At 42.2% G+C, this 57,671-nt stretch carries 49 protein-coding genes, 1 tRNA gene, 1 pseudogene and 1 other annotated feature (2 of these 52 cut by a window edge); of the genes and pseudogenes, 33 read left to right on the forward strand and 18 right to left on the reverse strand.

The genetic code is table 11. From position 1 onward, the window contains the following. The 3 genes from aroB to ACTG7L_RS00285 all read left to right on the forward strand — a co-directional run. Positions 1-585: the 3' portion of a 3-dehydroquinate synthase gene (gene aroB, locus ACTG7L_RS00275; RefSeq protein ID WP_439286948.1), read on the forward strand. The gene continues 504 nt to the left of window position 1, outside the view; 585 of the gene's 1,089 nt are visible here — the last part of the coding sequence; its start codon lies beyond the left edge, outside the window; its stop codon occupies positions 583-585. A 14-nt stretch (positions 586-599) separates the two neighbouring features. Next, positions 600-1,448 carry a Dam family site-specific DNA-(adenine-N6)-methyltransferase gene (locus ACTG7L_RS00280; protein WP_439286950.1) on the forward strand — a complete coding sequence of 283 codons (849 nt, stop codon included), beginning with the start codon at positions 600-602 and terminating at the stop codon, positions 1,446-1,448. Between the two features lie 115 nt (positions 1,449-1,563). Continuing rightward, positions 1,564-3,051, forward strand: coding sequence for a nicotinate phosphoribosyltransferase (locus ACTG7L_RS00285; protein WP_439286951.1), 1,488 nt, complete (start codon positions 1,564-1,566; stop codon positions 3,049-3,051). A gap of 61 nt (positions 3,052-3,112) precedes the next feature. Here the strand turns inward: ACTG7L_RS00285 and ACTG7L_RS00290 are convergent, their stop codons facing one another. Continuing rightward, complete coding sequence (locus ACTG7L_RS00290) at positions 3,113-3,433, reverse strand: DciA family protein (protein WP_439286953.1); 321 nt, start codon at positions 3,431-3,433, stop codon at positions 3,113-3,115. A 93-nt stretch (positions 3,434-3,526) separates the two neighbouring features. On the opposite strand from ACTG7L_RS00290, the gene secM reads away from it, so the two are divergent. From secM to def, 6 genes are all read left to right on the forward strand, one after another. Further along, positions 3,527-3,829: a secA translation cis-regulator SecM gene (gene secM / locus ACTG7L_RS00295; RefSeq protein ID WP_439286955.1), complete on the forward strand. Its 303-nt coding sequence runs from the start codon at positions 3,527-3,529 to the stop codon at positions 3,827-3,829. 75 nt (positions 3,830-3,904) lie between these two features. Continuing rightward, positions 3,905-6,613, forward strand: coding sequence for a preprotein translocase subunit SecA (gene secA / locus ACTG7L_RS00300; RefSeq protein ID WP_439286957.1), 2,709 nt, complete (start codon positions 3,905-3,907; stop codon positions 6,611-6,613). 51 nt (positions 6,614-6,664) lie between these two features. Continuing rightward, entirely contained in the window at positions 6,665-7,069 is a 405-nt protein-coding gene (gene mutT / locus ACTG7L_RS00305) for an 8-oxo-dGTP diphosphatase MutT (protein WP_439286959.1), read from the forward strand. Between the two features lie 73 nt (positions 7,070-7,142). After that, on the forward strand, positions 7,143-9,437 hold the full coding sequence (locus tag ACTG7L_RS00310; protein WP_439286961.1) for a Tex family protein: 2,295 nt from the start codon (positions 7,143-7,145) through the stop codon (positions 9,435-9,437). Between the two features lie 26 nt (positions 9,438-9,463). Further along, entirely contained in the window at positions 9,464-10,798 is a 1,335-nt protein-coding gene (locus tag ACTG7L_RS00315) for a cation:proton antiporter (RefSeq protein WP_439286963.1), read from the forward strand. 117 nt (positions 10,799-10,915) lie between these two features. After that, the gene (gene def, locus ACTG7L_RS00320; RefSeq protein ID WP_439286965.1) at positions 10,916-11,431 is read left to right on the forward strand and encodes a peptide deformylase; all 516 of its coding nucleotides are present in this window, start codon (positions 10,916-10,918) and stop codon (positions 11,429-11,431) included. A 76-nt stretch (positions 11,432-11,507) separates the two neighbouring features. Here def and ACTG7L_RS00325 read toward each other — a convergent pair whose 3' ends face one another. After that, a complete protein-coding gene (locus tag ACTG7L_RS00325) occupies positions 11,508-13,007 on the reverse strand; it encodes a surface lipoprotein assembly modifier (protein ID WP_439286966.1) in 1,500 nt (499 codons plus the stop codon). Positions 13,008-13,089: 82 nt separating this feature from the next. Next, the gene (locus ACTG7L_RS00330; protein ID WP_439286968.1) at positions 13,090-13,905 is read right to left on the reverse strand and encodes a Cof-type HAD-IIB family hydrolase; all 816 of its coding nucleotides are present in this window, start codon (positions 13,903-13,905) and stop codon (positions 13,090-13,092) included. Between the two features lie 93 nt (positions 13,906-13,998). On the opposite strand from ACTG7L_RS00330, the gene tpx reads away from it, so the two are divergent. Then, positions 13,999-14,496: a thiol peroxidase gene (gene tpx / locus ACTG7L_RS00335; protein ID WP_439286970.1), complete on the forward strand. Its 498-nt coding sequence runs from the start codon at positions 13,999-14,001 to the stop codon at positions 14,494-14,496. Positions 14,497-14,534: 38 nt separating this feature from the next. On the opposite strand, the gene nagA is transcribed toward tpx, so the two are convergent. From nagA to ACTG7L_RS00365, 6 genes are all read right to left on the reverse strand, one after another. Then, positions 14,535-15,677: an N-acetylglucosamine-6-phosphate deacetylase gene (nagA, locus tag ACTG7L_RS00340; RefSeq protein ID WP_439256918.1), complete on the reverse strand. Its 1,143-nt coding sequence runs from the start codon at positions 15,675-15,677 to the stop codon at positions 14,535-14,537. Between the two features lie 14 nt (positions 15,678-15,691). Beyond that, positions 15,692-16,501 (reverse strand): glucosamine-6-phosphate deaminase, encoded by an 810-nt coding sequence (nagB, locus tag ACTG7L_RS00345; RefSeq protein WP_439243365.1) that lies wholly within the window; start codon positions 16,499-16,501, stop codon positions 15,692-15,694. A 207-nt stretch (positions 16,502-16,708) separates the two neighbouring features. Then, positions 16,709-17,590 carry an N-acetylneuraminate lyase gene (nanA, locus tag ACTG7L_RS00350; protein ID WP_439286972.1) on the reverse strand — a complete coding sequence of 294 codons (882 nt, stop codon included), beginning with the start codon at positions 17,588-17,590 and terminating at the stop codon, positions 16,709-16,711. Between the two features lie 18 nt (positions 17,591-17,608). Further along, positions 17,609-18,484 (reverse strand): MurR/RpiR family transcriptional regulator, encoded by an 876-nt coding sequence (locus ACTG7L_RS00355; RefSeq protein WP_439286973.1) that lies wholly within the window; start codon positions 18,482-18,484, stop codon positions 17,609-17,611. A gap of 17 nt (positions 18,485-18,501) precedes the next feature. Beyond that, positions 18,502-19,386 (reverse strand): N-acetylmannosamine kinase, encoded by an 885-nt coding sequence (locus ACTG7L_RS00360; protein WP_439286975.1) that lies wholly within the window; start codon positions 19,384-19,386, stop codon positions 18,502-18,504. Positions 19,387-19,556: 170 nt separating this feature from the next. Further along, the gene (locus ACTG7L_RS00365) at positions 19,557-20,243 is read right to left on the reverse strand and encodes an N-acetylmannosamine-6-phosphate 2-epimerase (protein WP_439243357.1); all 687 of its coding nucleotides are present in this window, start codon (positions 20,241-20,243) and stop codon (positions 19,557-19,559) included. 364 nt (positions 20,244-20,607) lie between these two features. Between ACTG7L_RS00365 and ACTG7L_RS00370 the strand changes: the two genes are divergently transcribed. The 3 genes from ACTG7L_RS00370 (at position 20,608) to ACTG7L_RS00380 (ending at position 24,759) form a co-directional block, all read left to right on the forward strand. Further along, complete coding sequence (locus ACTG7L_RS00370) at positions 20,608-21,603, forward strand: sialic acid TRAP transporter substrate-binding protein SiaP (protein ID WP_439286977.1); 996 nt, start codon at positions 20,608-20,610, stop codon at positions 21,601-21,603. Between the two features lie 95 nt (positions 21,604-21,698). Further along, a complete protein-coding gene (locus tag ACTG7L_RS00375; RefSeq protein WP_439286979.1) occupies positions 21,699-23,552 on the forward strand; it encodes a TRAP transporter large permease in 1,854 nt (617 codons plus the stop codon). 28 nt (positions 23,553-23,580) lie between these two features. Continuing rightward, positions 23,581-24,759, forward strand: coding sequence for an N-acetylneuraminate epimerase (locus ACTG7L_RS00380; RefSeq protein WP_439286981.1), 1,179 nt, complete (start codon positions 23,581-23,583; stop codon positions 24,757-24,759). A 212-nt stretch (positions 24,760-24,971) separates the two neighbouring features. Here the strand turns inward: ACTG7L_RS00380 and ACTG7L_RS00385 are convergent. Beyond that, positions 24,972-25,055 (reverse strand): annotated as a pseudogene (locus tag ACTG7L_RS00385) (transposase); the annotation flags it as partial. A 73-nt stretch (positions 25,056-25,128) separates the two neighbouring features. On the opposite strand from ACTG7L_RS00385, the gene ACTG7L_RS00390 reads away from it, so the two are divergent. Beyond that, positions 25,129-26,265, forward strand: coding sequence for an RNA-guided endonuclease InsQ/TnpB family protein (locus ACTG7L_RS00390; protein ID WP_439286983.1), 1,137 nt, complete (start codon positions 25,129-25,131; stop codon positions 26,263-26,265). A 175-nt stretch (positions 26,266-26,440) separates the two neighbouring features. On the opposite strand, the gene hisC is transcribed toward ACTG7L_RS00390, so the two are convergent. The 7 genes from hisC to ACTG7L_RS00425 all read right to left on the reverse strand — a co-directional run bounded on the left by hisC (position 26,441) and on the right by ACTG7L_RS00425 (position 33,750). Beyond that, positions 26,441-27,493, reverse strand: a complete 1,053-nt coding sequence (hisC, locus tag ACTG7L_RS00395; RefSeq protein ID WP_439286985.1) for a histidinol-phosphate transaminase — start codon at positions 27,491-27,493, stop codon at positions 26,441-26,443. A gap of 13 nt (positions 27,494-27,506) precedes the next feature. Continuing rightward, complete coding sequence (rhuM, locus tag ACTG7L_RS00400; RefSeq protein WP_439286987.1) at positions 27,507-28,496, reverse strand: RhuM family protein; 990 nt, start codon at positions 28,494-28,496, stop codon at positions 27,507-27,509. 76 nt (positions 28,497-28,572) lie between these two features. After that, positions 28,573-29,868 carry a histidinol dehydrogenase gene (gene hisD / locus ACTG7L_RS00405; protein ID WP_439287164.1) on the reverse strand — a complete coding sequence of 432 codons (1,296 nt, stop codon included), beginning with the start codon at positions 29,866-29,868 and terminating at the stop codon, positions 28,573-28,575. 14 nt (positions 29,869-29,882) lie between these two features. After that, positions 29,883-30,782, reverse strand: coding sequence for an ATP phosphoribosyltransferase (gene hisG / locus ACTG7L_RS00410; RefSeq protein WP_439286989.1), 900 nt, complete (start codon positions 30,780-30,782; stop codon positions 29,883-29,885). A gap of 22 nt (positions 30,783-30,804) precedes the next feature. Beyond that, positions 30,805-30,941, reverse strand: a sequence feature (His leader region). A gap of 114 nt (positions 30,942-31,055) precedes the next feature. Then, positions 31,056-31,745 (reverse strand): NAD-dependent epimerase/dehydratase family protein, encoded by a 690-nt coding sequence (locus tag ACTG7L_RS00415; RefSeq protein ID WP_439286991.1) that lies wholly within the window; start codon positions 31,743-31,745, stop codon positions 31,056-31,058. After that, complete coding sequence (locus tag ACTG7L_RS00420; RefSeq protein ID WP_439286993.1) at positions 31,742-32,488, reverse strand: class I SAM-dependent methyltransferase; 747 nt, start codon at positions 32,486-32,488, stop codon at positions 31,742-31,744. Before ACTG7L_RS00420 ends, ACTG7L_RS00415 begins: the two co-directional genes overlap by 4 nt. Positions 32,489-32,493: 5 nt before the next feature. Then, entirely contained in the window at positions 32,494-33,750 is a 1,257-nt protein-coding gene (locus tag ACTG7L_RS00425; protein WP_439286994.1) for an aromatic amino acid transporter, read from the reverse strand. 172 nt (positions 33,751-33,922) lie between these two features. Here ACTG7L_RS00425 and ACTG7L_RS00430 point away from each other — a divergent pair, with 172 nt between their 5' ends. The 8 genes from ACTG7L_RS00430 (at position 33,923) to tsf (ending at position 44,722) form a co-directional block, all read left to right on the forward strand. After that, entirely contained in the window at positions 33,923-34,483 is a 561-nt protein-coding gene (locus ACTG7L_RS00430; protein ID WP_439286996.1) for a hypothetical protein, read from the forward strand. 147 nt (positions 34,484-34,630) lie between these two features. Next, entirely contained in the window at positions 34,631-35,926 is a 1,296-nt protein-coding gene (gene tig, locus ACTG7L_RS00435; RefSeq protein ID WP_439286998.1) for a trigger factor, read from the forward strand. Positions 35,927-36,333: 407 nt separating this feature from the next. Then, positions 36,334-36,915, forward strand: a complete 582-nt coding sequence (gene clpP, locus ACTG7L_RS00440) for an ATP-dependent Clp endopeptidase proteolytic subunit ClpP (RefSeq protein WP_439287000.1) — start codon at positions 36,334-36,336, stop codon at positions 36,913-36,915. Between the two features lie 22 nt (positions 36,916-36,937). Continuing rightward, positions 36,938-38,179 carry an ATP-dependent protease ATP-binding subunit ClpX gene (gene clpX / locus ACTG7L_RS00445; RefSeq protein ID WP_439287002.1) on the forward strand — a complete coding sequence of 414 codons (1,242 nt, stop codon included), beginning with the start codon at positions 36,938-36,940 and terminating at the stop codon, positions 38,177-38,179. Positions 38,180-38,302: 123 nt separating this feature from the next. Beyond that, positions 38,303-40,723: an endopeptidase La gene (gene lon / locus ACTG7L_RS00450; RefSeq protein WP_439287004.1), complete on the forward strand. Its 2,421-nt coding sequence runs from the start codon at positions 38,303-38,305 to the stop codon at positions 40,721-40,723. A gap of 115 nt (positions 40,724-40,838) precedes the next feature. Continuing rightward, entirely contained in the window at positions 40,839-42,713 is a 1,875-nt protein-coding gene (ppiD, locus tag ACTG7L_RS00455) for a peptidylprolyl isomerase (RefSeq protein ID WP_439287005.1), read from the forward strand. A 272-nt stretch (positions 42,714-42,985) separates the two neighbouring features. Further along, on the forward strand, positions 42,986-43,714 hold the full coding sequence (rpsB, locus tag ACTG7L_RS00460) for a 30S ribosomal protein S2 (protein WP_439243323.1): 729 nt from the start codon (positions 42,986-42,988) through the stop codon (positions 43,712-43,714). A 141-nt stretch (positions 43,715-43,855) separates the two neighbouring features. After that, positions 43,856-44,722: a translation elongation factor Ts gene (tsf, locus tag ACTG7L_RS00465; protein ID WP_439257084.1), complete on the forward strand. Its 867-nt coding sequence runs from the start codon at positions 43,856-43,858 to the stop codon at positions 44,720-44,722. A gap of 55 nt (positions 44,723-44,777) precedes the next feature. On the opposite strand, the gene ACTG7L_RS00470 is transcribed toward tsf, so the two are convergent. Next, positions 44,778-46,331, reverse strand: coding sequence for a phosphoethanolamine transferase (locus ACTG7L_RS00470; RefSeq protein ID WP_439287165.1), 1,554 nt, complete (start codon positions 46,329-46,331; stop codon positions 44,778-44,780). A gap of 133 nt (positions 46,332-46,464) precedes the next feature. On the opposite strand from ACTG7L_RS00470, the gene pyrH reads away from it, so the two are divergent. From pyrH to purL, 11 genes are all read left to right on the forward strand, one after another. After that, positions 46,465-47,181, forward strand: a complete 717-nt coding sequence (gene pyrH / locus ACTG7L_RS00475) for a UMP kinase (RefSeq protein WP_439287007.1) — start codon at positions 46,465-46,467, stop codon at positions 47,179-47,181. Between the two features lie 38 nt (positions 47,182-47,219). Next, positions 47,220-47,777 (forward strand): ribosome recycling factor, encoded by a 558-nt coding sequence (gene frr / locus ACTG7L_RS00480; protein ID WP_439257086.1) that lies wholly within the window; start codon positions 47,220-47,222, stop codon positions 47,775-47,777. A 173-nt stretch (positions 47,778-47,950) separates the two neighbouring features. Continuing rightward, complete coding sequence (locus ACTG7L_RS00485; RefSeq protein ID WP_439287008.1) at positions 47,951-48,466, forward strand: SprT family zinc-dependent metalloprotease; 516 nt, start codon at positions 47,951-47,953, stop codon at positions 48,464-48,466. 71 nt (positions 48,467-48,537) lie between these two features. After that, the gene (locus tag ACTG7L_RS00490) at positions 48,538-49,098 is read left to right on the forward strand and encodes an opacity family porin (protein ID WP_439287010.1); all 561 of its coding nucleotides are present in this window, start codon (positions 48,538-48,540) and stop codon (positions 49,096-49,098) included. A 182-nt stretch (positions 49,099-49,280) separates the two neighbouring features. Next, complete coding sequence (gene htpG, locus ACTG7L_RS00495; RefSeq protein WP_439287012.1) at positions 49,281-51,161, forward strand: molecular chaperone HtpG; 1,881 nt, start codon at positions 49,281-49,283, stop codon at positions 51,159-51,161. Between the two features lie 72 nt (positions 51,162-51,233). Further along, positions 51,234-51,935: a 4'-phosphopantetheinyl transferase family protein gene (locus tag ACTG7L_RS00500; protein WP_439287014.1), complete on the forward strand. Its 702-nt coding sequence runs from the start codon at positions 51,234-51,236 to the stop codon at positions 51,933-51,935. A 108-nt stretch (positions 51,936-52,043) separates the two neighbouring features. Beyond that, a complete protein-coding gene (nudF, locus tag ACTG7L_RS00505) occupies positions 52,044-52,667 on the forward strand; it encodes an ADP-ribose diphosphatase (protein WP_439257300.1) in 624 nt (207 codons plus the stop codon). 22 nt (positions 52,668-52,689) lie between these two features. Continuing rightward, entirely contained in the window at positions 52,690-53,514 is an 825-nt protein-coding gene (cpdA, locus tag ACTG7L_RS00510; RefSeq protein ID WP_439287016.1) for a 3',5'-cyclic-AMP phosphodiesterase, read from the forward strand. Between the two features lie 108 nt (positions 53,515-53,622). Beyond that, positions 53,623-53,892: a 30S ribosomal protein S15 gene (rpsO, locus tag ACTG7L_RS00515; protein WP_439287018.1), complete on the forward strand. Its 270-nt coding sequence runs from the start codon at positions 53,623-53,625 to the stop codon at positions 53,890-53,892. A gap of 185 nt (positions 53,893-54,077) precedes the next feature. After that, positions 54,078-54,167 (forward strand) — tRNA-Ser (locus ACTG7L_RS00520). A 151-nt stretch (positions 54,168-54,318) separates the two neighbouring features. After that, on the forward strand, positions 54,319-57,671 hold the 5' portion of the coding sequence (gene purL / locus ACTG7L_RS00525) for a phosphoribosylformylglycinamidine synthase (protein ID WP_439287020.1). Its footprint extends 541 nt past the window's final position; 3,353 of the gene's 3,894 nt are visible here — the first part of the coding sequence; it begins with the start codon at positions 54,319-54,321; its stop codon lies off the right edge, out of view.

Consider the following 57,671-nt stretch of genomic DNA (forward strand, 5'->3'; position numbering starts at 1 on the left):
CTGAACAGCTTACCGAAACGAGAAGTCAATGCAGGCTTGGCGGAAGTGATTAAATACGGCGCCATTTTAGATTTACCGTTTTTTGATTGGTTAGAACAGCATATTGATCAGCTCGTGGCCTTAAAACAAGCAGAATTGCAATATTGTATCGCTCGCTGTTGCCAAATTAAAGCAGACGTGGTGGCTCGTGATGAAACCGAAAAAGGCGACCGTGCCTTATTAAATTTAGGGCATACCTTTGGTCATGCCATTGAAACCCATTTAGGTTATGGCAACTGGTTACATGGTGAGGCCGTAGCAGTTGGCATGATGATGGCAGCGGCGTTATCGGAACAAATCGGCAATATCCGCCAAGCAGACGTTGGGCGTTTAGAGAAATTATTAGCCCGAGCCAATTTGCCAACGGTCAGTCCCGATACCATGCAGCCTGAGGATTATTTGCCGCACATGATGCGTGATAAAAAAGTGTTAGCGGGTAAATTGCGTTTGGTGTTGTTACGCCATTTAGGGCAAGCCTATGTCACAAGCGACATTGACAAAGCCTTGGTGTTATCCGCCATTATGGCTTGTACGCAAACTGATTAGTTGCTTTTTATCTCATGGCAAAACAGGCGAAAAAATCCGTAAAAAAACACCGCGCTTTTTTAAAATGGGCGGGGGGCAAATTTCGCTTAACGGATGATATTAATCGCCTGTTGCCAAAACAGAAACAATGCCTTGTTGAACCCTTTGTGGGCGCTGGCTCGGTTTTTTTAAATAGCCAGTTTGAACGCTATATTTTAGCGGATATCAATCCCGATCTGATAAACCTATTTAATACCATAAAAGCCGATGTGGAAAATTATATCAAGACGTTGAAACCGATTTTCTTCCACCCCGAGGCCAATTCAGCGAGTTATTATTACGCCCGTCGTGAAGAATTTAACCGTTCCACGGATCCTTTTATCCGTTCAGTGTTATTTGTGTACCTAAACCGTTTTGGCTTTAACGGATTATGCCGTTACAACGCCAACAATGAATTTAATGTGCCTTTTGGTGCCTATAAAAACCATTATTTCCCTGAACAAGAAATGCGTTATTTTGCCGAAAAAGCGCAAAGTGCGGTGTTTATTTGTGGCGATTTTCAGCAAACCTTTGCCATGGCAGATGAACATTCGGTGATCTATTGCGATCCGCCTTATGCGCCTTTAACGCAAAGTAGCAACTTCACGCAATATTCCGGTCATGATTTCGGTTTATTACACCAACAGGCGTTGGCGGAACTGGCGAAACAAACCCAATTAGAGCGGAATATTCCGGTGTTGATTTCCAACCACGACACGAAATTTACTCGCCAGATTTACAAAGGCGCCAGATTTCGCAAAATTCGAGTACAGCGTTCCATCAGCCAACATGGCGCTCGCCGCATTAAGGTCGGGGAATTAATTGCCGTGTTTAAAGTGAAATAAATATTACAAAATGCGACTATTTTTGCAATATAAAATAAATTTGTAATATATATTTCCTCTTTTATGGAAATTTGCTAAACTTTTCACCACTGAGTTGACATGTGAGGAAAGTTTTATGCTACATTCTCAAGCCCAAGCCCCTTATTTACAACCAACAACAGCCATTCCAATGTTGTTATGTGATTTTTATAAAGTCTCTCACCGAGAACAATATCCTGAGCATGCCGAAATTATTTACAGCACGTTCACCCCTCGCAGCAATCACTTAGCGCCCCATTTGGATCGAGCGGTTTCCTTTGGTTTTCAAGCCTTTATTATTAAATATTTACTGAACTATTTTAATCTGAACTTTTTTGCTCGCCCAAAACAGCAAGTCGTCAAGGAATATGTGGCGTTTATTCAGCGCACGTTAGGTATGGACACTACGGGCGAACATATTGCACAATTACATGATTTAGGCTATTTACCGCTCCGCATTAAAGCCATTCCAGAGGGGCAATCGGTGGCCATGCGGGTGCCAATGATGACCATTGAAAATACCCATAAAGATTTTTTCTGGCTGACCAATTATGTGGAAACCTTAATTAATGTGTCTCTATGGCAACCGATTACCTCCGCCTCCATTGCCCGAGTATATCGCCGAACCCTGTTGCAATATGCCGAACAAACCTGTGATAACCACGATCATATTAATTTTCAATCGCACGATTTTTCTATGCGAGGCATGAGTTCCTTAGAAAGTGCAGAAACCTCGGGCGCAGGGCATTTAACCGCCTTTTTAGGCACCGATACCATTCCGGCCATTTCTTATGTGGATTATTACTACGGCAGCCAGAATTTAGTCGGTACCTCAATTCCCGCCAGTGAACATTCCGTTATGAGTTCTCACGGTGTAGATGAATTGCCGACTTTTCGTTATCTTATGCAGAAATTCCCGAATAATATGATTTCAATCGTGGCAGATACCACGGATTTTTGGCATAACATTGCCGTCAATTTACCGATTTTAAAAGCGGAAATTATGGCTCGCCCTGAACATGCCCGTGTCGTTATTCGCCCTGACAGTGGCGAGGCCATGGCGATTTTGTGTGGCAATGCGCAAGCTGAAACTGAGGTAGAATGCAAAGGCTTAGTGGAAAGTTTATGGGATATTTTTGGTGGCACGGTCAATCGTAAAGGCTATAAGGTGTTAGATCCGCATATCGGCGTTATTTATGGTGACGGCGTAAACTTTGAGAAAATGGTGAATATTCTCAAGGGATTACAAGAAAAAGGGTTTGCCTCCAGTAATATCGTGTTTGGTGTCGGCTCCCGTACCTACCAAAGCAATACAAGAGATACCCTCGGTTTTGCGGTCAAAGCCACCTCGATTACGATCAACGGGGTCGAGAAAGCGATTTTCAAAGCCCCGAAAACAGACAGCGGGTTGAAAAAATCCCAAAAGGGACGAGTTAAAGTGGTGGATTTAGATCATTACATTGACGGCTTAACCGCTGACACGGATTTCAGTGACGATAAATTACAGCTTATTTTTGAGAATGGGCAATTATACAATCGCACGGATTTTGATCAGATTCGTCAGTATACTATGTTTGATGTTTAGCGCTAAACGTTATGCAAAGGAAAAGTGCGGTGAAAATAATCTGATTTTAAACACCGCACTTTTAGTTTCCTTGCCCCAATGCTGGATTAATCCTAAACGTCAATTTCGTTATATGGGGCATGTCTTGCTGAATCATACTCAACAACGTCTGTTGATGAAATAACAAACTTTGTCGCACCATGGCATTGGCCACTTCAATATTTAGGCTATTTTCGCTGAAATTGGCAAGGCGATAGAAACCTTTAAATTGAGCCGGAAAAATCTTCCCTAATTTCTCATTTAATTCATGAATTAATAAGCCTTTTTTCATGATCTTCGCCAGCTCTGATCTGGCTAACAGATCCTTGATATTGACGGCTTTTTCATAACGTTTTTGTTTCATCGCTTGTTTTCTCATCAATCGTCCCAATATTTAACGACATTCTAACGGATTTTCGGTATAATTCGATCACTTTTTCTGAGATAACTAAAAATAATGACATTAACAAAAGGTAAGCACAATTTTTGGTCGCAATTACTCGTCAGTATGATTGCGATCTTTGCCTTGCCTGATGTTCAGGTGGTGGAGCGTTCAGCGGACTATCCGCCCGCCTATCAAAATCAATCCATGCAACAACAGGTATTGCGTGCGATTTATCAGATTCAGCAAGAGATTCAGCCGGCTAATTATCCGCCTGCCCATGGGGTGATGGCGATAAAACAGGCGGAATTTCAACCGCACTTTGTGGCCACTATTTTGGCCGAACATGCGCCGATTCGAGGCAGTCCGTTAGCATAATATTGCGTTATTCTTATTTTCCTGTTTTCGTGTTTGACGAAAACGCCATCTATTTTTATAAAGAGAAACAGTATTATGTTAACAACCATTGCCACTAAAATTTTTGGTAGTCGTAACGACCGTGTATTACGTCGTTTAAATAAACAAGTTAAAAAAATCAATGCCCTTGAACCCACCTTTGAGGCCTTAACTGATGATGAACTGCGGTCAAAAACCGCTGAATTTCGTCAACGTTTGAGCCAAGGCGAAACCCTTGAACAACTTTTACCCGAGGCTTTTGCCACGGTGCGTGAGGCCAGTAAACGGACCTTAGGCATGCGTCCTTTTGATGTGCAATTAGTGGGTGGCATGGTGCTGACCAACCGCAATATTGCCGAAATGCGTACCGGTGAGGGGAAAACCTTAACCGCCACCTTGCCTTGTTATCTCAATGCCTTGACCGGTAAAGGCGTGCATGTGGTGACAGTCAATGATTACTTGGCTCGCCGTGATGCGGAAACTAACCGCCCATTATTTGAATTTTTAGGCATGACCGTTGCCGTCAACGTACCGGGCTTGCCACCCGAAGTGAAACGTGAGGCTTATCAAGCGGACATCACCTATGCCACCAACAGTGAATTAGGCTTTGACTATTTACGGGATAATTTAGCCCATTCCGCCGCAGAACGCTTTCAACGTCCGTTGCATTACGCCTTAGTGGATGAAGTGGATTCCATTTTAATTGATGAGGCACGTACCCCGTTAATTATTTCAGGGCCCGCCGAGGACAGTTCAGAATTATATATCGCTATCAATAAGTTAGCCCCGATTTTAATTGAGCAAGAAAAAGAGGACAGTGAGGATTTCCAAGGCGAGGGCGATTACTCCTTAGATTTAAAACACAAGCAAGTGAATATGACCGAGCGAGGTCAAGAAAAATGCGAACAATGGCTGATTGAACAAGGCTTGATGGGCGAAAATGAAAGTCTGTATTCGCCACAACGTTTGGGGTTGGTTCATCATATTAACGCCGCTTTGCGAGCCCATACCTTATTCCAAAAAGACGTGGATTATGTGGTAAAAGATGGCGAAATCGTGATCGTAGATGAACACACGGGGCGCACCATGGCGGGGCGCCGTTGGTCAGATGGTTTACATCAAGCCATTGAGGCCAAAGAAGGCGTGAAAATTCAAGGGGAAAACCAAACTGTCGCCTCCATTACCTATCAAAACTATTTCCGTTTATACGAAAAATTAGCCGGTATGACGGGGACAGCGGACACCGAGGCCTTTGAATTTCAACAAATTTATGGCTTAGAAACCGTGGTGATCCCAACCAACCGCCCAATGATCCGTGATGACCGAACAGACGTCATGTTTGAAACCGAGCAATATAAATTTGATGCGATTATTGAAGATATTAAAGACTGCGTGGCTCGCAATCAACCTGTTTTGGTGGGAACCGTATCCATTGAAAAATCTGAATTGTTATCCAATGCCTTAACCAAAGCAGGCATTAAACACAGCGTATTAAACGCTAAATTCCACGCTCAAGAAGCGGAAATTGTCGCCAACGCAGGTGCTCCAGGAACTGTCACCATTGCCACCAATATGGCAGGCCGTGGTACAGATATTGTGTTAGGCGGTAACTGGAAAGCGGAAATTGACAAGCTAGATAACCCAACGCCAGAACAAATTGAGGCGATTAAATCTGCATGGCAAGCGCGTCATGATATCGTGATGCAAGCGGGCGGGTTACATATTATCGGTACCGAGCGCCATGAATCACGCCGTATTGACAACCAGTTGCGTGGTCGTTCTGGCCGTCAAGGCGACCCCGGTTCCTCTCGTTTTTATCTTTCTTTAGATGATGCGTTAATGCGTATTTACTTAAACGAAAGCAAGCTGAACATGATGCGCAAAGCCTTTAGCACCGCAGGCGAGGCCATGGAATCTAAATTGTTGGCCAAAGTGATTGCCTCGGCGCAAGCCAAAGTAGAGGCGCATAACTTTGATGGTCGTAAAAACCTATTGCAATATGATGATGTGGCCAACGATCAACGTCATGCGATTTATGCACAACGCAATGAATTATTGGATAACGGCGACGTGTCTGAGGCCATTGCGGCCATTCGTACCGATGTGTTTAATACGGTAATTGATGAATATGTGCCGCCACAATCTTTGGAAGAACAATGGGATATCCCGAGTTTAGAAACCCGTTTACGTCAAGATTTCGCTTTAGACTTACCGATTCAACATTGGTTAGAGGAAGATAATCAATTTAACGAAGATACCTTACGTGAAAGAGTGGTCGAGGCCGCCATCAGTGAATACCAACGCAAAGAAGACATGGTCGGTGAAGAAACCATGCGTAACTTTGAAAAAGGCATTATGTTACAAACCCTTGACGAACTTTGGAAAGAACATTTAGCCGCCATGGATCGCTTACGCCAAGGCATTCACTTACGTAGCTATGCGCAAAAAGATCCAAAACAAGAGTACAAAAAAGAATCCTTTGCGATGTTTACGGACATGCTCGAGGCGTTAAAATTCAATGTGGTGAGAACCCTCAGCCGAGTGCAAGTGCGTTCTGCGGAAGAAGTGGAACAAGCGCAACAACAGCAACAACAAGCTGCCGAACAGCAAGCCCAAGCCAGAGAATACAACGGTGCCACGGAAGAAGTGTATGAACAAGTGGCCATGGCGGAAAGCGAACGCAAAATCGGTCGTAATGAACCTTGCCCTTGTGGTTCGGGCAAGAAATATAAGCATTGCCATGGCAATCGAGCGACTCAGGTTTAATCAAGCAGAGTGCGGTGAAAACTGCACTCTTTTTTATAGGAACATCATGCGATGAAGAAAAAATCGGTACAGGTTGCTGCGGGTATTATCCGCAATGAATTTGGCCAAATTTATCTCACACAGCGCCTTGAGGGGCAAGATTTTGCGCAATCTTTGGAATTTCCGGGGGGCAAAGTGGATAAAGGTGAAACGCCAGAACAAGCCTTAAAACGTGAAATTGAAGAAGAAATCGGTTTGCATGTGTTAAGTGCGGTACTTTTTGAGCAATTTTTATTTGAATACCCGACTAAAATTATTCATTTCTATTTTTATTTAGTAGAAGAATGGGTCGGCGAACCCTTTGGCCGTGAGGGACAAGAGGGATTTTGGTTGGCGCAAAGTGAGCTAGATGCGGGATTGTTTCCGCCGGCCAATGCGAAATTGATTGCTCGTTTAAAAGCAGAATCAGTACAATAGGCGAAAAAATAAAGCGGTTTTGTGCCTAAAATCAGGCACAGTTTTTCATTACGTTATAATAAATATGTCACATATGTTAAATCAACAACTTTCTCAACTTATAGCGGACGAACTACATGTTCGCCCAGCCCAAATTTTGGCCGCCATTCAACTTTTAGATGACGGCAACACGATTCCTTTTATTGCTCGTTATCGTAAAGAAATGACTGGTGGTTTAGACGACACCCAATTACGTCATTTTGAAACCCGTTTGATCTATTTGCGTGAATTGGAAGAACGCCGTCAAACCATTTTGAAATCTATTGACGAACAAGGTAAACTCACTGACGAGCTACAACAAAAAATTCTGCAAACCCAGAGCAAGACTGAATTGGAAGATCTTTATCTTCCGTATAAACCCAAACGTCGCACCAAAGGCCAAATTGCCATTGAGGCGGGACTTGAGCCATTGGCAGAGTTATTATGGACAGAACCGAATCATGATCCTGAAAGTACGGCGAGCCAGTTTGTGAATGCGGAGAAAGGCATTACTGACAGCAAAGCCGCATTAGATGGCGCAAAATATATTTTAATGGAACGTTTTGCCGAAGATGCCGCACTGTTGGCGAAAATTCGTCAGTATTTACAGCAAAGTGCAGTGTTAATTTCCAAGGTTTTTGAGGGAAAAGAAAGCGAGGGCGCCAAATTCCAAGATTATTTTGATCATCAAGAGCCGCTGAAAAATGTGCCATCACATCGAGCATTGGCTATGTTGCGTGGCCGTAATGAGGGGATTTTGCAACTCAGTTTAAATGCCGATCCTGATGCCGAGGAGGGCAGTCGTTCAAGCTATTGTGAGGAAATTATCCGTGAGCATTTAGGCGTGCGTTTCAATGCACAACCCGCCGACAAATGGCGTGAGCAAGTGATTGCATGGACGTGGAAAATCAAGGTGGCGTTACATTTAGAAACCGAATTAATGGGCGCCTTGCGTGAAAAAGCGGAGGACGAGGCCATTGATGTTTTTGCCCGAAATTTAACCGCACTTTTAATGGCGGCGCCGGCGGGAGCGAAAAATACCATGGGTTTAGACCCCGGTTTACGTACGGGTGTGAAAGTGGCCGTGGTGGATAACACAGGTAAATTGTTAGATACGGAGACAATTTATCCACATACCGGTCAAATGGATAACGCATTAGTGACCTTGTTTAAATTAATCAAAACCCATCATGTAGAATTGATTGCCATTGGTAACGGTACCGCCTCACGGGAAACGGAACGTTTTGCCAAGGAAGTGATTAAACAAGTGCCACAAGCACCACAAATTGTGGTGGTGAGCGAGGCGGGGGCATCGGTGTATTCGGCCTCGGAGCTGGCGGCACAAGAGTTTCCGCAATTAGATGTGTCCTTGCGTGGGGCGGTGTCTATTGCTCGTCGTTTGCAGGATCCCTTGGCGGAACTCGTGAAAATTGAACCGAAAGCCATTGGGGTGGGACAGTATCAGCATGATGTGAACCAAGCGCAATTAGCACGCAAATTGGATGCGGTGGTGGAAGATTGTGTAAATGCGGTGGGCGTGGATTTAAACACAGCCTCCTCGGCATTATTGGCTCGAGTGGCAGGCATGAGCAAAACCTTGGCGCAAAATATTGTGGATTATCGTGATGAACATGGCCGTTTTGACAGCCGTGCGGCATTGAAAAAAGTCCCACGTCTCGGGCCAAAAGCCTTTGAACAATGTGCGGGTTTTATGCGCATTAATAACGGTAAAAATCCGCTTGATGCCTCGGGGGTTCACCCTGAAACCTATGCGGTGGTAGAAAAAATCTTGCAAGCCACGGAACAATCCATTCAAGCGCTTATGGGCAATGCCAGTGCGATTCGTCAGCTCGATCCGAAACAATTTACGGATGAACAGTTTGGTTTGCCGACGGTGAAAGATATTTTCAAAGAATTAGAAAAACCGGGCCGTGACCCTCGGGGTGAATTCAAAACCGCCAACTTTATGGAGGGCGTGGAGGAGATTACTGATTTAAAAGCGGGCATGATTTTAGAGGGAACCATTACCAACGTGACTAATTTCGGGGCCTTTGTGGATATTGGCGTACATCAAGACGGGTTGGTGCATATTTCCTCGTTGTCGGACAAATTTGTGGAAGATCCCCATCAAGTGGTGAAAACCGGTGATGTGGTGAAAGTCAAAGTGTTAGACGTGGACGTGGCACGTAAACGTATTGCGTTAACCATGCGGTTAGAAGAAAGTGCGGTGCAAAAAGACAAAAAAGATCCGAAAAATGACCGCACTTCGGCACCAAAACGGCCTGAACGACATACGCAAGCATTCACTAACAATGCCTTTGCAGATGCGTTGAAAGGCTGGAAAAAATAATTTTACTTTAATATTAAGGATAGTATATGGGTATCTACGCTTATATCTGTTTTTTGTTTGGCATTTCGATTTTATTGGCGTTCATCACCCATAAAATCAGCGACCGAGTGCAATCCACCATTGCCATTACGGCCTCTGCCATGGTGGGATCGTTGGTGTTATTGCTGTTAGGCTTTTTAGGCTGGTTGCGCTTAGATAACGTGGCTACCCATATTATGGAAGAACTGGATTTTAAAAACTTCTTGCTGAACGGTATGCTCGGCTTTTTGCTGTTTGCTGGGGCGTTAGGGATTAAATTGCCTTTAATGAAAGATCAACGTTGGGAAATTGCCACTTTCGCCTTATTCTCCACCTTATTTTCTACCCTGATGATTGGCGCGCTCATTTATTATGCGGCGAATTTATTAGGTTGGCAGATTGATTTTATTTATTGTGTCGTGTTTGGTTCGTTAATTTCACCAACCGACCCGATTGCGGTGTTGGCGATCATCAAAAATTTGCGTGCGCCGAAACGCCTTTCCATGCAAGTCGAGGGCGAGTCCTTGTTTAATGACGGGGTTGGCTTAGTGATTTTTACCACTATTTTTGCCGTCGCATTCGGGGGCGAAGAAGCCTCTATCTCGGGGATCTCGACCTTGTTTTTACATGAGGCCGTGGGCGGTATTTTATTTGGTTTAATTACTGGCACGGTATCGCATTATTTGATTTCTGCCACCGACGACGGGAGTTTGGAGATTTTAATCACGCTTACCATTCCCACGACGGGCTTTATGGTCGCCAACTTTATGCACGTATCGGGTGCGCTCGCCATGGTGGTATCGGGTATTTTAATTGGTAACTGGACTCGTCGTCATGGATTTTCAGAACAAAGCCAACGTTATTTAGACCACTTCTGGGAAATGATCGACCATTCGTTAAATTCCTTATTATTCTTGTTAATCGGCTTGGCTTTGTTATTAGTGGACTTCACTTGGGCCAGTTCAATCATGATGTTAATTGCCATTCCTGCTTGTCTATTATCTCGTTATATTAGCGTTTGGTTGCCGTTCAAAGTGATGCAACGGTTCCGCCAATATAATCCCTACACAGTGAGAATCCTAACTTGGGGCGGTTTACGCGGTGGATTAGCCCTTGCTATGGCGCTGAGTATTCCAAGTCACGTGGCATTAATGACCGGTGATGATGTGGTGGTGGATGTGCGAGATTTAATTTTGTTAATGACCTATGCCGTGGTGACCTTTTCAATTTTGGTACAAGGTGTCACCATTGAGAAAATGATTGAACGCTCTAAACTGGTGGACCCAAAACGTCAAGCCTATGTCAAACTGGGTGCCGGTGATGATTATACGCCCGATGTATAATGACTGATTTCACCTTGTACTAGAGGTGCAAGGTGAAAAGTGCGGTTTATTTTTCACGATTTTTTCTTAAATTCTGATAAAATAGCGCCACTTTTTTATTAACTGAATATCAATATTATGAGCTTATTAAACGTATTAATTTACCCCGATGAACAACTCCGTACCTTGGCTGAACCCGTGACGGAATTTACTGATGAATTGCAAACCTTTATCGACAACATGTTTGAAACCATGTACGAACACGAGGGGATTGGATTGGCCGCCACCCAAGTGAATGTGCATCAACGTGTGATCACGATTGATATTGAGGGCGACAAAGCCAATCAACTGGTGTTAATCAACCCTGAAATTTTAGAAAGTGCTGGTGAAACTGGCATTGAGGAGGGCTGTTTGTCGATCCCAGGTTTTCGTGGCTTAGTGCCTCGCAAAGAAACCGTAAAAGTACAAGCCTTAAATCGCCAAGGCGAAAGTTTTACAGTTGAGGCCGATGGCTTGTTAGCTATTTGTATTCAGCACGAAATCGATCATTTAAACGGTGTATTATTTGTGGATTATCTCTCGCCTTTAAAACGCAACCGGATTAAAGAAAAGTTAGTCAAATTACAAAAGCAAATGGCGAGAGGAAATGCCTAATTTTCATAAAAAACCTCGTATGGCAATACGAGGTTGATGTGATATGCCCCATATTCCCGTATGGGGTTCTCTGTAATTAAAACCGTTTACTTAACTCTAAATACACCTGATGTTTATCGTAGGTGTAGAACACGTGGTTACTTTTGGTTTTGTGATAGCTATAAGTTAAGCGTGGCGTGATACCTTTGTAGTGAATAGCTCGATGCCAAACAGACAAGGCGGCACCGTATTCTTTATTACGTTGCGTAACATTAAAGACTGGCAAGGGGCCTTTGTAATTTTTTTGACCGTAGCTTAAATTCACTCGAGTAGATAAACCTTTGCCCCATTCTTGCACCCAACCGAGATTGATTGCACGGCGCACATAGCTGTCATCACTGTCACGAGTGCTGGTGCGGTTGTAACTGAGGTTGAGATACCAATATTGTTGGGCGTTGCGTAAATAACTTAAGCCACTCGAAATATAGTGAGTGTTACCGTTTAAGTGCTTGCGATCGGTATAGCGTTGTTCGCTATATTGATAATTCGCACGCCACTGCCATTTTGGGGTGAGCCAATAGCTAAAAGCGAGTTCACCCCCACCAGATTTAGAAAAACGTTTCAGGCTTTCACTGCCCTCACGGCCACCCGCATACAAGGTTTGTTCCCAAAAGGGAATCAGGCTAAGATCGGTGCGTCCAGTTTGATAACCAAGACCAAAGCCACCGTGCATGGTCATTTCGTTAAATTTTTTGTTGTTCCAGTAATATTTGCCATACAAGGAGAGATCTAATTGATGATAGCCACCATTGCCCCATGACCATTTTTTACTGGCATCTAAATTATAACCAAAACCTTGTGCAGACTGACGTTTTGGTGGCGTCCAGTTGCCGTAAGTTGTCCCTGATTTAGGGGCGTTGTTGATGTTAGGATCGTTCAGATAAGTCAAGCCGCCACCAACGTTCCAACGGTCTTTTTGATGAATAGCATCAATGTAAGCGTCCACTAAGCGAACGACTTCAGGCGCTATTTTTTCACTGCGTAATTTCTCAAATTGCCCCTCGGCCGCATCGTATTCTTTGTTTTCAAATAACACCGCAGCAAGCTGTAAACGCACAGGGAGGATGTCATTGTGTTCCGCCAGAATGTTACGATAAAGGCGGATGGATTGGCTGTAATCCTGTGCTTTGCGTGCCAAAATCGCTTGTTGCCATTGCGTCAATAAAGGATCTTGCCATTGTGGATCAATTTTTTGATAAATCGGGTATAAAATCTCCACCGTTTCGACGTTACCTTTTGCCACAGCGGGGAGTAATGCACGAATGACGAGTTCTGGTTGATGGGCCAGTTCTTCTTTACTAATAGAGAGAGAATGGCTTTCCGTTTTCGATGCCACAGGGGCTGGGTTTTGTTTGGCTTGTTGTGTCTGTAATTGGTAATCGCTGTCTTTCCCGTTCATGCGTTGATCATTAAAATGGCGATCAATCTCACGCTGTTGTTCTGAGGTAGCGGTGGTTTCGGCGGCCCAAAGTACAGTGGGAAAAATGGTCATAAATAACAGTGCAAACGCTGAATGAGAAAATAAGGTTGGTTTCATTGTTTATCCTAAATATATAATAATGAAAATAGTTTACATTTATTTAATTTTCAGCGCAAATGTAAAATGACGGTTTTCTTGTTTAACCCTCAATTAATCCCGCATTTTGCAGAAAATGCGCAATGCCGTCTTGCTCAATATGATCGGTGACAAAATCTGCCACCGCTTTTAATTCATCACAAGCGTTACCCATGGCTACGCCAACCCCAACGGTGCTTAACATTTCCAAATCATTTAAGCCGTCACCAAAGGCCATCGCATTTTCTTTTTGTAAACCTAAATGGCCCAATAAGTGCAAAATTCCCCGTGCTTTGGAACCTTGTACATCAAATAAATCCACCGATTGTTCATGCCAACGTACGGTTTTTAAGCCATTTAAAATGCCGGAACTGGCGACCAATTCATCTTGGCTTTCATCATAAAATGGTAGAATTTGGAACACTTCATGATGTTGATAGTAGTCTTTGTCAATATGATAAGCGGTTTTCAACGGATCCACCGCACTTCGCACTTGATCAGTAATGCGAGATACCGCCAAATGTTCATTAGACACAAAGGCATAATCAATCTGTTGTTGCTCAAAAAAGGCGACGACTTCGGCAATCTTTTGCGTCGGAATGGGTAATTTATCCACCACTTGACCCTGATGTACCACATATTGCCCGTTCATGGTGACAAAAGTATTCAGGCCGGTTTGTTGCACTAAGGCTTTAATTTTCGGTGGGAAACTGCAAGGCGAGCGGCCCGTGGCAATGGCGGGAATAATACCTTTTTGTTGTAATTGTTGAATCGTTGGCAATACGCTTTCTGGCAAATAATCTTTATCTTTGACAATCAATGTTTCGTCAATATCAAAGAACACAATTTTAATTTCATCAGTTAAATGGGTTAAATCCATACAAAATCCTTGAACTCTTTTTGCTAATACGCCATTATTATGAATGAATTTCGTCTTCAGGTTAAGTATTATTCCATAAATTAAGGAGAAAAAATGAGTAACGTAACTTTAGCTGGCAATCCCATTGATGTGGCGGGTCATTTCCCCAGAGTGGGCGACACCCTTGAAAATTTAACGTTCACTAACAGCAAACTGGAATCCGTGTCTTTTGCTGATTTTGCGGGTAAACGTAAAATTCTGAATATTTTCCCGAGCATTGATACGGGGATTTGTGCGACGTCGGTACGCAAATTTAATCAACAGGCTGCAGATTTAAATAATACCGTGGTGTTGTGTATTTCCGCCGATTTGCCTTTTGCCCATGCTCGTTTTTGTGGGGCAGAGGGGATTGAGAATGTGCAAACCCTGTCTACGTTCCGTGATAAATCGTTACATGAAAAATTGGGCGTGAATATTACTAGCAGCGGGTTAGCGGGCTTAACTGCACGTTCGGTGATCGTGTTAGATGAAAATAACAAGGTGCTACATGCCGAATTGGTCAGCGAAACCAAAAGCGAACCCAACTATGAAAAAGCATTAGCCGTTCTATAAAAATGTAGGGGCGGACCGATGTGTCCGCCCGATAGCATTTAATCCAACTGCCAAACCCCATTCACTGCAGTATTCACCACGTTGAAATCATGGGTAAACACAGTCAAGTTGGCAATTTTGCCCACTTCAATGGAACCTAATTTATCCGCCACACCAATGGCTCGAGCAGGGTAAAGGTTACACATTCTGAGGCTTTCTTCTAACGGAATGCCCACCTCTTTCACCGCATTTTCCACGCTTTCAATCATGGTAATGGAGGCGCCGCTTAAAATGCCGTTGGCATCCACACATTTGCCGTCACGCACATAAATGGTTTTACCCACAAAGGTAAATTCTTTAATGTCCGATCCCGCTGGCGCAATAGCGTCGGTGACGATACAGAGTTTATCGCCTTTGGCCCGTTTCGCAATTTTGACGTTGCCGAACGCCACGTGTAAGCCGTCGACGATCACACCCGTGTAAATGTCATCACTGTCTAACACCGCACCAACCACGCCCATATCTCGTCCAGAACTCACTGGCGACATGGCGTTGTGTAAGTGCGTGGCAAATGTAATGCCTTTTTTAAACGAATCTTTCGCTTGCTCATAAGTGGCATTGGAATGCCCCAAGGACACAATGATCCCCGCCTTCACAAAATCAGGCACATGTTCCACCGTTGGGTTGTCGGCCGCTAAGGTTAATTTGGTGATCACATCTGCATTTTGGCACAAGAAATCTTTCATTTCTGGCGAAATTTCACGGATATATTCTGGCTGATGGGTGCCTTTTTTCGCTACGCTAATATACGGCCCCTCCAAATGCAAGCCGAGGGCTTGATTTTGGTGTTTAGCCAAATATTCTCGCATAATTTTCACCGCACTTTTCATGTCTTCATCGGGTGAAGTGATAAAGGTCGGTAAAAAGCTGGTGGTACCAGAACGTACATTGGTTTCTTGCATGATTTCCAAGGTTTCCACGCTCGTTTGGTCATTAAACATGACCCCACCGCAACCATTAAGTTGCAGATCGATAAATCCAGCAGTGAGGTTATTACCTTTTAAATCAAGATGTTGAATGTCAGTAGGCACCTGTTCTTGACGAATAATATCAACGATTTTGTCATTTTCGACAATCACCGCATGGCCATAAAGCACGTCATGGCCCGTATAAATTACCGCATTGGTCAGTGCATATTTCATTTTCGTTTCCTTAGTTAATCATTCACCACGGAATGAATGGCACGAGATTCAAGTTCCGTAAAATATTTCACGGTTTTCACTTTAAGCTCTTGAGTGGCCGGTTCATCGCACACCAAAATATAATGACGATGTTGCTGTAACGCACTGATGGTCCAGAAATGATTGATTGAACCCTCCACACCTGCTTGTACCGCTTGGGCTTTTTGGTGACCAGTGGCGAGAATCATCACTTCCTCGGCATCTAATAATGTACCAACGCCAATAGTTAAGGCATATTTTGGTACTTTATTGACATCGTTATCGAAGAAACGAGAGTTAGCAATTAAGGTATCTTGTGTCAGCGTTTTAATTCTTGTACGAGAGGCTAAAGATGACGCTGGTTCATTGAACGCAATATGACCATCAATACCCACACCGCCCATAAATAGATTAATTTTGCCGTAAGATTTGATTTTTTCTTCGTAGCGGCGGCATTCTTCATCATGATCATCGGTATTGCCGTTTAAGATATTGATATTTTTTTCTTGGGCATCTACGTGATTGAAGAAATTAGTATACATAAAGCTGTGATAGCTCTCTGGGTGTTCTTTTGGCAAGCCCACATATTCATCCATATTGAATGTGACCACATGTTTAAAACTTACTTCGCCTGCTTGATAGAGTTTGATTAATTCTTTGTAAGTTTGTTGTGGGGTGCCACCTGTTGGTAAGCCGAGGACAAAAGGACGATCTTCCGTTGGTTTGAATTGATTGATACGATCAACAATATGACGAGCAGACCATTTTGCCACTTGCTCAACACTTTGTAATGGAATTAAACGCATAGTATCTCCTTGAAATAGTTTCAATTTTTATACCGCAGTTTATCATCTGTCCCCCTCTAGGATAGGATCTGGGGAGTGTCCCCTCTCCCTCTGGGAGAGGGCTAGGGTGAGGGTAAAACGAAATAGTGAGAGATGTCACCCTCACCCCAACCCTCTCCCAAAGGGAGAGGGGGCTGTAACTGCGGTGTTTTTTTAATTATTTTTTACTTATTTAAGAAATTGCTCATACAATTCTTTCGCACGAGCTTCTTGAGCCGCAGTGGCTTTAGATGTCATCGGCTCACGGCAGTAACCCGCATCCACACCTTGTAATTTCAAGATTTCTTTGATGGTTAAGTATAAACCGTTACCTAAAATACCTTCGATTAAATCGTTGGTGACATGTTGAACTTTCAACGCCTCTTCAATTTTCCCTGCTTTGGTCAATTCAAAAATTTGTCTTGCACGGATACCGTTCACGTTAAAGGTTGAACCAATCGCACCGTCTACACCAAGGCTTGATGCAGGTAACATCATTTCATCGAAACCAGCCCAAATTAAATGATTTGGATAGGCTTTTTTCACACGTTCAAGTAAGTAGAAGTCGCCTGCCGTGAATTTCACCCCAATAACTTTTGGATTTTTGTAAAGTTCGCCGAACTGTTCTACACCCAAATTCACACCTGTTAAGAACGGAATGCTGTAAACGATCATGTTATTGCCGGTTTCTGCAATAATAGTTTCGTAGTAGTGTTTGATTTCTGTGAAATTGAATTTGTAGTAAAATGGGGTCACGGCAGATAAGCTGTCATAACCTAATTCAGTGGCATATTTACCTAATTCCACCGCCTCTTTTAAGTTGACGCTACCCACTTGAGCGATTAACGCAATTTGATCTTTGGCCTCATCTTTCGCAATGCGGAAGATTTGTTTTTTCTCTTCGGTAGAAAGCATAAAGTTTTCACCCGTAGAGCCGCCGACATATAAGCCGTCCACTTTCATTTTATCAATGTTGTGGCGAATAATTTGACGTAAGCCTTTTTCATTCACAGAACCGTCTTCGTTAAAAGACACCAATAACGCACTGAAAATACCTTTCAAGTTTTTCATAAAGAAATTTCTCCTATATTATTTATCACGTTGCTGCACAATGACATCAACAGTTTTTTGCTTAGATTGTGTTGCTTTTTCTTGTTCGGCTTGCACTAAAAGTGCATAAATTAGGTCAAGCACGAATAATTGGGTGATTTGTGTACCGACAGAGTCGCCCTGCAACTGCCCTTGGCGATTGCCGTTGTTAAGTACATAATCAGACACTTTGGTAATCGGTGAGCGCAAATTATGGGTAATCGCCACCGTGACCGCCCCCGCCTCTTTTGCAATTTCCAAGGCTTTGGTGGTTTCGGGTGAGGTGCCTGAATGGCTGATCCCGATGACCACATCGCCTTTGCGCATCAGCGAGGCTTGCATATACATAAAATGATTGTTGTTTTCAGCGTCTACCTGAAAACCAATCCGCATTAATTTATTTTTTGCCCCATTGGCAATCACGCCCGAGGAGCCAACGCCAAATAAGAAAATCCGTTTGGCTTGACGCATGGCTTTCACTACCTTATTCAATTCGTCAAAATCTAACAAATTAATGGTTTCACCAACCACTCGATTAATCACATTTTGCAATTTGGCGGCAATTTGTCTTGGCTTATCTTTCGGTCCAATATTGGTATCTAATAAATTGACCGGTTGTTGGCTTTGGGTCGCAATTTCAATGGCAAAATCCAATTTGAAATCGCTAAAGCCCTTAAAACCAAGGCTACGACAAAAGCGAATAAAGGTTGCTTCGCCCACTCCTAGGGTACGTGCAATTTCCGATAAAGACGATTGTGCAAGTAATTCTGGCGTGGCCAAAATTTGTTCCGCAATGCGTTTTTCGGTTTTGGTGAGGCTGCTTTGTAACGCCCCGATAGTATCAAGAATTTTTCGACCGTCATTAGATTGAACCATAATATGTTCTCCCTAGATCAAGGTTGTTTCGTTAATACCAATTCGCCCCAATAGGCTGCACCGATTAAGCCGGCATCACCGCCATATTTTGCGTTAGTTAACTCGCAGTGATAAAAATGCGGCATGGCTTGCACGTAGTGTTTGACCAAAGGCAAATAGCCTTCCGCTAACCCGACACTACCACCAATCACCACTTGTTGAATATCCAATGAAATCACCAAGTCTGCTACTAAATTGGCAATAGCGTTGGCGGAACGATGTATGAGTGCGGTGGCTTTTTCGTCATTTTTTCTAAAACGTTCAAACACTTCTTTTGGTGAACAAGGGTTATCCCATTTTTGCGCATCACGCTCAATGGCACGTCCTGCCGCCACGGCTTCTACGCAACCACGACGACCACAACCGCACATTTCGCCATGAGGATCGGCCAAACTATGTCCAATATGCCCTACCACGCCATTTGGCCCCGTTTGCAATTCACCGTTTAAGATGATACCGCCACCGACACCAGTAGAAACCACAATAAAGGCAAAATTTGGCACTTTTTTCGGATCCAATTCTTGATATTCTGCACAAGCCGCCGCTTGTACATCATTGAGCAAGAAAATTGGTTTATCAGTATGACGAGCAATGCTGTCTTTTAACGGAAATTCCGCTAATCCGCCTAAATTTTTTGGATTAAGTGCGGTTAAAATGCCGTTATTAATAATGCCTGTGGAGGCCACTGAGACGAAATCAAATTGGCCAGCATATTGTTGCACCAACGAGCCTAAAGCCTCGTGCATGGCATTCACGGCATCATCTTGTGGGGTGACAATTTGCTGACGTTGTTGGATTTGGTTATTTTCCACTAACGCTGCTGCAATTTTTGTGCCACCAATATCGAGGGCTAAACAACGCATATAAGCTCCTTTTTACCCTCACCCTAGCCCTCTCCCAAGGGGAGAGGGGATTGTTATGAGGGAGTATAAAATTTAATTTACTTTTATTTATTCCCAGCACCCAATACCCCCTATTTCCGTCCCCTCTCCCTCTGGGAGAGGGCTAGGGTGAGGGTAAAATAGGGTGAGGGTTATCTTGCCGATTTCACCGCATTCGCAAACCAGCTCACAATATGTTCTAATCGGGTTAACGCCGAACCAACAGTCACAGCATCTGCGCCATTTTCAATGGCACTTTTAGCTAATTCAGGGGTGTTATAACGACCCTCCGCCATCACAAAACAGCCAGCGGCTTTTAAATCTTTAACTAATTGATAATCCGGTTCTTTCGGGATTTCACCGCCGGTGTAGCCTGACATGGTGCTGCCTACAATATCAAAACCGAGGCTTTGGCAATATAGACCCTCTTCTAAATTAGAGCAGTCTGCCATGGCTAAACAGCCACATTCATGGATTTTTTTCACCGCAGTTTCAATATCCACTGGGCGTGGGCGGTTGGTACCGTCCACCGCAATAATGTCCGCACCCGCCGCCGCTAAGTCCTCAATATCATGTAAGAACGGAGTGATGCGCACAGGGCTGTCGGGTAAATCCCGTTTTTTAATGCCAATAATTGGAATATTAACCAAAGGACGGGTCGCTTTTAGATTTTCCACGCCCTCAATTCGTAATCCAGACGCACCGCCATGTTGTGACGCAAGGGCCATGGCTGCCACAATTTCAGGTTTATCCATCGGGCCGTCATCAACAGGTTGGCAAGAAGAAATAAACCCTTTTTTGATTCGAGTAAGCACGTCGGCATGAGCTATTTTTGACATATATACTCCATATATTTTTATAATTAAGAATTAATACTTCATTTTTTCGCTAGGTTACGCCCTAACAACAAAAATGGCAAGACCTTTTATCTTTCCTTTGCTGAAATTTATAGCAATTAAGCAAAAGGTGGTGAAATATGGCACTTATTATAGGACGAAAAAAAATAAAAAGTGGAGTAAAAATTCAAAATTAAACCAAGAATTTTTCAAATTTGTGATCTCTGTCACATTTTTGAAATTTTACTTCAAAAAACTATTTCTTTTTTGATTTTTTTGATCCAAAATGCAAAGCATATTAAAACCACATAGGTTTAATTAATCTCAACCCTAGAAATTCCGACAATCTTTTAAACAGGAGCGTACTATGAAATTCAACAAACTATTATTAGCTACATTTTGTGCTGGCGTTGCAGCCTCTGCATTTGCAACTTCTGCTTTCGCAGCAGACTATGATTTAAAATTCGGTATGAATGCTGGCCCTAGCCAAAACGAATATAAAGCAGCGGAATTTTTCGCAAAAGAAGTGAAAGAAAAATCCGCAGGCAAAATTGAAGTGAAATTGTTCCCATCTAGCCAATTAGGTGACGACCGCACCATGATGAAACAATTAAAAGACGGTGCCTTAGATTTAACCTTTGGTGAATCTGCTCGTTTCCAAATTTTCTATCCTGAAGCAGAAATCTTTGCTTTACCTTATGTGGTGCCAAGCATTGAATTTAGCAAAAAAGCCTTGCTTGAAACTAACTTCGGTAAAAAATTGTTAGCCAAAGTACACGATGAACAAGGTATGACAGTATTATCCGTTGCTTATAACGGTACTCGTCAAACGACTTCTAATCGCCCAATTAATTCTATTGAAGATATGAAAGGCTTAAAACTTCGTGTACCAAATGCAGCAACTAACCTTGCCTTTGCTAAATATGTGGGGGCAGCACCAACGCCGATGGCATTCAAAGAAGTATATTTAGCATTACAAAATAATACGGTAGACGGTCAAGAAAACCCATTACCAACCATCAAAGACCAAAAATTCTACGAAGTACAAAAATATTTGGCTTTAACTAATCACATCTTAAATGACCAACTTTATTTAATCAGTAATGAAACCTTAGCGAGTTTACCAGAAGATTTACAAAAAGTGGTGAAAGATGCGGCAGAAAAAGCAGCGGAATACCATACAAAATTATTTAAAGATGGTGAAGCTGATGCGATTGCGTTCTTTGAAAGTAAAAAAGTCACCGTAACTAAACCTGATCTTGCTCCATTCAAAGCAGCGTTAAAGCCTTACTATGATGAGTATTTGAAAAAGAATGGTGCTTTAGGTCAAGAAGCATTTGATGAATTTTCAAAAATTCAATAACTAAATAATGCGAAGCTATTGCCTTACTTTCATTATCCTCTGGTGGAGGTAAGGCAATTTTTCCAAATTTCTTTGTTTTTCAACCGAGGTTGATTATGAAATTTTTTAATAAAATAGAAGAATGGGTGGGTGGGACATTATTGTTCATTATTTTCCTGATTCTGGTTACTCAAGTTATTGCACGTCAAATCTTTGATTCACCTTTGATTTGGTCTGAAGAATTGGCGAGATTGCTGTTTGTCTATGTCGCAATGCTTGGGATCAGTATGGCGGTACGTAGCCAACAACATATTTATCTCGACTTTATCACCAATTTGATGCCGCCAAAAATCAGAAAAGTCATTAGTACTTTTGTGCAATTGTTGATTTTTGTTTCCATTATTGTCTTTATCCATTTGGGCTTTAAAGTTTGGATTGGGGCATCTTTTGAATTGGTCGCATTAGAAATCAGTGATAAATGGTTATATGGGGCTCAAGCCTTTATTTCCTTGTTGGTGCTAATCCGTTTCTTACAAGCACAAACCGAAAACTTCACGAATCAAACCTCTTATTTATCTGCCACGGTATTTGCTATTGGTGCAGTGGTTCTATTAGCTCTCTTGTTCTTCGCCCCTGATGTATTCAAAGTGCTTCGTATTTCACAATATGCAAAACTCGGTGACAATGCAGTGTATGTTGTGCTTGTAGTTTGGCTTGTGATTATGTTCTTGGGCACACCAGTGGGGTGGTCATTATTTATTGCTACCTTGCTTTATTTCTCCATGACTCGTTGGAATATTGTAAACAGTGCGGCCAACAATTTAGTGGATAGTTTAAACAGTTTCACATTGCTAAGTGTTCCGTTCTTTATTTTAACGGGGATCTTAATGAACGGTGGTGGTATCACTGAACGGATCTTTAACTTTGCTAAAGCCTTATTAGGCCACTATACTGGCGGTATGGGACATGTCAATATCGGGGCAAGTTTATTATTCTCTGGTATGTCAGGTTCAGCCATTGCTGATGCGGGTGGTTTAGGTCAGTTGGAAATTAAAGCGATGCGTGATGCGGGTTATGATGATGACATTAGCGGTGGTATTACTGCAGCCTCTTGTATTATCGGTCCACTTGTTCCGCCAAGTATTTCCATGATTATTTATGGGGTTATCGCTAACCAATCCATTGCAAAATTATTTATTGCAGGTTTTGTACCTGGTATATTAATCACCATTGCCTTAATGATTATGAATTACTTCGTTTGTAAAAAACGGGGTTATGCAAAAACTCGTAAAGCAACTATGCCAGAACTGTGTGCTGCTTTTAAATCTAGTATTTGGGCAATTTTAACCCCAGTTTTGATTATCGGTGGTATCTTCACAGGCTTGTTTACCCCAACTGAAGCTGCTGTGGTTGCTGTGGCATACTCTATTCTTGTTAGCCGTTTTGTGTACAAAGAATTAACTTTAAAATTATTCTTCAACTGCTGTATTGAAACCGTGGCAATCACTGGCGTAACCGTGTTAATGGTGATGACCGTGACATTCTTTGGCGACATGATTGCACGTGAACAAGTGGCTATGCGTTTAGCTGAAATGTTTATGGCGGTGGCTGATTCTCCATTAACTGTGCTAGTGATGATTAACTTACTCTTATTATTCTTGGGTATGTTTATCGATGCGTTAGCATTGCAATTCTTAGTATTGCCAATGTTAATTCCAATTGCACAACATTTTGGTATCGACTTAATCTTCTTTGGGGTGATGACCTTATTGAACATGATGATCGGTATCTTAACCCCACCAATGGGCATGGCGTTGTTCGTGGTGGCTCGTGTGGGAAATATGTCCGTATCTACCGTCACCAAAGGGGTGTTACCATTCTTGGTGCCAATCTTTGTGACCTTGATATTGATCACAATTTTCCCAGAAATTATAACCTTTATTCCGAATTTATTAATGCCAAATGGCTAACATTTAAACACACATAAGGAGTTCTACTATGAAATTCACTAAATCTTTATTAGCTGTATCCGTATTAGGTTTAACTGCTTTCGCAGCCCAAGCTGCACAATATCCAGATTTACCAGTGGGTATTAAAAGTGGTGCCGGTGCCTTAATTGGCGACACCGTTTATGTGGGCTTAGGTTCAGGCGGTGACAAATTCTACTCCCTTAACTTAAAAGAAAAAGGCGCTCAATGGCAAGAATTAGCCGCATTCCCAGGTGGTTCACGTAACCAACCAGTGGCTGCAGGCATTGACGGCAAACTTTATGTGTTCGGTGGTTTCCAAAACAACGACGTTGCTGACAACCAAGTGATCAACGATGCCTATTCTTATGATCCAGCCACTAACACTTGGACAAAATTAGACACACGTTCACCACGTGCAGCCGTAGGGGCAACTGGCGTGACTGATCACGGCAAAGTGTACTTTGTCGGAGGTATTAACCAAGAAATCTGGAACGGCTTATTCCAAGATGTGAAAAAAGCCTCTGCAGGTTTAGACAAAGAAAAAGATAAAGAAAAAATTGGCGCAGCAACTAAACCAATCTTTGATGCGTACTTCAACTTACGTGCACAAGACTTCTTCTTCTCATCAGAAATCGTCAGCTATGAACCTGCCACTAACACATGGCGTAACGAAGGCTACTTCCCATACTCAGGCCGTGCAGGTGCGTCAGTGGGCATTAACAACGGCAAATTGTTAGTCGTCAACGGCGAAATCAAAGCAGGCTTACGTACAGACGGCACCGCACAAGGTACCATTGCCAAAGACGGCGTGAAAGACTGGAAAAAATTGGGCAACTTACCAGCACCGAAAGGCTATGAACAACAAGACGGTATTGCAGGTGGTATGGGTGGCTACACCAATGGTCACTTCATCGTAACAGGTGGTGCAAACTTCCCAGGTGCTCGTGCAAATTATGCCAAAGGCATCAACGACGCACACCGTACTGGTGGTTTGAAAAAAACTTATCATAGCGATTTCTATGCGTTAGATGCAAAACACGGCACATGGAAAATCATCGGTAACTACCCACACAACATTGCTTACGGTGTCGCTTTACCGTATGACAACAAAGTGTTATTCGTAGGTGGTGAAACTGACGGCGGTAAAGCCTTAACTGAAGTGCGTACCGTAAGCTATGACGGCAAAAAATTGGTGGTAGAAGAATAATCTCCCCCAAAAATAACCGCACTTTTGCCAAAACCAGATGCGACTGGGGTAAAAGTGCGGTGTGATTTCCTCTTATATTTTAATAAACCAATAACATCAGGAATGAGGTTATTGGTTTTTTATCTGATCGTGCCGTAAAACACTGCCCTTTAGGACGGTGATACAAGGCACAAACGGCAAAGCCGTTTCCAACCTAACTAATCGGGCGTTTGTTATTGCTCGATATATTGGCGAATAATTGATATTGGTGCATCACCGCAACTACCAGCAAAATAAGACGGTGACCAAAGCTGATTGCCCCAGAGTTTTTCTATACTTGGAAATAAAAACAGTATAGAATAAGGGAAAATCCTGAACCAACCTAAGCCCATGTTAATCCGCAAAGCCTTTAAATTTGAAATCAGACCAAACGGCGAACAAATCTGCAAAATCAAACAGTTTTGCGGTTGCTCTCGTTTTGTGTTTAATCAGGCGTTAGCGTGGCAAAATGAGCAGTACGAGCAGGATAATCAATTTAAATTTAGCTATACCAAAATAGCAAATCTATTACCTAGCTGGAAAAAACAATGGGAATGGTTGAAAGATTGCCATAGTCAAGTGTTGCAACAGTCATTAAAAGACCTTGAAGCTGCGTTTAAAAACTTTTTTCAAAAGCGAGCAGATTTTCCTAAATTCAAGAAAAAAGGCTTAAAAGACAGCTTTCGCTTTCCGCAAGGTTGCAAACTGGAGCAAGGAAATAATCGCTTGTATTTGCCCAAAATCGGCTGGGTTCGCTATTTCAATAGCCAAAAAGTCATCGGCGAAATTAAAAATGTAACAGTCAGTCAAAAGTGCGGTCATTTTTTCGTGAGTATTCAGACGGAATTTGAAGCGGAAATTCCAACGCACAAAGGCGGAGAAATCGGTATTGATATGGGCATAGTTCGTTTTGCTACGCTTTCCAATGGCATATTTTTTGCTCCACTCAACCCATTCAAAACTTACAAAGGCAAATTAGCGAAGCTACAAAAACAGCTCAAAAACAAAGTTAAATTCAGCCAAAACTGGCAGAAATTAAAGGCGAAAATCGCCAAACTACACCATAAAATCGCCAATTGTCGCAAAGACTTCTTGCATCAAACTTCAAACCAAATCAGCAAAAACCACGCCATGATATACGTTGAAGATTTGCAAGTTGCCAACATGTCAAAATCGGCAAAAGGCACGATTGAAGAACCAGGTAAAAATGTCAGCCAAAAATCGGGCTTAAATCGTTCGATTTTGGATCAATCTTGGTTCGAGTTTCAGCGACAACTGGACTACAAAACCCAATGGCGTGGCGGATTTTTTGTTGCTGTACCACCACAAAATACCAGTCGAACTTGCCCTTGTTGCGGACTGGTCGCCAAAGAAAATCGGGAAACCCAATCGCATTTTGAGTGTATTGCCTGTGGCTACAGTGAAAATGCCGATGTAGTTGGAGCAATGAATGTATTGAGTCGTGGACGAACTATCGTTCAGACTTAAAGGAAATCAGGGTAGGATATACCCATAGAGCTTGTGAAGTGAATATCGTTAGATGTCAGCAACAAGAACCCACCGAGAGTAGCCCCCGAAAGGGGGAGCTAGTAGGAATCCCCGTCCTTTAGGGCGGGGAGGATGTCAATAGAATAATATTTCTATCATCATCCTAGAGTAAAACTTAGGCTAATTTTATTGCTTGAACGGTTTGTTCTAATTCTTCCCTTGTGCCAATAGTAATCCGAATACAATTCTGCAATCCCAATGCTTTATGTTGATCACGCAAAATAATGCCTTGTTCCCAGAGAGTTTTAAAGATTTTTTCACTGTCTTGGAATTTCACTAATACATAATTTGCTTCTGTTTCAAAAATTTGTACCACGGTTGGGATTTTGCTTAATTGTTCAATTAACCACGCACGATTGTTTAGCACATCATTAACCCGTTCTTGCATTTGTGTAATACCTTGTGGTTGCAAGGCTTGAGCAGCAATATCCGATACTGGCACAGGCAATGGATAGGGGGCGATCACTTTTTGCAATATGCCGATTAATTCCGCATTGGCAAGGGTAAAACCACAACGTAATCCTGCCAATGCAAAGGCTTTGGAGAGCGTGCGGATAATGGCTAAATGCGGATAATTGGCTAATTCATTTACAAGGCTTGCTTGTGGGCAAAATTCAATATAGGCTTCATCAATCACCACAATGGCTTTATTTTTGGTGATGTCGAGCAATTTGAGTAAATCCATACGGTTAACCAATGTGCCTGTCGGGTTGTTCGGACTACATACAAACACGACTTTTACCCCATCAAGATTTCGCTCAATGTCGGCTAAATTCAGTTGAAAATCGGTGGTTAACGGGACGGTTTTTAACGCAATGCCACAAGTTTCTGCACTGACCGCATACATTCCGTAGGTTGGTGGGCAATATAAAACATGGTCGTTTGGTTCGCAAAATGCCCGAATAATCAGCTCAATACTTTCATCACCGCCACGGGTGACAATCACATTTTCAGGTTTCACACCAGCATAATTCGCATAACCATTAATCACGGCTTCTGGTTGTGGTTCGGGATAGCGGTTAAAAGTGCGGTGCAATAAATCAAAATTTGGTGAAGTAGGATATTCATTGGCATTCAGCCATACATCGCCCTTGCCACCTAAACGGCGAGCGGATTGATAGGGCGTAAGTGCCTGTACATTTTTTCGGGAAAGTGGTGAAATTGTCATGGTTTGTTCCTGTTTAATTTTCTTTTTTCAGCATGTGCATAATTAAGCGGATTAACGTTTCTTTTTGTTTCGGATCAGATTCTGCCACTAACAAGGTCAAGGCGGCTAATCCAGTTTGATTGATCACGGGTTGTCCCAGTTCATCATATAAACGTCCGTTACGATGTAAAAAATCCACAAATAAAAATGCCCCACTGCGTTTGTTACCGTCTGAAAATGGATGATTTTTTACAATAAAATACAGCAAATGTGCCGCTTTGGCTTCAATACTCGGATAAGCGGGTTCGCCGAAAACGGTTTGTTCCAAGTTGCCTAAAATAGCAGATAAACCGTCTTCACGCTCACGACCGAATAAATCCGATGCCTCGCCTCGAGCCATAAGTTGTTGCTTAAATTCTGCCAAACCTAAACGAGCTTGTTCAAGCGTAGGCAACGTGCCACCTTGTTGGGTTTTGGGTTCAATCAGCAAACCCTCGTCATATTGTTGCAACCATAAAAACGTTTGTGCATAACGGCTGACAATATCCACTAATCCACGCCCACTTTCTAAGGTCAATTCACTCGACTGAGCGGTTTTCTGAATTAGTGCAATGGCTTGTTCTAGCTCATTCGCATTTTGCTGTAAGCGTTTTTGATTAATGGCATAGCCTTTGACGAGGTAGTCTTTTAGGCGTTGGGTTGCCCAAATACGAAATTGTGTTCCTGCTTTAGAATTTACTCGGTATCCAACAGAGATGATCACATCAAGATTATAGTAATCAATTTGACGTGTTATAGTTCTTTCTCCCTCTATTTGAACTGTTGCATTTTTTGCAACGGTTAATTCTTGAACAAGTTCACCATCTGCATAAATATTGCGTAAATGGCGAGATATGACAGATTTATCTCTTTTAAAAATATCTGCCATTTGTTGTAATGTAAGCCACACCGTATCTTGCTCAAATCTCACTTCAACTTGAGTTTGTCCGTCTTTGGTTTGGTATATTTCAATCGGGTTTTGCATAATTTTTCCTTGTTAAATTTACAGATACTGTATTTATATCATATAAATAAACTGAAAAATACTGTATATGAAAAATTTATTTTTGTTTTTTCAATTTTGCCAACCTTATACTCACCGCCTGTTTATGAGCTTCCAACTGTTCCGCCTGTGCCATGAGTTCTACTGTATAAGCGAGATCTTTAAAGCCTTGCGGGCTGAGTTCTTGTACAGTCATACGTTTGCTAAAATCTGCCAGCCCCAAACTTGATGTGGTTTTGGTATAGCCATAGGTTGGTAAAACGTGGTTAGTGCCACTGGCATAATCGCCCATGCTTTCGGGGGAATAAGCACCTAAGAAAATCGATCCTGCATTATCTAATTGTGGCAATAAATCACGGGCATTTTCCACTTGCACCACTAAATGCTCGGGAGCATAATCATTACTAATTTCAATGGATTGAGTAATGTTTTCCGCAATAAAGGTGCGACTATGGCTTAACGCTTTGCGGGCGGTGTCGGCTCTTGGTAATTGATTTAATTGACGCTCGATAGCAAGTGCGGTGTATTCTGCCAGCGTTTCGCTGTTGGTGACTAAAATTACTTGACTGTCCGCACCATGTTCTGCCTGAGAAAGTAAATCGCTTGCCACAAATTCAGGATCGGCATTTTCATCGGCTAACACCAACACTTCCGAGGGGCCAGCCTGCATATCGATCGCCGCACCGTTGACAGTTTGGCTTACTTGGCATTTGGCTTCAGTAACAAAACTGTTACCTGGTCCGAAAATTTTATCCACTTTGGCGACTGTTTCCGTGCCAAATGCCATGGCCACAATGGCTTGTGCGCCACCTACTGCATAAATCGTTTCCACTCCGCAAAGATCCGCCGCATATAAAATCGCATCGGCAATCGGCGGTGGCGAACACAGCACGATTTTTTTACAGCCTGCGATTTTAGCAGGAATAGCCAGCATTAACACGGTGGAAAATAACGGAGCAGATCCCCCTGGAATATATAGCCCCACCCGATTAATCGGGCGTGTTACTACCTGACAACGCACCCCCGCTTGCGTTTCAATATCCACGGGTTGTGGAATTTGGGCTTGGTGAAAGCGTTCAATATTGGCTTTGGCGTTTTGAATGGCTTGTTTGAGTTCATCAGGCAAGCGAGCAGCGGCTTGCTCAATTTGCGATTTGGATACCGTTAAGCTGTCCAATTTCACCTTATCAAATTTTTCGCTAAGTTCAAATAGTGCCTTGTCGCCGTTTTGTAACACATTTTCACGAATTTCATTGACCGCCTGTTGGATATTGGCAGAAGAACTAATCGCTGGACGAGTGAGAGCCTGTTTTTTCTCATTTTCGGATAAATTTTTCCAAATTAAGGTTTGCATCATGATGTTTCTCCCTATGCCAACATTTTTTCAATCGGTAACACTAACACTGAGCTAGCACCAATTTCTTTCAGCTGTTCCATGGTTTCCCAAAACAGATTTTCTTGGCTCACCATGTGCATGGCGACTTTGCTGTTATCGTGAGCCAATGGCAGAATGGTCGGATTTTCCACACCGGGTAAAAGTGCGGTGATTTCTTCCAATTTATTTTTCGGGGCGTGCAACATAATATATTTGCTTTCCGCCGCCTGTTGCACCCCTTGAATACGGGTTAATAATTTTTCCACCAGTGCTTGTTTTTCATCAGATAAGGGTTCGGCACGTTGAATTAGGCAAGCCTTTGATTTATAAATAACTTCCACTTCTTTTAACCCATTGGCTTCCAAGGTTGCCCCTGATGACACCAAATCACAAATGGCATTGGCTAAATTAGCGGTCGGGGCGACTTCCACTGAACCATTTAAAAAACAGTTTTTATAGGATACACCTTTGGCAGTCATATAACGTTTCAGCAAATTCGGGTACGAAGTAGCAATACGTTTATTGTGCAAATCCTGCACGCCGTTATATTGCTCGTCACGATCCACTGCAATAGATAAACGGCAGCCACCAAAATCCAAGGTGCGGAGTTTTTTATATTCCACCGTTTCCCCTGCATTTTGACGACCCAGTTCTTCTTCTTCCAACACATTTTCGCCGATAATACCCAGATCCACCACGCCGTCAAATACTAAACCCGGAATATCGTCATCACGCACGCGTAAAATATCAATCGGCATATTTTCCGAATAAGCAATTAAACGTTGTTCGTTCCAGTTGATTTTTACCCCACATTGTTTAAGCAACTCGTTACATTCTTTGCTTAAACGCCCTTTTTTTTGTAATGCAATGCGTAATCTTTTGCTATTTGACATTGTTATTTCCTTATTAAACGTATAAAAAAACCTTTCGAAAGTTGACTTCCGAAAGGTTTATATTGCTGATTCGCCACACTTATTTTGCCACTTCGGAAGTTTTATCTTCCGAGTAGCACCATCCGCCCGAAAGATTAGGTTCGGTGATGGTGATGATGAAACGTAAAAGTGCGGTTGAAATTCATTGTATTTTCCTAAAGTGGATTTTTGCTTGCCTTTTAAAATACTGAAATCTACTTTATCTTGCAAGCGTTTTTTTGTTTATTTTTTCTTTTATTTGGGGGAATAATATTTTTCAAGGGTTTTTTGAACATAATCTTGTGAAAAATTGAGGTGTAATTTCGCCAAAATGGGGCGAATAGAGGCAATATCAATGGAATAATAAGATCCTTTCGGAATAGATTGATAAAGTGCGGTGATTTTTGTGATATTTTCTAACATCATGGCAATATTTTGCACATTGATCATCTTATCCGTAGCAACATTAATGATCTGATTGGTAAACAAAGGATTGGCTAGGATTTCGTTTAAAATCGTGACCACGTCATCAATGTCAATTAAATTCCGATAACTTTGTTGCCATAGGGTAAAAGGTTGCTGATGAATAATGGCTTGATAGAGGAAATTTACGATAGTTGGGCTAGTGGCATTACCCACGACTTGTGGTAAACGCACAATTAAGTATTTCTGGGCTAATCGTTGCACTTGCTGTTCCATATTCTGTTTATGTTGCACATAAGGCGAATTTTGTAGGGACGGATCGTAGAGACTACAAGTGCTAAAATAAACTAATTTTTTGTCGGGATGGTGTAAAATCGTTTGTTCAAGTAATTGGCTTTCTCTGGCAAATAAAGTGCGGTCTTTTTCTTGTGAGTTTGATACACCACTGGCAAAAATAATATGCTTAGGATCTTCCGCATAGCCAGAAAATGCTTTTGCCATCATGCCTTGACCTACAATCATGCTATTTTTCTCGCCTTAATGAACAATAACACAGGACGGTGTTGTAAATCCTTAAATTCTGCTTGCCATTCGGCTTGATTGGCTAACATAGGTTCTGCCATTTGTTCAATTTGAAAGCCTGTTTCAATAAGCCCATTGATAATGGTTGCGGTGGTTCTATGATAGGTTTTAAAGGGTTGTTGAAACCAGCTTCGATCTCGCTCACCTTCATCTCGATAATAATTTAAACGATAGGCAACCTGTTCTTTTTGTTCATTTTTCTCCCAGCGTTCACCGCCTTGGTAAGCGGTGACGATAGGGTGTTCTTGGGAAAAAATAAGCCGACCATTGGGCTTTAATTTGCCATAAATCTGGCTTAATAGTTGGCGAAAATCTTGCACGTAATGAAAGGCAAAGGAACTGGTAATCACATCAAAATCGGTTTCTTTGAGTTGATCTAATTGTTCCATTGCTAATGGATAAAGGGAAAAGTGCGGTGTAAAATCGGCAAGATTTTTTTCTGCCTGTTGTAACATTGCCAAAGACAGATCTATGCCAACCACAAAATCGGCTTTACGAGCTAAATATAACGCCAAATGTTCGCCCGTACCACAACCGAGATCCAGCAGCTTTTTGCCTGTTAAATCAGGCAATAAAGACAACATTGTGGGTTTTTCCACAATGTTGTTTAAACTGATTGGATTTGCACGAAGTTTTTGATAAAGCTCAAAAAAGTTTTCTTTATCATAAACGGAGGTTTGCATAAAGGTTAGCCTTTAAAATCCGCAATCCAGCCAAATTGGCTACCGAGTTTAGCCACGATATTTAAAATCGCAAATAGGAAAATAAAGTAAATCATAAAGTTACCACCGAATGCGGTATATTTACTTTGACCAAATCGCTCACGGCTGGCTTTGGCTAATAAGGCTGGCACAATCCCAGCCCATACGGTGGCGGCTAAACCCGCATAACCGATAGCGATCACAAAGCCATAAGGGAATAGGAGGCTTAATAATAATGGCGGTAGGAACACTACTAATGCCGTTTTGGCACGCCCTAATCCGCTGTCGTCAAATTTAAACAAGTCAGCGATATAGTCAAATAAACCGAGCGTCACCCCTAAGAAAGAGCTGGCAATCGCCATATAAGCGAAGAAACTCAGAGCGAGGGCAATGTAATCGGTTTGCATATATTGATGTAACGCATCGAGTAACGCCGCAATGTCGCCACCTTTTGTGATCACAGGGGCAAATTCACTGCGAGGTAAATTGCCTTGCACCGCATATTGCCACAACACATAAATCACTAACGCCGTTGCGGTGCCTAACACTACGGATTTTACCACTTTAGCTGCGTTGCGATCATAGTATTTCACGAGGCTAGGCACATTTTGGTGAAAGCCAAAGGACACTAAACACACAGGCAACGCCACCATAGCGTAAGGTAAATAAGCGGTATCTGCTGGGGCTAGTTGGTCTAAGAGAATTTCAGGTTTGGCGGAGGAAATTAAACTGGCGACAGACAGGAAGAACGCAATCGCCATACCGGCGATTAATACCGTACTAAAGCGATCCACGGCTTTGGTGGAGAACCAGACGAACAAAGCTAATACCACAGCAAAGATTAACGATCCCGAAGTTCGTCCAATTTCCACCGCACTTTGTTCGTTGCTTAACAGCTGATTAATAAAGCCTTCGGTAATACCACCGCCTGAGGTAATGTAGGCATAGGTTAAAATGTACATGACAAAGGCAAGGGATAAGCCATTGAGGACGTTCCAACCATTGCCGAGTAAGTCTTTGACAATGGTATTAAAACTCGATCCAGTCGGGTAGTGTAAATTGGCTTCTAATAACATTAAACCTGATGAAGTCATACAAAACCAAGTATAAAGCAAAATCAGCAATGAGCCAGTAAACCAAACACCCGCAGTGGAAATCGGGTTGGCGAGCATGCCCGCACCAATGGTGCCACCGGCGATAATCATTATACCGCCTAACAAGGACGGTTGTTTTTGTGTTGTCATGAGGAAATCCTTACAAAAATAAAGTTGCACTATTATAATAGTACGAAGATGAAATAACAAGATAGGCTGAGAAATCTTTGTTGTTAAATTTTATGCTAGACGACTTTCCCTAGATTTCGTTATAATCCTCCCATTTATTTTATCCATAACCTGTAGTTAAAGAAATTTATCAATGTTTAACATTAAAAACCTATTTATTTTTATCACGACGCTTTTTATTGGGATATCACAAGGCTATGCGGAATTAGATGTCGATCAGTTGCCGCAGCCTAAATATGATCCTGAACATGCGGCTATCTCGGCCGAAGTGGCGAAACCTTATAAAGACATGATCAAAAATGAAACGAAGCTCAAAGTGGCAGGCCATTTCCATTATGTTTGTAAAAAACAAATTAACGAGGTAGGGGAAATGGTTCCAATTTGGATGTGTGAATCCGTAAAAACAAAGTATGGTTATATGGGGGAGTATCGATTTGATCTCAGTTATGTATCAGATACTAAAGATAAAGTCTATCGTGATGATATTGTTATTCTATTAGGTTTTAAACATCTTATGTTGGTTAATTTGGTTCACGTTAATAAACATACAATAAGGATAGAAGCTGGGAGTATGACAGAGGCGTTTGAATTATATCATGCTAATGACATCATCCCCATTTTTCAGAAATATGGTTTAGATCCCTATAATGACGGCGAATGCCACTATGAACAAAATCCTGATTGTGCAGCGTAGTGTGTATTGATGTGGCTAGGGTATAAAGCGAGCAATGATAAAATTTCTTCTCGACTGCTCGACTTGTTTTCGTTATAATTCGCCAGTTTATTTTTATTCGCCTTAGCGAACGGCTAAGTATTCATTCATATTTAAAGGAAAAGAACAATGTCAACTATTGAAACAACGCAAGGTTTAGAACGTCGTGTCAGTATCACGGTGCCAGCAGAAACAGTAAAAAACGCAGTACGTGAAGAAACCAAACGTGCCGCCAAAAATGTCCGTGTAGACGGTTTCCGTAAAGGCCATGTGCCAGCACAAATCGTAGAAAAACGCTTTGGTGCCTCTATTCGTCAAGATGTGTTAAATGATTTATTACCTCGTCATTTCTTTGATTTAATGTTCAAAGAAAAAGTGAACCTTGCCGGCCGTCCAACCTTTGCCATTGAAAAATTTGAAGATGGCCAAGATTTAGTGTTCACGGCGACTTTTGAAGTGTACCCAGAAGTGACATTAAAAGGCTTAGAAAATATCAAGGTTGAAAAACCCACTGTTGACATCACCGAAGCTGATGTAGATAACATGGTGAACGTATTACGTAAACAACAAGCCACTTGGGCAGAAAGCAAAGATGCCGCCAAAGCGGAAGATCGTGTGACCATTGACTTCGTAGGTTCCGTCGACGGCGAAGAATTTGAGGGCGGTAAAGCCACTGATTTTGCTTTAGCCATGGGCCAAGGTCGTATGATCCCAGGTTTTGAAGAGGGTATCGTCGGTCACAAAGCGGGCGAACAATTTGATATTGATGTGACGTTCCCTGCGGAATACCATTCAGAAAACTTAAAAGGCAAAGCAGCGAAATTTGCGATTACCTTGAAAAAAGTCGAAATTCAAGTATTGCCAGAATTAACGGATGATTTCGTGGCGAAGTTTGGTCCAAACACCAAAACCGTCGCCGATTTACGTGCAGAAATTAAGAAAAACATGCAACGTGAATTGAAAAATGCCTTAGTTGCAAAAGTGAAACAACAAGTGATTGACGGCTTAATTGCTGAAAATGCCATTGATGTACCAGTCTCTGCGGTAGATGAAGAAATTGAAGTGTTACGCAAACAAGCGGCACAACGTTTCGGTGGCAACGAGCAACAAGCGGCACAATTACCACGTGAATTGTTTGAAGAACAAGCGAAACGCCGTGTACAAGTAGGCTTATTATTCTCTGCGGTCATCAAAGAAAACGAGTTAAAAGCGGACGAAGATCGTGTGAAAGCCATGATTGCGGATATTGCCTCTGCTTATGAACAACCCGCAGAAGTGGTTGAATATTACAGCAAAAACAATGAATTGATGAATAACGTGCGTAATGTGGTGTTAGAAGAGCAAGCGGTAGACGCTGTGTTAGCGAAAGCTCAAGTGACGGAAAAAGTGTCTTCTTTTGATGAGATCATGAATCCGAAAGCGTAATTTTACCCTCAATACCCTCACCCTAGCCCTCTCCCAGAGGGAGAGGGGACGGTTTTGTGTTAATGACGAATTTAATTTTACCTTCACCCTAGCCCTCACCCAGAGGGAGAGGGGATGGTTTTGTGTTAATGACGAATTTAATTTTACCCTCACCCTAGCCCTCTCCCAGAGGGAGAGGGGATAGTTTTGTGTTAATTACAAATTTAATTCTTCCCTCGATCAGCCCCCTCTCCCTTTGGGAGAGGGTTGGGGTGAGGGTTTAAAGTGCGGTCAATTTCTGGCGAGTTTTAAAATTCCCTAAAAATTGACCGCACTTTTTGTTTTATTATCTTGTTAAATGGTTTAGTTAAAGGCATTTTTCAGGTAGAATAGACAGATTATTATATTGAAATATGTTGGAGAACCTTATGTCCGTGATTCCTATGGTCGTAGAGCAAAGTGCAAGAGGAGAGCGTGCTTACGATATTTATTCACGTTTATTAAAAGAACGTGTGATTTTTTTAAGCGGTGAAGTAGAAGACAATATGGCCAATTTGATTGTGGCTCAATTATTATTTTTAGAATCCGAAAATCCAGATAAAGATATTAACATTTATATTAACAGCCCCGGTGGTTCCGTCACCGCAGGCATGGCGATTTATGACACCATGCAATTTATCAAGCCCGACGTGCGTACCTTATGTATCGGACAGGCTTGTTCCATGGGCGCCTTTTTATTAGCAGGTGGCACCGCCGGTAAGCGTGCGGTATTGCCCAATGCGCGGGTGATGATCCATCAACCCTTAGGCGGTTTCCGTGGGCAAGCCTCAGATATTCAAATTCATGCGCAAGAAATTTTGAAAATTAAACATACCTTAAATGAACGTTTAGCCTTTCACACGGGGCAACCTTTAGAAAAAATTGAACGAGATACTGACCGTGATAATTTTATGTCGGCAGAACAAGCGAGAGATTACGGTCTCGTAGATAGCGTTTTAGTGAAACGTTAAGAAGAGAAATTGGAAAGTAAACATGGCGAATGAAAAAGAAAACTGCTGTTCTTTTTGTGGTAAAGCACAAGATGAAGTCGGCAGATTAATTGCGGGTACTTCTGGCTATATTTGTGGCGATTGTATTGAACTTTGCCACAATTTATTGCAAGAAGAAAATACCTCGGCGGAAGAACCGCAACAGGCGGAGAACGTAGAAGAAACCAAATTACCCACCCCACACGAAATCCGTGCTAATTTAGATGATTATGTGATTGGCCAAGATTATGCCAAAAAAGTGTTAGCGGTGGCATTATATAATCATTACAAACGGTTACGCTCCAATCATCAAACCGATGAAGTGGAATTGGCCAAAAGTAATGTGTTATTAATCGGCCCAACAGGGAGCGGTAAAACCCTGTTGGCGCAAACTTTGGCCCGTATGTTAAATGTGCCTTTTGCCATGGCAGATGCCACCACCTTAACTGAGGCCGGTTATGTGGGCGAGGACGTGGAAAATGTCATCCAAAAATTGCTCCAAAATTGCGATTACAACACCGAAAAAGCTGAGCAAGGCATTATTTATATTGATGAAATTGATAAAATTACCCGTAAATCAGAAAACCCGTCTATTACCCGTGATGTGTCTGGTGAGGGCGTGCAACAGGCCTTGTTAAAACTGATAGAGGGAACCGTTGCCTCTGTGCCACCTCAGGGTGGGCGTAAACATCCGCAACAAGATATGTTGCGAGTGGATACCTCAAAAATCCTGTTTATTTGTGGCGGTGCCTTTGCCGGTTTAGATAAAATTGTGCAAAAACGGGTTCATGTGGGCAGTGGCATTGGCTTTGGTGCAGAAGTGAAAGGCGAGCAAGATGAATTAAGCTTATCCGAATTGTTCCAACAAATTGAAACGGAAGATTTAATTAAATTCGGTATGATCCCTGAATTTGTCGGCCGTTTGCCGATTGTGGCGCCATTAAGCGAATTAGACGAAGACGCTTTAATTCAAATTTTAACAGAGCCGAAAAATGCCTTAGTAAAACAATATCAAGCCTTATTTAGTTTGGAAGAAGTGGCGTTAGAATTTACCCAAGAGGCCTTGCAAGCCATGGCGAAAAAAGCCTTAGCCCGAAAAACGGGCGCACGGGGGTTACGTTCGATTGTCGAGGGCGTGTTATTGGATACCATGTATGACTTGCCATCCTTAGACAATCTGGAGAAAGTTGTGGTGGATGAAAGTGTGATTAATGACGATACCAAACCGACATTAATTTATAAATAGTGTTTTTATCTCAACAAAGTGCGGTGAATTCCACCGCACTTTTTGCTTATCCACCTTGAACTTCGCCTTGATTAACCTTATATTAACTGTTATGCAACTGAATTTGAGAAAAAGAGAAATAAGATGAACGCAGAACAAGATCAATCCCGTAATATTCCCGCCCTCCCGTTGCGTGATGTGGTGATTTTTCCCTATATGGTCATGCCATTATTTGTTGGCCGTGAGAAATCGATTCGCAGCCTTGAGTTGGCGATGGAAACCGACAAGCAATTATTATTAGTGTCACAAAAAGTGCCAGAAGTGGAAGAACCCGAAATCGAAGATTTATTTGATGTGGGTACCGTGGTCAATATTATTCAATTATTAAAACTCCCTGATGGTACGGTGAAAGTGTTGGTGGAGGGGCAACAGCGTGCCAACATTAATAAGATCACAGATAACGGCTATTTTTCTGCCAACATTAATGTGATGGCGACGAGCTATGGTGCGGAAAAAGAAATGCAAGTGTTGCGTGATGTGATGCTGAATGAGTTCGAGCAATTTGCCAAACAGAACAAGAAAATCCAACCAGAAATGGTGAACGCCTTAAGCAGCATCACTGAATTTGATCGTTTTGCTGATACTTTGGCTGCGCATTTGCCGATTGCCTTACGCCATAAACAAGCGGTGTTGGAACAGCCGAATATTCAAGCACGGATGGAATATTTACTCGGTGCGATGGAAAGCGAAACGGACTTAATGCAAGTGGAAAAACGCATTCGCAGCAAAGTCAAAGAGCAAATGGAAAAAACGCAACGCAATTATTATTTGAACGAACAAATCAAGGCCATTCGTAAAGAATTGGGCAAAGATGATGAAAGTGCAGATGATAGCGAAATTGATTTGCTGACCAAACAATTAGACGAGGCCAAACTGCCGAAAGAAGCCAAAGAAAAAGTGGAGGCCGAGCTAAAAAAACTCAAAATGATGTCGCCGATGTCTGCCGAAGCCACGGTAATTCGAGCTTATGTTGACTGGATGTTGCAAGTGCCTTGGCACAAAACCACTAAAGTAAAAAAAGACTTAGCCAAAGCACAGCAAGTGTTGGATGCGGATCATTTTGGGTTGGAACGAGTGAAAGAGCGCATTTTAGAATATCTTGCGGTACAAACTCGCTTGAACAAATTAAAAGGCCCGATTCTTTGTTTAGTGGGACCACCAGGGGTGGGAAAAACCTCCCTCGGGCAATCTATTGCCAATGCCACGGGGCGTAAATATGTGCGTATGGCTTTGGGCGGCGTGCGTGATGAGGCGGAAATTCGTGGCCACCGCAAAACCTATATCGGCTCATTACCAGGGAAATTGATTCAAAAAATGGCCAAAGTGGGCGTCAAAAATCCGCTGTTTTTGTTAGATGAAATTGACAAAATGGCCATGGATAACCGAGGCGATCCCGCCTCGGCCTTGTTGGAAGTGTTGGATCCAGAACAAAACACCAAATTCAACGATCACTATTTAGAAGTGGATTATGATTTGTCGGATGTGATGTTTGTGGCCACCTCCAATTCCATGAATATTCCTGCGCCGTTGTTAGACCGTATGGAAGTGATTCGTCTGTCTGGTTATACCGAAGACGAAAAACTGAATATTGCAACGGGTCATTTGATGGCAAAACAAATGGAACGCAACGGCTTAAAAGCGGGCGAATTAGTCATTGAAGACAGTGCGATTTTAGATATTATTCGTTATTACACTCGTGAGGCCGGTGTCCGTAGCTTGGAGCGTGAAATTTCTAAAATTTGCCGTAAAGCCGTGAAGCATTTATTGCTTGATAAAAAACGTAAATCCTTGACGGTGAACGCCGATAATTTACATGATTATCTTGGTGTAAAACGCTTTGATTTCGGTCTTGCCGATACCCAAAATCGAGTGGGCGAAGTTACAGGTTTGGCATGGACAGAAGTGGGTGGTGACTTACTCACCATTGAAACCGCCTCCGTTCTGGGTAAAGGAAAACTCACCTTTACTGGCTCGCTCGGTGATGTGATGAAAGAAAGTATTCAAGCGGCCATGACCGTGGTGCGTTCACGTTCGGAAAAATTAGGCATTGCCAATGATTTCCATGAAAAACGGGATCTTCATATTCACGTACCCGACGGCGCCACCCCGAAAGATGGCCCAAGTGCAGGGATTGCCATGTGTACCGCTTTGGTGTCTTGTTTAACGGGTAATCCAGTACGTGCCGATGTGGCCATGACGGGAGAAATTAGTTTGCGTGGTAAAGTGTTGCCGATTGGTGGACTCAAAGAAAAATTATTGGCCGCACATCGTGGTGGGATTAAAACCGTGATTATTCCAAAAGAAAATGTGAAAGATTTGGAAGAGATCCCAGACAATGCCAAAAATAATTTAACCATTCATGCGGTGGAAACCATTGACGAGGTGTTAACCATTGCCTTACAAAATCCGCCAGAGGGCGTGGAAATGGTTAAACTGTCACCGGTCAATGTTGTCAAGGTGCCACGCAGCCGAAAAACGAGCAAGATTGCGCCAACGGTGAATTAATTTTACGTTATTGAACCGCACTTTATGAAAAAGTGCGGTTTTTTTAGGAGTTTTTTTTCACAGCGGTTTCGTTTATAATTCATAAAATTTTTAGATAACAATAGGATTAATGCCCATGTTCATGGAAAAAATGCACCACGCATCAAACAGCGGTGTGGCAAAGGCTATTATGGCGGTGATCGCCATTTCATTCGTTATTACAGGTATGTACGGCTATCTCGGGGCCACCACAGACACCTCTGCGGTGAAAGTGAACGGTGAAGAAGTGTCACAACAGCAGTTCCAACAGCAATATAATGATGAATATCAACGCATGAGTAATCAGTTGGGTGCCGAATTTGCTGCGGTGGCCGATACCCCAGAATTTACCCAAGGATTACGCACTAACGTGTTAAATCGTTTAATTGATCAGCAATTATTAAGCCAATATGTGAGCGATTTAAATTTAACCGTCAGCGATGAACGGATTAAACACGAAATCGTCAAAACCCCGATGTTCCAAATTGACGGCAAATTCAGCAATGACGCTTATCAGCAAGTATTGCGTAATAACGGTATGAATGCGGATATGTATGCGCAATATTTGCGTGAAGCCTTGCGTTTAGAACAATTACAAAGTGGCTTGGCAGAAACCGAATTTTTATTACCTAAAACCCAAGCAGACTTTGCCCAATTATTTTTCCAACAACGTCAAGTGCGTTTAGCTCACTTATCTTTAGCGGATGAACTGAAGAAACAAACTGTCACAGAACAAGAAGTCGCAGATTATTACAATGCGAATAAATCTGCCTTTATTGTGCCAGAATTGGTCAAAGTGCAATATGTGGATTTAACCAAAGCCGCCATAGAAAAAAGTGTTAGCGTGACGGATACGGAAATTCAACAATATTATCAAGACAATAAAGATCAATTCAGTACCCAAGCGCAACAACATTTGGCGCATATTCAATTTGCCAATGAAAAAGATGCACTAGATGCCTATGAGGCTTTACAACAGGGGGAAGATTTTGCGGCACTGGCAAAAGCAAAATCCACCGATAAATTATCAGGTGAAAAAGGCGGGGATTTAGGTTGGCTAAATAATGGCGATTTACCGAAAGATTTTGAAGATGCCGCTACCCTTGTAGAAGTAGGTAAATACAGCACACCGATTAAAGTAGACGGCAATTACCATATTGTGAAAGTCGAAGATCGCAAAGCTGCGACGGTGTTGCCATTGGAACAAGTGAAAGACAAAGTGATCGCACAAGTACGCCAAGAGTTATTAAACACCCAATTCTACACCCTAGAGAAAAAAGTGGCTGAAAAAGCCTTTGAAGATCAAGGTTCGTTGAAATCCGCTGCGGCAGTGATTGGCGCAGACATTCAAGAAACCGATTATTTCCCACGTAATGCCTTACCCAAAGCATTGAATTTCCCTGTGGTCATCAGTGCGATTTTTGATGGTGAAATTTCACAAGGCAACATGAACTCTGAACCGATGAACGTGGGCGATCAACATTCTATCGTGGTTCGTGTACTTGACCACAAAGCTCAAGGCACCAAAACCTTAGACGAGGCCAAAGCAGAAATTACCACATTCTTAACACGCCAAAAAGCGGAACAAGCTGTGTTAGCACAAGCTGAAAATGCAGTGAAAGCCTTAACGGCGAACGGTACCTTGCCAGATAATGTGAAATTTGGTGAGCAAGAAACTTGGGTTTATGCCGAAAATAAAGATCCCGCCTTAAATGACGTGATTTTTGCCATGAAAGCCGAGGAGGGGAAAAAAGCCTATCAAGCGGCCAAAACTAACAGTGGAGATGTGGTGATTGTGGCGTTAGATAACATTGAAAATGCCAAGGTTGAGGAGGCCGTGCGTCGTCAGTTTGATCTGCAAGTGGCACGTAATAAAGCCACCGATGTACAGGTGAATTTACTCAAATCCTTGCGTGCCAAAGCAAAAATTGAAATCAATGAAGATTTCATGAAACAGCAACGTGATGAATAACTTCGCCACGCATTTAGTATAATCCCCAGAGCCTATTGTTGTGTTATCGACAATAGGCTTTTATTTTGCCGATTTTTGTAAAATTAACTGGTTTTCCACCGCACTTTATGGTATAAATTGCACCGCTATTTTTCCCCTAATCCGTAGGAAACAAAGTAGCATTATTTTTTATTAACAATACACACACAGACCCTATACAGTAAATCGGGGTGCCAAACGGTCGGTTTACTTGGTATGTGGAGGCTCAACCCCAATTAAAAGGAAAAAATATTATGGCACAAGTTTCAATGCGTGAAATGATTGACGCAGGCGTACATTTCGGTCACCAAACTCGTTACTGGAATCCAAAAATGAAACCATTCATTTTCGGTGCTCGTAACGGCGTTCATATCGTAAATCTTGAAAAAACCCTTCCGTTATTCAATGAAGCATTAGCTGAATTAACACGCATCGCAAGCAACAACGGTAAAATCTTATTCGTGGGCACCAAACGTGCCGCAAGCGAAGCCGTTCAAGCTGCAGCATTAGACTGTCAACAATATTATGTTAATCACCGTTGGTTAGGTGGTATGTTGACTAACTGGAAAACAGTTCGTCAATCAATCAAACGTTTAAAAGATTTCGAAACTCAATCTCAAGACGGAACATTTGATAAATTAACCAAAAAAGAAGCATTAGATCGTACGCGTGAAATGCAAAAATTGGAATTAAGTCTTGGCGGTATCAAAGATATGGCTGGTCTTCCAGATGCGGTTTTCGTTATCGGTGCAGACTATGAACATATTGCTGTAAAAGAAGCCAACAACCTTGGTATTCCTGTTTTTGCTATCGTCGATACCAATGCAACACCAGACGGCGTTGATTTCATTATCCCAGGTAATGATGATGCAACACGTGCAATCCAATTATATTTAACTGCGGCTGCCACTGCGATCAAAGAAGGTCGTCAAGCAGAAACTGTGGTTGAAGAAAAATTTGCTGAAGAAGTAGCAGCAGAGTAATCTGGATAAATAAGGCGTAAGCCCTATAAAAACAGGGGGCAACAGTTCCCTGTTTTAACAAATTCCCAAAAGTGCGGTGTTTTTTAATCTCTTTTTTTGAACATCGTCTTTCCATTCAAGAATCATTAGAGGACAATAAAAATGGCTGAAATTACAGCATCATTAGTAAAAGAACTTCGTGATCGTACTGGTGCAGGTATGATGGAATGTAAAAAAGCATTGGTTGAAGCGAATGGTGATATCGAATTAGCCATCGACAACATGCGTAAATCAGGTCAAGCGAAAGCCGCTAAAAAAGCGGGTCGTGTGGCTGCGGAAGGCGTGATCATTGCACGTGTTGCCAATGGTTTCGGTGTGTTAGTGGAAATGAACTGCGAAACTGACTTCGTTGCAAAAGATGCAGGTTTCTTAGGTTTAGCTAATGAAGTGGCTGACTATGCCGTGGCTAACAAAGGTATTTCAATCGAAGATTTAGCTAAACACTTTGAAGAAAAACGTGCAGCGTTAGTGGCAAAAATCGGTGAAAACATGACAATTCGCCGTGTGCAATTCTTAGATAACGTAAAAGCCTCTTACTTACACGGGGCGAAAATTGGTGTATTAGTGGCTTCAGGCTGTGGGGCAGAATGTGCTTGTGATGAAGATATCTTCAAAAAAGTCGCAATGCACGTTGCAGCAAGCCGTCCTGACTTTGTTAACCCTGAAGATGTTCCTGCTGCAGTCGTAGCTCACGAACGTGAAATTCAAGTTGACATTGCAATGCAATCTGGCAAACCACGTGAAATTGCTGAGAAAATGGTTGAAGGCCGCATGAAAAAATTCACTGGCGAAGTGTCTTTAACTGGTCAACCATTTGTTATGGATCCGTCACAATCTGTGGGTGATTTCTTAAAAGCAAACAAAACTTCTGTTTCTGGCTTCATTCGTTTTGAAGTGGGCGAAGGTATTGAGAAAAAAGAAGAAGATTTTGCGGCTGAAGTAGCGAAAATCACTGGTGGAAACGCTTAATTCGTTTTTTCTGAACCATAAAAAAACAGGCTTTTAGCCTGTTTTTTTGTTTGTGCTATTTCATGGGGAGCACTATCGCAGGATCATCTTCCGCCTCAATCTTATCGATAATCTGTTTTAATCCATAATCATCAGGATCGGGTTGTGGGCTAAATAAATCCTGTTTTGGATCCAACAGTGGATTACTTATTCCAATCCAATTTGCAATATCGTTGGTAAAATTCAAACCTGATTTAAACGCCTTATATTCATGGCGTTGATTGTCATCACTGGAAATCTTAAACAACGGAATATCATAGTGTCGTTTGCTTTTCCCCGCACTATTATGAATGCTGATCTCATTTGGGGTGATTTGATGGGCTAAACCATGATCGGAAAAATAAATCATTGAAAAAGTGCGGTGATTTTTTTGTTGATTTTGGATTAACTGTTCATACACTCGTTTAAGCATTTCATCGGTTTTCTTGATGGAAGAAATATAGCAGTTGACATTCAGGTATTTTTTCTCAATTTGATTATCGTCCATGATTTTTGGGTAATCCGTCAGGCGATCACAACTAATCGGATGCGAACCATATAAATGCAACACAATAAAGCGTTTGCCGACTTGCGGTTGTGCTAATACCTGTTGTAATTTTGGCAATAAATCAAAGTCGCTGCTGTTTTTAGATTGAAAGCTATTGCCAGATTTTAGGAAAATCCGTTCATCACTGCGATTGGCAATGGCAGAAATTGGGGTGTCAAATTCACCAAAATAACCTTGATTAGAAAGCCAATAGGTTTTGATACCGGCTGATTTGATCATGTCGATCATATTTAAAGAATAATTTCCCTCCCAGTTTTGGGTATCGGGTTGGGTTAACATTAACTTCAGTGATGCAATGGTGTTGGTGCCACCCGATGTAAAACCATCAATTAACACTCCATTTGCACTAGACATAAATGGTGTATTTTGCACTGGATAACCATAGGCGTGATGATAGTCTTTTCTGGCACTTTCGCCGATAATCAAGACATAATCATCATATTTAGACGATGTTAGCTGAGATTCCCCCCATTGGCTTTCTATCGTAAAACGATTTAATTGGGCGAGTTCATTTTTCACTTTCATGCTGGCGGTATAGGTTTCCGTGAGAAATCTTAACGGAGCCTGATCCCATAGGAAAAACACCGCAAGTACGGCAAGCAAGGCCTTATTTTTGTAAAGAGACAGCTTGCCCTGTTGGCTGAAATAGCGAAATAGGAGAAATAATCCTATGATGACAATCGGATAGGCATAGTTAAGCCATGATAATTGGGCAAAAAATTCTTTGCTTTCTTCCATATCGGTGGCAAATACGGAGGCGATATATTGATAAGAGGGTGGGCCAAAGGTGATGCCAATCGGTGCATAAAGTGCGTGCAAAATAATAATAGGAAACAGAATGAAGTAAAAAATCTTTTTGGACGCATTGAATAGCAAGACTAATCCAGCCAATAATAAAATTTCACGTAAGCTAGGTTGCGGATAGAATCCCGTACCGATTAATAATAATTTACTGGCAAAAAACAGACAAACTAACGCAAAAATCACCGCAGTTATTTGTTTGAATGATGGAGATAACACAATAAATTCCCTTTTTACAAAAAAAGCATGGCGACATTTTAGCGAATTTTAAATAGATCTGCTATGCCTATTTCCTGAAGCCTCATGTTGCTTTATAATAGCAAGCATTTTATGTCGAGTATAAGGGATAGAAAAAATGAGCAAACCAATTTACAAACGTGTGTTGTTAAAATTAAGCGGTGAGGCCTTGCAAGGTGCGGAAGGCTTTGGTATCGATCCGTCTATTTTGGATAGAATGGCCATTGAAATTAAAGAACTCGTGGAAATGGGCGTAGAAGTCGGTGTGGTATTGGGCGGTGGTAACCTGTTCCGTGGGGCGAAATTAGCCAAAGCCGGTATGAATCGTGTTGTCGGTGACCACATGGGCATGTTGGCCACCGTGATGAACGGCTTGGCTATGCGTGATGCGTTGCACCGTGCGGATGTCAATGCAAAATTAATGTCAGCGTTTCAATTAAACGGTATTTGCGATACTTACAACTGGTCCGAAGCGATCAAAATGTTACGTGAAAAACGGGTGGTGATTTTCTCTGCCGGTACAGGCAGCCCGTTCTTTACGACGGATTCAGCAGCGTGCTTGCGTGGCATTGAAATTGAGGCGGATGTGGTGTTAAAAGCCACCAAAGTGGATGGTGTTTACGATTGCGATCCTGCTAAAAACCCTGACGCTCATTTATTCCAAAAACTTACTTTTGCGGAAGTCATTGAGAAAGAATTACAAGTGATGGACTTAGCGGCATTTACGCTTGCTCGTGACCATGGTATTCCAATTCGGGTATTTAATATGGGTAAACCTGGAGCGTTACGCCAAGTGATTTTGGGCGAAAGCGAAGGCACGACCATTTCGGGTTAGTATTGCAGATTAAGATTTAAATTACATAAGGAAAAACAATGATTAACGAGATTAAAAAAGACGCACAAGATCGTATGGAAAAGAGCCTTGAGGCGTTAAAAGGACATATTGCAAAAATTCGTACTGGGCGTGCGCAACCGTCTTTATTAGATGCGATTCAAGTTGAATATTATGGTTCTGCTACACCATTACGTCAACTGGCTAACGTGGTGGCAGAAGATGCACGTACCTTAGCGGTAACGGTTTTTGACCGTTCATTGATTCAAGCAGTAGAAAAAGCGATTTTAACCTCTGATTTAGGCTTAAATCCCTCTTCTGCGGGGACCACCATTCGTGTGCCATTGCCTCCATTAACTGAGGAACGTCGCCGTGATTTGATTAAATTAGTCAAAGGCGAGGGCGAGCAAGGTAAAGTGGCGGTGCGTAATGTACGCCGTGATGCGAATGATAAAATCAAAGCCTTGTTAAAAGACAAAGAAATCAGCGAAAACGATCAACGTAAAGCGGAAGAAGAAATCCAAAAACTAACCGACAGTTTCATTAAGAAAGTCGATGAAGTGTTGGCGGATAAAGAAAAAGAGTTGATGGATTTTTAATGCTTATTTACCCTCACCCTAACCCTCTCCCAAAGGGAGAGAGGACGGTTTAGGGCAGAAAAAAATATTGCTATCTTCCTAAGGGGAGAGTGAAATAAGGAACATTAAATGAATAACTTCATCAAATTATTCCCTCTCCCTTTGGGAGAGGGCTAGGGTGAGGGTTAGCCATCATGCAAACCGCCGATTTTCGCCAACTCAAAATGCAAATTCAACGCCGTATTTCGGCTTGTTTACAATTAGCCGAAACTCATTTCCAACGCCCATTTCCCATGCCAATGGTGTGCTATGAAGTGCGAGGTGTCAAAGCCGGCGTGGCCTATTTGCAACAAAACATCATCAAATTAAACCGCACTTTATTGCTTGAAAATCCACAAGCATTTATTCAACAAGTGGTGCCGCACGAATTAGCCCATTTATTGGTTTATCAAGTTTTTGGACGAGTGAAACCGCATGGCAAAGAATGGCAAGCGATTATGCAACATCTCTTTCAACTGCCCGCCGATACCTGTCATCAATTTGATGTGCAATCGGTGCAAGGTAAAACCTATGCGTATCAATGCGGTTGCCAAATTCATCAACTTAGTCAACGTCGGCATAACAAAATTGTGAGGGAAAGTGCGGTGTATTTATGTCGAATTTGTGGCGGGAAATTAGAATTTTGTGATGAAGATCACATTTTTGCATAGAATTAGTGATTTCTCTTGTATATAAGGTTATACTAAACAAGCAGTTATGCTTAATTAGAGAGGATTTTATTATGAAAAAAACAACATTAGCTATTATGATCGGTGCATTCGCTTTTGCGACCTCTGCCAGTGCCAGTAACTGGTATGTGCAAGGGGATTTGGGGTATTCTAAAACCAAATTTACCTCTTATTCTTCTTTAAATGACAGTAAGTTTGAGCCTAGATTTAGCTTAGGTTATGATTTTGGTGATTTTCGTTTAGCAGCGGATTATACACATCATGGTAAATTTTCAGGAAATGTAAATAGCGCTAATGGTTCAGTGCCAGCGTCAGCTAAAATTTATGGAGTGGGTGTTTCTGCTTTCTATGACATTAACCTAAACAATGATATTAAACCTTATGTAGGCGTTCGTGTAGCCAGTAATATAGTTAAATATGATCAGGGCAAAAATGGCGTTTTGGTGAGTTCAACGGAAGCTAAATTAGGTTATGGTGCAATCGTTGGGGCGCAATATAAATTAGATACAAATTGGGCAGTGAACGGTGGGGTTGAGTATAACCGTTTAGGTTCTTATGAAGATACAAATGTGAACAACTACGGTGCCAAAGTCGGTATTCGTTATAGTTTTTAATTTTATTTAGCCACAACGTGGCGTAATATGCTTAGCCCCGTACACCAGTGCGGGGTTTTTTGATGCTCCGCATCTTGGTTTGCTTTTTTCTTTTTTTCTTCTCTTAAAACTTGAAATTTCCATTTTCAACCTAATCTATCTAAGCATACTTTATTTAACTAATTCAATATAAGGAAAATAAAATGAGCAAAAATCAAGAAACTCGTGGCTTTCAATCGGAAATGAAACAACTTTTACATCTGATGATTCACTCACTTTATTCAAATAAAGAAATCTTTTTACGTGAGTTAATCTCCAATGCGTCAGATGCGGCAGATAAATTACGTTTTAAAGCCCTGTCTGCCCCAGAATTATATGAGGGCAACGGTGATTTACATGTTCGGATTCAATTTGATGAAAGCAAAGGCACCTTGACCATTAGAGATAATGGGATTGGGATGAATCGTGAGCAGATTATTGATAATCTCGGCACGGTGGCAAAATCAGGCACCAAAGAATTTTTAACCGCATTGGGGCAAGATCAGGCGAAAAACAGCCAATTAATTGGTCAATTCGGGGTCGGTTTCTATTCGGCTTTTATTGTGGCAGACAAAGTAGAAGTGCGTAGCCGTGCAGCAGGGGATTCTGCAGAAAATGGCGTGCTTTGGATTTCTGCCGGCGAAGGCGAATATACCGTTGAAGATATTGAGAAAAAACAACGGGGTACAGAAATTACTTTATTCTTGCGTGAAGATGAAAAAGAATTTTTAAATGACTGGCGCTTACGTGAAATTATCGGCAAATATTCTGATCATATCGGTTTGCCTGTGGAAATTTTAGCCAAAGAATACGATGATGAGGGTATCGAGGCGGGCGTAAAATGGGAAAAAATCAATAAAGCCCAAGCCTTGTGGACAAGATCCAAAGGCGAAATTTCTGATGAAGAATACAAGGAATTTTACAAACATTTAAGCCACGATTTTGCCGATCCATTGTTGTGGCAACATAATAAGGTCGAGGGAAATCAAGAATATACTAGCCTGTTGTATGTGCCAAGCAAAGCCCCGTGGGATTTATTTAATCGTGAACAAAAACACGGTTTGAAACTCTATGTACAGCGTGTATTCATTATGGATGACGCAGAAGTCTTTATGCCAAATTACTTGCGTTTTATGAAAGGGTTGTTAGACAGCAACGATCTGCCATTAAATGTTTCTCGTGAGATCTTGCAAGATAACAAAACCACGGCAGCCTTGCGTAAAGCCTTGACTAAACGTTCGTTACAAATGTTGGAAAAATTGGCGAAAGACGAATCTGAGAAATATTTATCGTTCTGGAAAGAATTTGGCTTAGTGTTAAAAGAGGGCGTGGCAGAAGATTTCGCCAACAAAGAACAGATTGCGAAACTCTATCGTTTTGCGTCAAGTCAAACCGACAGTTCTGAGCAAAATGTATCTTTTGAAGACTATATCAGCCGAATGAAAGACGGACAAAAAGCCATTTATTACATCACGGCAGACAGCTACACCGCGGCGAAAAACAGTCCGCATTTAGAATTGTTCAACAAAAAAGACATTGAAGTGTTGTTGCTATCTGACCGTATTGACGAATGGATGTTAAGCTATTTAACCGAATTTGACGGCAAACCATTACAACCAATCACTAAAGCCGATTTGGATTTAGGCGATTTGGCAGACAAACAAGATGACAGCCAAAAAGAAAGCGAAAAAGCGTTAGGTTCTTTTGTGGAGCGTGTCAAAACCTTATTGGGCGAACGTGTTAAAGATGTGCGTTTAACCCACCGTTTGACCGATACTCCAGCAGTGGTCTCTACCGATAACGATCAAATGACCACCCAAATGGCAAAACTTTTTGCGATGAGCGGTCAGCCGGTGCCTGAAGTGAAATACACCTTTGAGCTCAATCCTGATCACGCTTTAGTGAAAAAAGTCGCTGATTTGGCAGATGAAAGCGAATTTGCTAACTGGGTGGAATTATTGCTCGAACAAGCGATGTTTGCGGAACGGGGTACATTGGAAAATCCAACGGCGTTTATTAAGCGCATGAATGGGTTGTTGAAATAATTCTATCATTACCCTCACCCTAGCCCTCTCCCAGTGGGAGAGGGGATTATTTAGGGATTTTTAGGGAAAGTTATGTCAACGTTAATTGCTTATGCCAATATTCATCAACCATTTCCAATGGATTTGGCGTTAGGTTGTGGGCAAAACAAACTCAATCCTCGGATTCAACAACGTTATCATTGCCGACAACTGGCGCAATTTCTGTTAAACAAACTTTGCAAAAAAGCCCAAATTAACACCGCACTTTTAGGGCAAATTTACCGTACTGCAAGTGGTCGCCCACAATTTCCAGTGGAAAATATCGATTTTAATATTAGCCATTCCGGGGATTGGGTGGCGGTGATATTAAATGTGGCAGAAAATGAAAAAAGTGCGGTGGGAATTGATATCGAATTTCCTCAAAAACAACGAGATTACCCCGCACTTTTAAGCCATTTTGCCTCACCTTTAGAACAACAATGGTTCGCTCAACAATCCCATCCCGAAAAGGCGTTTTATCGTATTTGGTGTTTGCGTGAGGCTATTTTGAAATCACAAGGCGTTGGCATTGTGAAATTGAACGAAGTGCAACATGATCCTGTGGCACAAACCTTACATTCTGCTTATTGTCCACAAGGTCAATTAACTTTTACTGCCGAATTCCCTTTCTATCTTGCCGTGTTTGCCGAACAAAGTGCGGTGCAAAATGCGCAATATTTTTATTGGCACGAAGATAAATTACAGCCCAAACTGTTACAAAATTGTCTGAATTATGCTGTTAATTCATCAAAATAAAAAAAATTTTGTGACCAACTTCAAATTATTAAAAAATTTTTGAAACTTTATTTCCTTTTTTTAGTATCCTAATGCGAGTTTATTTTTTAAGAATTAGGAAGATGTATGATGCCTAACATTACGCAATTTAGCCAAAAAGATATTGAAATTGTAGATGAAACCTTATTATATAAAGGGTTCTTCAAGTTAAAGAAAATTCAGTTTCGACATAAATTATTCGCCGGCGGTACCAGTGGCATTGTCACCCGAGAGTTATTGGTCAAAGGCGCAGCCTCTGCGGTGATTGCTTATGATCCCGAGCGAGATTCGGTGGTATTGGTGGAGCAAGTACGTATCGGTGCTTATAATCCAGCGTTGCCGAATTCCCCTTGGTTATTGGAACTGATTGCGGGCATGGTGGAGGAGGGCGAAACGCCTGAATCGGTGGCGTTGCGAGAAAGCGAGGAAGAGGCGGGCGTAGCAGTCACCCATTTACAACATGCGTTGAGCGTTTGGGACAGCCCCGGTGGCGTGATTGAGCGTATTCATTTATTTGCGGGCAAAGTGGATAGTCGCCAAGCGAAAGGATTACATGGATTGGCCGAGGAAAATGAGGACATCAAAGTCCATGTAGTGAGCCGTGAGATGGCCTATCAATGGTTGCAACAGGGCAAAATTGATAACGGTATTGCCGTCATGGGATTGCAATGGCTACAACTCAATTACCTCCGTTTACAACAACAATGGCGATAGTTCAAGCAAGAGGATGGTCACCATGGTAGAAAGTATTAATCAAAACAAGGATGAGCTAATTCGGTTCATTCAAATAACGGATCCTCATCTGTTTAAAGAGAAAACGGGGGAGTTGCTCGGTATTAATACTTATCGTAGTTTTCAGCAGGTATTAACCGAAATTCAACAAACCAAAACGGATTATCAATTTGTCTTAGCCACGGGCGATCTTGTGCAAGACGCCAGTGAGGCGGGGTATTTGACCTTTAGCCAAGCGGTAGAGGTGCTGAATAAGCCCGTGTATTGGATCCCCGGTAATCATGATTTTCAGCCCGTATTGGAAAAAGTGTTTAGCCAACAACCTCATATTCATGCGGATAAGCATTTGTTATTAGGGGAAAAATGGCAGATTTTATTATTAGACAGTCAGGTGTATGGCGTACCTCATGGCGAATTAAGTCAGTACCAATTAGATTGGCTTGATGAAAAATTGCAAGAATATCAAGAACGTTATTCTTTGGTGGTGCTACATCATCATTTATTATCCACACGTTCGGCATGGTTAGATCAGCATAATTTACGCAATGCCCACCAATTATTGCAAATTTTGACAAAATACGAAAATGTACGAGCGATTTTGCATGGCCATATTCATCAACAAGTGGATGATGTGTGGAATGGCTATCAATTAATGTGTACGCCGGCCACCAGTGTGCAATTTCAGCCAGATAATAATGCGTTCACCTTAGATACTTTGCAACCCGGTTGGCGAGAAATTACACTGTTGCCAGATGGTGGGATTGAAACGCAAGTTCACCGTATTCAACAAGCGGAATTTTTACCGAATATGCACGAATTAGGTTATTAATTGATTGCATTTTTTGATTTTGCGGTTAGAATAAGCACTTCCTTGTCATCGCTGAATTAGAGATCGGCGAATGATGTATGATTCACTTACTTTTTTTAGGAGTAAAAAATGTCTCTAAGCGTAGAAAAAAAAGCTGCTATCGTGGCAGAATTTGGTCGTGATGCCAAAGATACAGGTTCATCTGAAGTGCAAATCGCATTATTAACTGCACAAATCAACCACTTACAAGATCACTTTGCAGAACACAAAAAAGACCACCACGGTCGTCGTGGCTTATTAGGTATGGTTTCTCGTCGTCGTAAATTATTAGACTACTTAAAACGTACAGATTTAGCAAAATATCAAGATACTATCGCACGTTTAGGTTTACGTCGTTAATTTTTGATAAATTGATGTTAGAGCGTCCAATTGGACGCTTTTTTGTTAACCAAAATTTGCGGTAAAACAATACAAAAAGTGCGGTGAAAATTGAGATTGTTTTAAAAAACAGCAAACAAACCAAAAATTGAATTTTGATTCTTGACAGCTAATGAAATAGCCCGTATTATACGCCCCACAACTGCGGAGGAATGGTCGAGCGGTTGAAGGCACCGGTCTTGAAAACCGGCGAGGGTTTACGCCCTCCGTGAGTTCGAATCTCACTTCCTCCGCCACTTTATTCAGAGAAGCCGTTATCGTAAGATGACGGCTTTTTACTTTTCTTCCTTTTTCTTTAATTTCTTACGCAAACGTTTTCGTTATAGGCGTTTTTCCTTTATAATAAGCGTGTTTTATTTATCCCACTATTTTTCGAAGGAAAAACCAATGTTCCAAATTTTCCGTGGCTCACCAGCCTTATCTGAATTTCGTTTAAATCAACTAGCGGCTCGCTTTCAAAAAGCCCATTTACCTGTCAAATCCTGCTACGCGGAATATGTGCATTTTGCCCATTTGTCTGCTGAATTGACAGCCGAAGAAACCACAGAATTAGAAGAACTTCTGCATTATGGTCCAACACTGGCACAACACGAACCGCAGGGTGAGTGTTTTGTGGTGATTCCTCGGGTTGGCACGATTTCGTCTTGGTCATCGAAAGCTACGGATATTGCGCATAACTGCGGTTTAGATAACGTGTTACGATTAGAGCGTGGTTTAGCATTTTATTTTGCATTTGAACGTACTTTAACGGAAAAAGAACAGGTCGCATTGTGTTCCCATATTCACGACCGAATGATGGAAAATGTGGTGCGTGATCCTGCCGAAGCGGCAAAATTATTTGATCAGCAAGAACCAAAAGCCTTTACCACGGTGGATATTTTGAGTGGCGGTCGCAAGGCGTTAGAACAGGCTAATGTGAATTTAGGCTTGGCGTTGGCGGACGATGAAATTGATTATTTAGTGGAAAATTTCACCGCACTTGGGCGTAACCCTGTAGATATTGAACTCTATATGTTCGCTCAAGCCAATTCGGAACATTGCCGCCATAAAATCTTTAATGCGGATTGGGTGATTGACGGTGAAAAACAAGAGAAATCCTTGTTTAAGATGATCAAAAATACCTTTGAGAAAACCCCTGATTATGTGTTGTCGGCGTATAAAGACAATGCCGCAGTGATGAATGGCTCAAAAGTGGGGCGTTTCTTCCCCGATCAGGACGGGCAATATCGCTATCACAATGAAGATGCTCATATTTTGATGAAAGTGGAAACCCACAACCACCCAACCGCCATTTCACCCTTCCCAGGGGCGGCAACGGGTTCGGGCGGTGAAATTCGTGATGAAGGGGCGACGGGACGGGGGGCCAAACCAAAAGCAGGGCTAGTCGGTTTTTCCGTGTCTAACTTAGTGATCCCTGGTTTTGAGCAACCTTGGGAAGCGCCGTTATCCAAACCAAACCGCATTGCTTCGGCGTTAGACATTATGATTGATGGGCCTTTAGGCGGTGCGGCATTTAACAATGAATTTGGTCGTCCAGCCTTGTTGGGTTATTTCCGTACCTATGAAGAAAAAGTGAACAGCTTTGCAGGTGAAGAAGTCCGTGGTTATCACAAGCCGATTATGTTGGCAGGCGGGATTGGTAATATTCGTGCCGAACACGTACAAAAAGGCGAGATTGCCGTTGGATCAAAATTGATCGTGTTGGGTGGACCGGCGATGAATATCGGCTTGGGCGGTGGAGCAGCATCCTCTATGGCTTCAGGGAAATCCAAAGAAGATTTAGATTTTGCCTCTGTGCAACGGGATAACCCTGAAATGGAACGCCGTTGTCAAGAAGTGATTGATCGTTGTTGGCAGTTGGGTGACGATAACCCGATTTTATTTATTCACGATGTGGGTGCAGGCGGTTTATCTAATGCAATGCCTGAGCTTGTTCACGATGGTGGTCGTGGCGGTAATTTTGAATTACGCAAAATCTTAAGTGATGAACGGGGTATGTCGCCGTTAGAAATTTGGTGTAACGAATCGCAAGAACGCTATGTTTTAGCGGTGTCGCCAGAAAAATTACCGTTATTTGAAGCATTATGTCAGCGTGAACGTGCCCCTTATGCGGTGATCGGCGAAGCGACCGAAGAATTGCATTTAACGCTCAATGACAGTCATTTTGGCAACAAACCCATTGATTTACCAATGAATGTGTTATTGGGCAAAACCCCGAAAATGACCCGTGATGTCCGCTCCAGTGCGGTACAAAATTCACCCGTTTCGCAAACGAATATTGCATTAAAAGACGCGTTACATCGTGTCTTGCGTTTGCCAGTGGTGGCAGAAAAAACGTTCTTAATTACTATTGGTGACCGTTCCGTAACAGGGATGGTCGCTCGTGATCAAATGGTGGGACCGTGGCAAATTCCTGTTTCCGATGTAGCAGTGACTACCGCATCGCTCGACAGTTATCACGGCGAAGCGATGACCATTGGCGAACGTGCTCCTGTGGCATTATTAGATTTTGCCGCTTCTGCTCGTTTAGCCGTAGCGGAAAGTATTACCAACATCGCCGCTACTAATATTGGCGATATTAAACGCATTAAACTCTCTGCCAACTGGATGTCAGCGGCAGGACATCAAGGCGAAGATGCAGGGCTATATCAAGCGGTGAAAGCCGTGGGTGAAGAACTTTGTCCAGCGTTAGGCTTAACCATTCCTGTGGGCAAAGACTCGATGTCAATGAAAACCACGTGGAACGAAAATGGCGAACAAAAATCGGTGACCGCACCGTTATCGTTGGTGATTTCTGCCTTTGCTCGAGTGGAAGATGTCCGTAAAACCGTGACCCCACAATTACGCACTGATCAAGGCGATACTCGTTTGTTACTCATTGATTTAGGCGAAAAACAAAACCGCCTAGGGGCAACGGCGTTAGCTCAAGTGTACAAACAATTGGGCGATAAATCTGCGGATGTGGTGAATGTTGAACGGCTCAAAGGCTTCTTTAACGCTATGCAAACCTTGGTGCAAGACGGTAAATTGCTGGCTTATCACGACCGTTCGGACGGTGGTTTAATCGTCACATTGGCGGAAATGGCATTTGCAGGACATTGTGGATTGTCAGTAGACATTAACGAACTTGGTGATAACGATCTTGGCGTGTTATTTAACGAAGAATTGGGTGCCGTGATTCAAGTGCGTGAAAATGATTTGAACGCCGTACGTGAAGTATTGAACCAACAAGGTTTAATTGACTTAACCCACGATTTAGGCACAGTGACTAACAGCGATCAAGTTGAAATTCGCCGTGGCTCTCAAGTGTTACTCAGCGAAAAACGCTCCGAATTGCGTGGTATTTGGGCAGAACTTACTCACCAAATGCAACGGCTGCGTGATAATCCAGCCTGTGCGGATCAAGAATTTGCGGCAAAACAAAACCCCGATGACAAAGGCTTTAGTGCCCATTTAACCTACGACATCAATCAAGATGTGGCTGCCCCTTATATTGCGAAAGGACTAAAACCACGCATTGCGATTTTGCGTGAACAAGGCGTCAACAGCCACGTTGAAATGGCGGCTGCTTTCGATCGTGCAGGTTTTGAAGCCATTGATGTACATATGAGCGATTTGCATAACGCACGCCGTAACCTAAAAGAATTCAATGCGTTGGTCGCTTGTGGCGGCTTCTCTTATGGTGATGTTCTCGGTGCAGGCGGTGGCTGGGCAAAATCGATCCTATTTAACACCGCACT

This window comes from Lonepinella sp. BR2357 (genome assembly GCF_051851525.1).
Lineage (GTDB): Bacteria > Pseudomonadota > Gammaproteobacteria > Enterobacterales > Pasteurellaceae > Lonepinella.

Bases quoted from the DNA above. Each gene is read 5' to 3' on its own strand.
- rpsB (WP_439243323.1), top strand. From the start codon at position 42,986: ATGGCACAAGTTTCAATGCGTGAAATGATTGACGCAGGCGTACATTTC.
- frr (WP_439257086.1), top strand. From the start codon at position 47,220: ATGATTAACGAGATTAAAAAAGACGCACAAGATCGTATGGAAAAGAGC.
- nagA (WP_439256918.1), bottom strand. From the start codon at position 15,677: ATGAAATATGCACTGACCAATGCGGTAATTTATACGGGCCATGACGTG.
- clpP (WP_439287000.1), top strand. From the start codon at position 36,334: ATGTCCGTGATTCCTATGGTCGTAGAGCAAAGTGCAAGAGGAGAGCGT.
- mutT (WP_439286959.1), top strand. From the start codon at position 6,665: ATGAAGAAAAAATCGGTACAGGTTGCTGCGGGTATTATCCGCAATGAA.
- nudF (WP_439257300.1), top strand. From the start codon at position 52,044: ATGCCTAACATTACGCAATTTAGCCAAAAAGATATTGAAATTGTAGAT.
- rhuM (WP_439286987.1), bottom strand. From the start codon at position 28,496: ATGCAAAACCCGATTGAAATATACCAAACCAAAGACGGACAAACTCAA.
- ACTG7L_RS00330 (WP_439286968.1), bottom strand. From the start codon at position 13,905: ATGGATTTAACCCATTTAACTGATGAAATTAAAATTGTGTTCTTTGAT.
- rpsO (WP_439287018.1), top strand. From the start codon at position 53,623: ATGTCTCTAAGCGTAGAAAAAAAAGCTGCTATCGTGGCAGAATTTGGT.
- ACTG7L_RS00485 (WP_439287008.1), top strand. From the start codon at position 47,951: ATGCAAACCGCCGATTTTCGCCAACTCAAAATGCAAATTCAACGCCGT.
- tpx (WP_439286970.1), top strand. From the start codon at position 13,999: ATGAGTAACGTAACTTTAGCTGGCAATCCCATTGATGTGGCGGGTCAT.
- ACTG7L_RS00280 (WP_439286950.1), top strand. From the start codon at position 600: ATGGCAAAACAGGCGAAAAAATCCGTAAAAAAACACCGCGCTTTTTTA.
- ACTG7L_RS00430 (WP_439286996.1), top strand. From the start codon at position 33,923: ATGTTTAACATTAAAAACCTATTTATTTTTATCACGACGCTTTTTATT.
- nagB (WP_439243365.1), bottom strand. From the start codon at position 16,501: ATGCGTTTAATTCCATTACAAAGTGTTGAGCAAGTGGCAAAATGGTCT.
- ACTG7L_RS00490 (WP_439287010.1), top strand. From the start codon at position 48,538: ATGAAAAAAACAACATTAGCTATTATGATCGGTGCATTCGCTTTTGCG.
- ACTG7L_RS00390 (WP_439286983.1), top strand. From the start codon at position 25,129: ATGTTAATCCGCAAAGCCTTTAAATTTGAAATCAGACCAAACGGCGAA.
- ACTG7L_RS00285 (WP_439286951.1), top strand. From the start codon at position 1,564: ATGCTACATTCTCAAGCCCAAGCCCCTTATTTACAACCAACAACAGCC.
- ACTG7L_RS00290 (WP_439286953.1), bottom strand. From the start codon at position 3,433: ATGAAACAAAAACGTTATGAAAAAGCCGTCAATATCAAGGATCTGTTA.
- clpX (WP_439287002.1), top strand. From the start codon at position 36,938: ATGGCGAATGAAAAAGAAAACTGCTGTTCTTTTTGTGGTAAAGCACAA.
- ACTG7L_RS00375 (WP_439286979.1), top strand. From the start codon at position 21,699: ATGAAATTTTTTAATAAAATAGAAGAATGGGTGGGTGGGACATTATTG.
- ACTG7L_RS00380 (WP_439286981.1), top strand. From the start codon at position 23,581: ATGAAATTCACTAAATCTTTATTAGCTGTATCCGTATTAGGTTTAACT.
- ACTG7L_RS00415 (WP_439286991.1), bottom strand. From the start codon at position 31,745: ATGATTGTAGGTCAAGGCATGATGGCAAAAGCATTTTCTGGCTATGCG.
- ACTG7L_RS00315 (WP_439286963.1), top strand. From the start codon at position 9,464: ATGGGTATCTACGCTTATATCTGTTTTTTGTTTGGCATTTCGATTTTA.
- ACTG7L_RS00370 (WP_439286977.1), top strand. From the start codon at position 20,608: ATGAAATTCAACAAACTATTATTAGCTACATTTTGTGCTGGCGTTGCA.
- ppiD (WP_439287005.1), top strand. From the start codon at position 40,839: ATGTTCATGGAAAAAATGCACCACGCATCAAACAGCGGTGTGGCAAAG.
- ACTG7L_RS00310 (WP_439286961.1), top strand. From the start codon at position 7,143: ATGTTAAATCAACAACTTTCTCAACTTATAGCGGACGAACTACATGTT.
- ACTG7L_RS00425 (WP_439286994.1), bottom strand. From the start codon at position 33,750: ATGACAACACAAAAACAACCGTCCTTGTTAGGCGGTATAATGATTATC.
- tsf (WP_439257084.1), top strand. From the start codon at position 43,856: ATGGCTGAAATTACAGCATCATTAGTAAAAGAACTTCGTGATCGTACT.
- ACTG7L_RS00365 (WP_439243357.1), bottom strand. From the start codon at position 20,243: ATGTCAAAAATAGCTCATGCCGACGTGCTTACTCGAATCAAAAAAGGG.
- ACTG7L_RS00360 (WP_439286975.1), bottom strand. From the start codon at position 19,386: ATGCGTTGTTTAGCCCTCGATATTGGTGGCACAAAAATTGCAGCAGCG.
- hisG (WP_439286989.1), bottom strand. From the start codon at position 30,782: ATGTCAAATAGCAAAAGATTACGCATTGCATTACAAAAAAAAGGGCGT.
- hisC (WP_439286985.1), bottom strand. From the start codon at position 27,493: ATGACAATTTCACCACTTTCCCGAAAAAATGTACAGGCACTTACGCCC.
- nanA (WP_439286972.1), bottom strand. From the start codon at position 17,590: ATGAAAAACTTGAAAGGTATTTTCAGTGCGTTATTGGTGTCTTTTAAC.
- def (WP_439286965.1), top strand. From the start codon at position 10,916: ATGAGCTTATTAAACGTATTAATTTACCCCGATGAACAACTCCGTACC.
- lon (WP_439287004.1), top strand. From the start codon at position 38,303: ATGAACGCAGAACAAGATCAATCCCGTAATATTCCCGCCCTCCCGTTG.
- pyrH (WP_439287007.1), top strand. From the start codon at position 46,465: ATGAGCAAACCAATTTACAAACGTGTGTTGTTAAAATTAAGCGGTGAG.
- secM (WP_439286955.1), top strand. From the start codon at position 3,527: ATGACATTAACAAAAGGTAAGCACAATTTTTGGTCGCAATTACTCGTC.
- ACTG7L_RS00500 (WP_439287014.1), top strand. From the start codon at position 51,234: ATGTCAACGTTAATTGCTTATGCCAATATTCATCAACCATTTCCAATG.
- ACTG7L_RS00420 (WP_439286993.1), bottom strand. From the start codon at position 32,488: ATGCAAACCTCCGTTTATGATAAAGAAAACTTTTTTGAGCTTTATCAA.
- htpG (WP_439287012.1), top strand. From the start codon at position 49,281: ATGAGCAAAAATCAAGAAACTCGTGGCTTTCAATCGGAAATGAAACAA.
- hisD (WP_439287164.1), bottom strand. From the start codon at position 29,868: ATGCAAACCTTAATTTGGAAAAATTTATCCGAAAATGAGAAAAAACAG.
- secA (WP_439286957.1), top strand. From the start codon at position 3,905: ATGTTAACAACCATTGCCACTAAAATTTTTGGTAGTCGTAACGACCGT.
- ACTG7L_RS00355 (WP_439286973.1), bottom strand. From the start codon at position 18,484: ATGGTTCAATCTAATGACGGTCGAAAAATTCTTGATACTATCGGGGCG.
- tig (WP_439286998.1), top strand. From the start codon at position 34,631: ATGTCAACTATTGAAACAACGCAAGGTTTAGAACGTCGTGTCAGTATC.
- ACTG7L_RS00325 (WP_439286966.1), bottom strand. From the start codon at position 13,007: ATGAAACCAACCTTATTTTCTCATTCAGCGTTTGCACTGTTATTTATG.
- cpdA (WP_439287016.1), top strand. From the start codon at position 52,690: ATGGTAGAAAGTATTAATCAAAACAAGGATGAGCTAATTCGGTTCATT.